Source organism: Gordonia sp. NPDC127522 (assembly GCF_042672305.1).
GTDB classification, from domain to species: Bacteria; Actinomycetota; Actinomycetes; order Mycobacteriales; family Mycobacteriaceae; genus Gordonia; species Gordonia hongkongensis.
Map to the genome: position 1 here is coordinate 1 of NZ_JBHXVK010000014.1, position 57,671 is coordinate 57,671.

Here is a 57,671-nt window from a genome sequence, read left to right on the forward strand (position 1 = left end):
CGTCGCCTTGGTAGGCCATTACCCCACCAACAAGCTGATAGGCCGCGGGCCCATCCCACACCGCAAAAGCTTTCCACCAACCACCATGCGACAGTTGGTCATATCCGGTATTAGACCCAGTTTCCCAGGCTTATCCCAGAGTGCAGGGCAGATCACCCACGTGTTACTCACCCGTTCGCCACTCGAGTACCCAGCAAGCTGGGCCTTTCCGTTCGACTTGCATGTGTTAAGCACGCCGCCAGCGTTCGTCCTGAGCCAGGATCAAACTCTCCATGAAAAAATGCAGAAACCAAACCAGCCCGAAAGCCGACGTTTCAACACAAAATCTTCAACCAGGAAAGCAAAACCTGACCAAAATAATCCTCAAAAAAACTGGCATCAAAAAATAAACTCATCAGCATCACGCGACATCAAGGTCGCGGACACATCATCCAAGCAAACCATCTGACACCAAAATATGGCATCAAACAATCCACCAACACACTATCGAGTTCTCAAAGAACACACACCCACCAGACGCCTTCGATGTGAAGCCGGCTCCGATGAGCTCTCCCAGAGCGCAAAACTACTCGCGATCTTGTTCTCGGGAGTGGCCCGCACAGGCGGCCTGAGCGTGTGGCTCGGGCACTCTTACTTCCCCGGGGCTTGCGGCTCCGGGGGAGTTGCTCTCTGCGGTGCGTCGATTAAGTTACACAGGCGCGAACAACGCGTCAAATCGCCAGTTCAGAGGCCTACTCTGGCGCCGGCGAAGCTCTTCTTGCCGCGACGCACCACCAACCACCGCCCGTGGAGCAGATCGGCGTCGGCCGGCTGCCACTCCGGGTCGGTGATCTTGGTGTTGTTCACGTACGCGCCGCCCTCGGACACTGCACGGCGAGCAGCCTTGTTGGACTCCGACAGCTTCGTGTCGACCAGCAACTCGATGATCGTCGGACGGGTCTCGCCGTACTCGGCGATCGAGGTCTCCCCAACTGCAGCCGCGAGGGTCGCCTCGTCGAGTTCATCGAGCTCGGCCCGACCGAACAGTGCCTGGCTGGCCAGTTGGACCGCATCGGTGTTGGCCTGACCGTGGATGAGGGTCGTCATCTCGGCGGCGAGTGTGCGCTGTGCGCGCCGCAGGTGCGGGGTCTCGGCGGTGGCACGTTCGAGTTCGTCGATCTCCTCGCGCCCCAGGAAGGTGAACCAGCGCAGGTAACGGATGACATCGGCGTCCGCCGTGTTCACGAAGTACTGGTACCAGGAGTAGGGGCTCGTCAGTTCCGGGTCGAGCCACAGACTGCCCCCACCCGTGGACTTGCCGAACTTCTTGCCATCCGACGAGGTCACGAGCGGAACCGTCATCCCGTGCAGTGCCGAGCCGTCGAGTCGACGGGCCAGATCCACGCCGCCGACGATGTTGCCCCACTGGTCGGAACCACCGATCTGCAGCACACATCCGTACCGGCGGTTCAGTTCGACGAAGTCGTTCGATTGCAGGAGCAGGTAGCTGAACTCCGCGTAGCTCATGCCGTCGGCCTCGAGGCGTCGCTTCACCGTGTCGCGCGCGAGCATCACGTTCACCGAGAAGTGCTTACCCAGGTCGCGGAGGAACTCGACCGCTGACAGCTTGCCGGTCCAGTCCAGGTTGTTCACCACCACGGCGCCCGTAGGGGTGTCGTCGATGTCGACGAACCGCCGAAGCTGCGCATCGATACGTGCGGCCCACTCGGCGACGGTGTCCGCCGAGTTCATCGTCCGCTCCCCCACCTCGCGGGGATCACCGATCAGACCGGTGGCACCACCTGCGAGGACGATCGGACGATGACCCGCCAACTGGAAACGCTTGAGGGTCAGCAACGGGACGAGGTGGCCGGCGTGCAGACTCGCCGCCGTCGGGTCGAAGCCCGCGTACAACGTGACCGGTCCGTTCGCGAGCGCCTCCCCCAGTGCACCGAGATCGGTGGACTGGGCGATCAGCCCGCGCCATTGCAGTTCGTCGAGGATGTCGACGGTGGCGGGGACGGCAGTCGGCCGGGAGGACGCGGCCGGTCGGGGGGGTTCGACGTTGTCAGCACTCACCCCTCGATCTTGTCATCCGACGAGATCGAGGTGCGGTCGAGGTGACTCCCGTTGGCGGGCTACTCCGGCTGAGAACCGACGATGCGCTCGTGCTCGGCGTCGTCGACCGTGCGCGCCTCGTCGACGAGCATCACCGGGATGCCGTCGGAGTCGATGCGGTAGGCGACATGCAGCCTCGGGTTGTACAGCTCGTCGCCGGCGTCGATCAGCGGACCGTGGTCCTGCGGGCAGGCCAGGCGTTCGCGCACGATCGGGTCGATGGCCTCAGCGCGTGTCGTCACCCGCATCAGCCTAGGGCATTGCGCGTCGAGGACCCGGTCCAGTCCAGCTTCTCCGCCACGGTCCTCGTGTACCTGCGGTAGCGCCCTTCGTCGTCGCGGTACCAGACGCGCGCACCCGGTTTCGGAAGTCCGTCTTCGACCAGACCGGTGCTGAGCGGGCGGAACGACGCCGACTGCGGGATCTGGTCCACGACGTGGACGAGATGGGGGCGCTCTTCGGCCCGGTACTCCCCCAGCGCGATCCGCAGTTGTGTCACCGTGAGCGAGTCCGCCGTGACCCCGGGCCGGAGGGTCATCGCCGCGACGACGACCTGGTGGCCGGGTTCGCCGACCCCGTAGACGACGACCTGGTCGACGCTCTTCAGTCGGGACAGGGCGTGGGCGATCGGGGGGATGAACACCGGGCCGTCCGCGGTCCGGAGCACGCGGTCGGTCGCCCCGAGGAAATACAGGTCGCCGTCGGCGTCGCGCACGAACAGATGACCCGACACCTCCCACCGATCACGCGTCGTGAAGACGTCGCGGAGCACCGTCCCGTTGGTGTCGAACTTGTGCTTGGCCTTGGCCAGGAGCAGACCGGGCTCCCCCGTCTCCGCCCGGCGGACGAAGCCCGAGTCGTCGATGAGCAGCCGGTCGCCGACGATGTCGTAGGCCGCGACCTCGACGGGGTTCGTCTCCGGCAGTGGCCGTCCGACGGAGGACAGCTTGTCCCCGGAGACGTTCGCGAGGATCGCCGAGCCGTCGGCCGTCGCGAAGAACTCGAGAATGCGTGCGCGTGGGAAACTCGAGCACACGTCCTCCCAGAGTCCCGCCGACATGCCCGAGCCCATGAACAGCCGGATCGGGTTGTGCTGGTTGATGTGGAAGTCGGGGTCGCGCACGATCCCGCTGAGCATCGACCAGGTGTAGGACACGACCGTGATGCCGTAGCGCTGCACTTCGACGGCGAAGTTCGTGGGATCGATGCCGTTCGACAGCGCGATCCTCGACCGCCCGACCACCGTCGCCCCCAGGGTCGTGAGCAGCCCCGACGCATGGTGCAGGGGCGGCAGGCAGTACACGGTGTCGCGGTCGGTGAGCGCCGCCGCGGAAGCCGCGCCGAAGGCCGACATCGCGAACCGGTGGTTGGTCACCGGCCACGGGACGAGCTTGCCGTACGCGCGGCTGAACAGGATGAACGCGAGGTCGCCCGCGAGGCCGGGGTCGGGCCGGTACCAGGTCGGCATCGCGACTTCGTCGGGATCGATGCGTTCCATGTCGACGATCGACATGCCGTCCGCACCGTCGATCGCGCGGGAATCACCGCTGCCGCCGCCGAGTACCAGGACGCGGTCCGAGGCGGCGGTGGCGAGATCGAGATTGGTGGGATCGGTGACGATGACCGAGCTGTCGGCGAGCCGCATCATCTCGCGGACGTCGGCGTCCGCGGCGAGCAGCACCGCCACCGCGCCCAGACGCGAGAGCGCCGCGATGACGACCAGGGCGCTCGGCCGGGTGTCCATCAGGACGCCGATGTGCTGGCCGGGGCGGATGCAGCAGTCGACCAGCCCGGCGACCACGTTGTCGATACGCGTGTTCACCTGGGCGTGGGTGAGCACACGGTTCTCGAAGAGGAACAGTTCCTTGTCGCCGCCGCGCTTGGTGTTCTCGGCCATCAGCTTCGACAGGGAAATGCGCGTCCCGCTCTGGATCTGTCCCAGCCGGAACAATCGGGGGACGGTCCGCACCGACTCCGAGGCGACGGCTCGCGACGTGCGTTGCAGGGAGTTGGCCAGGCCGAGCAATTCGCGCGAGGCGGCGGTGCCGGCGTCGGCCACCGACCCCACCCCGTGCGTGAGTCGCGACGACAGGCTGACCCCGCCGCCGTGACCCGGCTCGACGAGCGACATCTCGGAGACGAGTTCGGGCCGCGGACCGTTGTCGGAGAGCCAGTTCACCCAATCGGAGGTCGTCGGCCAGGTGTGTTCACCGGCCGCGCTGCCGACCACGAGTCCGAAATGTCCGGCCGGCAAGGTGGATTCGTACACCTCCGCGTCGGGCGCGGCGCGGACGATGCCCCGTACCGCCGCCGGTTGCCCGATGTCGTCGGCATCGCCCACGAACGCGAGCACCGGGCAGGTGATCTCGGCGAGGGACACCAGATCGCCGTTGATCACGAAGCCGCCGGAGACCATGCGGTTGTGCGCCACGAACTGCCGGAGCAGCTCGGCGATCGCCGGGCCGGACCATGCGACCCAGCCGTCGGCCTCCAGGAAGCGGCGCTGGTCCTCCCGTGGGAGCAAAGCCTCGCGGTCGTGCAGACGGCGCAGGAAGTCGATGCGGCTGCGCACCGTCTTCACCGGATCCAGGAGCTGGAAGCCGGTGCGCGCCATCCAATCCCGCACCCAGAGGTTGCGTGAGAACGCCTTGTCGGCCAGGAACTCGGCCGCCGGGGCCACCAGTCCCGCGGGCAGCCCCAGGGGCAGTGCGGCGAGGACGTCGACCGGACTGCCGAACGTGATCAGACTCGCGATCCCCTTGGACCGGCGGTACGCCGCGGTCTGGTAGGCGAACATCCCGCCCTGCGAATACCCGGCGAGGTGGATGTCACGGCCGGTCGCCTCGACGATCAGGTCGATCGCGTGGCTGATCGCGACCACGTGGTCGGCGAGATTGCGTTCCATCCCGCCTTCTTCGGAGTCGGGTGACCCGAAGTCGACGACCCACGGCGTGATGCCGTTGCGGTGCAGAATCGACACCGCCCCGTTGTGCTCGGTGACGTCATAGACGTTGGCCGACACCATCATCGGCGGCACCAGGACGATGTTCGGGCCGGTCGACGGATCGTTCGGGAAATACCGACGCAGCCGGAACATCTTGTGTGTCTCGACGACCGCGAAAGGCGCCGGTTCGGTACCGGTCTCCAGTCCACCGAACCGCAGCACCTCGAGGCCGTTCTGCGCGGTGGCCAGCACCCTGCCGACCGCCCCCACGAGATCGGGGCCCCCGTCCCACACCGCCATCGTGTCGATCCTCCCGTCGTCGGTGTACCGGCCTCACCAGCGCGTTGAATGACGCGGCGTCGGTGACACAGGTCACTGTACCCAGTCGTGCGGGATCAGCGGCGCCCGCCGTGCCCAGCGGTCCAGCGTGTTCGGAGATCGGCCGTCTGGGCCGTGACGACGTCGATCTGCCGCCGGACCTGTCCGGGTGCGGTGCCGCCGTGCGCGTTGCGCGATTCGACCGAACCGTGGACGGTCAGGACGTCACGCACAGCCGGCGTCAGCGCGGGATGGACACCGGCCAGCGTCGCGTCGTCGAGTTCGTCCAGGCCGACGCCCCGGGACTCGGCCTCGCGGACACACGCACCCGCGGCCTCGTGCGCCACCCGGAACGGCACGCCCTGTCGGACCATCCATTCGGCGATGTCGGTGGCCAGGGTGAAACCGGCCGGCGCGAGTTCGGCCATGCGCTCGGTGTGGAACTCGAGCGTGGCGACCAGGCCGGTCACCGCGGGCAGCAACAGCTCCAGTTGGGCCACCGCGTCGAAGACCGGTTCCTTGTCCTCCTGCAGGTCCCGGTTGTACGCCAGCGGCTGCGCCTTCAGAGTGGCGAGTAGTCCGGTGAGGTCGCCGATGAGACGACCTGCCTTGCCGCGCATGAGTTCGGCGACGTCCGGGTTCTTCTTCTGCGGCATGATCGAGCTGCCGGTGGACCACGCGTCGGCCAGCGTCACGTAACCGAATTCCGGTGTGCTCCAGATGATCACCTCTTCGGACAACCGGGAGAGGTCGACTGCGATCATCGCGAAGACGAACGCGGCCTCCGCGGCGAAATCGCGCGATGAGGTGGCGTCGATCGAGTTCTCCGCGGGTGCGTCGAAGCCCAGGTCGGCGGCGATCGCTGCCGGATCGAGGCCCAGGGAGGAGCCGGCCAGGGCGCCGGAACCGTAGGGCGACACCGCGGTTCGACGATCCGCGTCGGCTAGCCGGTCGATGTCGCGCAGGAGTGGTTGCGCGTGCGCCAGCAGATGGTGCCCCAGCAGGACCGGCTGTGCGGCCTGCAGGTGCGTCTTGCCCGGCATGATCGCGTCGGGATGGGCCGCCGCCTGTGCGGTGAGCGCGTCGACGACGTCGAGCAGGCCCAACGCGACCCGCCGCATGGCGGCGCGCAGCCACATCCGGAACAGGGTCGCGACCTGGTCGTTGCGTGAGCGCCCCGCGCGTAACCGGCCCCCGAGTTCGGGACCGACGCGCTCGATCAGGCCGCGCTCGAGCGCGCCGTGGACGTCCTCGTCGGACTCGGCCGGCCCGAAGCTGCCGTCGGCGACATCGGCGGCGAGGCGATCGAGCCCGTCGAGCATGCCGGTGAGGTCCTCGGCGGTGAGCAGCCCGGCCTTGTTCAGCACCCGTGCATGCGCTTTGGACGCTTCGATGTCGAACGGGGCCAGGGCCCAGTCGAAGTGGGTCGACTTGCTCAGCGCGGCCATCGCCTCCGCCGGACCACCGGCGAAGCGACCGCCCCAGAGCGAACCCTGGTTGGTCGTCCCGCCGGTCTCCGGGCCGCTGCCGCCGCCGGTGCCCGCACTCACAGATTCAGGTCCCGCTTCGCGGCGATCTTCGACGACAGGCCGTGCAGCTCGACGAAGCCGCGGGCCGCGGACTGATCGAAGGTGTCGCCCTCGTCGTAGGTCGCGAGGTTGAAGTCGTAGAGCGACTCCGAGCTGCGGCGGCCGGTCGCGGCGATCGTGCCGCCGTGCAGGGTCAGCCGGATCTCGCCGGTCACGTGCTCCTGCGTGGAGGCGACGAACGCGTCCAGCGACCGCTTCAGCGGCGAGAACCAGAGACCGTCGTACACCAGCTCGGCCCACTTCTGGTCGGTGCCGCGCTTGTAGCGGCCGAGCTCGCGCTCGATGGTCACGTGCTCGAGTTCTTCGTGTGCGCGGATGAGAACCATGGCGCCGGGCGCCTCGTAGACCTCGCGGCTCTTGATGCCCACCAGGCGGTCCTCCACCACGTCGAGGCGTCCGACGCCCTGGGCGCCGGCCCGACGGTTGAGTTCCTGGATCGCCTCGAGGACGCTCACCGGGCGGCCGTCGATGCTGACCGGGCGGCCCTTGTCGAAGCCGATGATGACCTCGTCGGGCGAGTTCCAGTTGACGGTGGGGTCTTCGGTGTAGTCGTAGACGTCCTTCGTCGGCGCGTTCCACAGGTCCTCGAGGAAGCCGGTCTCGACCGCGCGTCCCCACACGTTCTGGTCGATCGAGAACGGCGACTTCTTGGTCACGTTGATCGGGATGTCGTTCTCCCCGGCGAAGGCGATCGCCTTCTCGCGGGTCCAGGCGTAGTCGCGGACCGGCGCGAGCACCTGCAGATCGGGCGCCAGGGTGGCGAAACCGACTTCGAAGCGGACCTGGTCGTTGCCCTTGCCGGTGCATCCGTGGGCGACGACGGTGCCGCCGTGATCACGGGCGGCGGTGACCAGGTGCTTGGCGATCAGCGGGCGCGACAGCGCCGAGACGAGCGGATAACGATCCATGTAGAGCGCATTCGAGGTGATCGCGCCGAGGCAGTACTCGTCGGCGAACTCGTCGCGGGCATCGACCACGACGGCCTCGACCGCGCCGCAGTCGAGTGCGCGCTGGCGGATGACCTCCATGTCCTCGCCGCCCTGACCGAGGTCGAGTGCCACGGCGACGACCTCTTTGCCGGTCTCCTTCTGGATCCAGCTGATCGCGACCGAGGTGTCCAGGCCGCCCGAGTATGCGAGTACGACACGTTCTGCCATGAGGTGAAGCTCCTGTTCTGCGCGATGACCGAGTCCATCATCGGCCCCGGTGTTCCGACGACACCGCCCGGGTATCCGGTTGGCGGCATCTCGGCTGTTCGTTTGGTGTGGTCTGCCGGTTCCGCGGAGGCGGAACCGAGAATGTCGATGCGGCGAGGGTTACACGAGGCCCTCGATCCGGCGGGCGAGTTCCGCTCCGTCGAGCGGCTCGCGCGCGACGACGAAGATCGTGTCGTCCCCGGCGATCGTCCCCACGACGTCGGGCAGGCGCGCCCGGTCGAGCGCAGCCGCCAAGTAGTGCGCGGCGCCCGGGGGCGTTCGCAACACCGCGAGGTTGCCACTGCTGTCGGTCGAGACCAGGAGGTCCGACACGAGCCGGCCGAGCCGGTCGGTGCCGCCGGACACCCCGCGGACGGGCGAACCGTCTTCGGGCACCACGTAGACCCCGGCGCCGCCGTCCGCGGCCCGAAGCTTCACGGCCCCGAGCTCGTCGAGGTCGCGTGACAGGGTGGCCTGGGTGGCGTCGACGCCCTCCTCGGCGAGCAACCGCTGCAGCTCCGACTGGCTGCGTACCTGATGCGTGGACAGGATCTCGATGATGCGCGCATGACGCCCCGCCCGGGTGGAGGCGAGGCGGCTCTCCGAGGGTTCGGCTCCGGCGGTCATCGTGGGTGTCCGCTCACTGGTGGTCCAACAGCCAGATCAGCAGGGCCTTCTGCGCGTGCAGGCGGTTCTCCGCCTCGTCGAACACGACGCTGCGGGGTCCGTCGATCACCGAGGCGGTGATCTCGTCGCCACGATGCGCGGGTAGGCAGTGCAGGACGATCGCATCGTCGGCGGCATGGGCGAGCAGTTCGTCGTTGATCTGGTACGGCCGGAACGGCGCCGTGCGGTCCTTGCCGTCATCCTCCTGCCCCATGGACACCCAGGTGTCGGTCACCAGGACGTCGGCACCCGTCGCGGCGGCAACGGGGTCGGTCTCGAGCGTCACCGAGCCGCCGGTCTGCGCGGCACGCTTCTCGGCGTCGGCGATCACCGCCGGGTCGGGCTGGAAACCGTCCGGCGAGCTGAGGACGACGTGCATGCCGGCCGTGACGCCGCCGAGCGCCAGCGAGTGCGCCATGTTGTTCGCACCGTCACCGAGGTACGTCATCGTCCGACCCGCCGGCGGACCCTTGTGCTCGGCGATCGTCTGCAGGTCGGCGAGCACCTGGCAAGGGTGGAACTCGTCGGACAGCGCGTTGACGACCGGCACCGTGGCGGTCGAGGACAGCGCTTCGAGCCGGTCCTGCCCGAACGTCCGCCACACGATGGCGTCGACGAAGCGGGACAGGACGAGGCCGGTGTCCTCCAGGGTCTCCTCGCGGCCGAGCTGTGTCGTCCGGCCGTCGACGACGACCGCATGACCGCCGAGCTGGGCGATGCCGACCTCGAACGAGAACCGGGTGCGGGTGGAGTTCTTGTCGAAGATCACCCCGACCCCGCGGGGGCCCTCCAGCGGCCGGAAGTCGAACGGCTTCGCCTTGACCTCGGCCGCGAGTGCGAGCACCTCGGCCTGCTCGGCCGGGGTCAGGTCGTCGTCGCGCAGGAAATGTCTGGTCATTGCTTGTCCCCCTCGTTCGATGTGGCGGCGGTGTCGAGCAGTGTCGGTAGCGCGCGCACGAAATCCTGTCCCTGCTCCTCGGTGAGGATCAGCGGCGGGGCCAGGCGCAGGACGTCGGGCGCGGGTGCGTTGATCAGGAACCCCGCGTCCCGGGCGGCGGCCTCGACGCGCTGCGAGAGCGGCTGCGTCAGCACGACACCGAGCAGCAGGCCGGATCCACGCACATGCGAGACCAGCGGATGCTGCAGGTCCTCGATGCCGGTCGCGATCGACTTCCCCACCGCGGCAACGGAATCGAGGAGACCGTCGGCTTCGATGACCCTCAGGACGGCCAGCGCGGCGGCCGCACTGACCGGATTGCCACCGAAGGTGGTGCCGTGCTGGCCCGGCCCGAACAGGTCGGCCGCCGGGCCGGTGGCGATGCACGCGCCGATGGGGAGGCCACCGCCCAATCCCTTCGCAAGCGTCATCACATCGGGGACCACGCCCACCTGCTGATGGGCGAAGAACGTACCGGTGCGAGCGACGCCGGTCTGCACCTCGTCGAGGATCAGCAGCGCGCCGCGCTCCTCGGTGATCCGGCGAGCGGCCGCCAGGTAGTCGGCCGGGGGCACGACGACGCCGGCCTCGCCGAGGATCGGTTCGAGGATCACCGCGGCGGTCTGGTCTGTGACCATGGCGTCGAGCGCGTCGACGTCACCGTAGGGAACGAACCGGACGCCCGGCGGCATCGGTTCGAACGGAGTGCGTTTGGCGGGCTGACCGGTCATCGCGAGCGCACCCATGGTGCGTCCGTGGAAGGCCTGCTCCGCCGCGACGATCTCGGGCCGGCCGGTCCGTCGGGCCAGTTTGAATGCGGCCTCGTTCGCCTCGGTGCCGGAGTTGCAGAAGAACACGCGACCCGGATGACCGAACCGGCCGAGCAATGCCTCGGCGAGTTCGACGACGGGCGGGGCGATGTACAGGTTCGACACGTGCCCGAGCGTCTGGAGCTGGTGGGTGACCGCGTCGACGATCGCCGGGTGGGCGTGGCCGAGGGCGTTCACCGCGATCCCGCCGAGCAGGTCGAGGTAGCGCTTGCCATCGGCGTCGGTGACATACGCTCCCGAGCCCTCCACCAGGGCGATCGGGGGTGTGCCGTAGTTGTTCATCAGCGACTGTGCCCAGCGCTGCTGCAGTGGCGCGGTCATGCGTCCTCCTCAGGCACGACGACGGTGGTGCCGGTCGAGCTCTCGGTCAACAGTTCGGCCAGTACGGAATGGGCGACACGCCCGTCGATCACGTGTGCGCGGTCGACGCCGCCGGTGACGGCGCGGAGGCAGGCCTCCATCTTGGGGACCATGCCGGAGTCCAGCGACGGCAACAGCTCGGTGAGTGTGTCGGTGTCGATCTGGGACACCAGGGATCCGCGGTCGGGCCAGTCCGTGTACAGGCCTTCGACATCGGTCAGCATCACCAGCCGGGACGCCCCCAACGCCTCGGCGAGAGCACCGGCCGCGGTGTCGGCGTTGATGTTGTGCACCACCCCGTCGCGGTCCGGCGCGATCGTCGAGACGACCGGGATGCGGCCGGCGGCAACCAGATCCAGCACCGCCGAGGTGTTGACCGACGCGATGTCGCCGACGAGGCCGATGTCGGTGGGAACACCCTCGACGAGCACCGTGCGCCGCGTCGCGGTGAACAGGTGGGCATCCTCACCGGTGATGCCGACGGCATACGGTCCGTGCGAGTTGATCAGCCCCACGAGCTCCCGCCCGACCTGACCGAAGAGAACCATGCGGGCGACGTCCATGACCTCGGGGGTCGTCACCCGGAATCCGCCCTTGAACTCACCCGAGAGTCCCAGTCGCTTGAGCATCGCCGAGATCTGCGGGCCACCTCCGTGAACCACCACGGGATGCATGCCGCAGGCGCGCAGGAAGACCATGTCCGCCGCGAACGCCTTCTTCAGCTCGTCGTCGATCATGGCGTTGCCGCCGTACTTGACGACGACGGTCGCACCGGCGAGTCGCTGCAGCGCGGGCAGGGCCTCGGCGAGGACCTTCGCCTTGGCCAGGCCGGCCGCGGGGTCGATCGGGTGGACGCCCGATGTCGTCTCGGTCATGACGAATACGCCGAGTTCTCTTCGACGTACGCATGGGAGAGGTCGGTGGTGCGGACACCGGCCGCCGACTCTCCCAGCTTCAGGTCGACGACGACGGCGATGTCGGGGCCTGACAGGTCCACATCCCGCGCGCCCTCGACCCCGAAACCGTTCTGACACACCGGGTTGCCGTTGAACGACACCGCAATCCGGTCGGGATCGACGGTGACCGGCGACGCGCCGACCGCGGCGAGTACCCGCCCCCAGTTCGGATCCGACCCGAACAGGGCGGTCTTCACCAGCGAATCTCGCGCGACGGCACGGGCGACGGTCAGCGCGTCGTCCTCGGTGTGCGCCCCGGTGACCGTGATGACGACCCGCTTCGTGACGCCCTCGGCGTCGGCCATCATCTGGGCGGCGAGATCGTCGCAGACGGCGAACACCGCGTCGTCGAGATCGGTCTGCTCGACCGGGATCTGGCTGGCGCCCGAACTCAGCAGCAGAACCGTGTCGTTCGTCGAACACGAGCCGTCGATGTCGAGCCGGTCGAAGGTGCGTGCCGTCGCCCTGCGCAAGGCGGTGTCGAGCTGCTCGGCGGTGGCCACCGCGTCGGTCGTGAGCACGACCAGCATCGTCGCCAGTGACGGCGCCAGCATGCCGGCGCCCTTGCCCATGCCGCCGACGTTCCACCCCTGCGGGTGGTGCAGCGCAGCCTGTTTGGGGACGGTGTCGGTGGTCATGATCGCGTGGGCCGCGTCGGTGCCGCCGGACAGGCCGCCGCCCATGTCCTGGACGATCTCGGTGACCCCGGCGAGGACCTTGTCCATCGGCAGCCGGTCGCCGATCAGTCCGGTGGAGCACACCGCGACCTCCACGGCGCCCGTGCTGGTCCCCCAGTTGCTGAGCGCGTCGGCCACCGCCTCCGCGGTCTTGTGGGTGTCCTGGAAGCCGCCCGGTCCGGTACAGGCGTTCGCGCCGCCCGAGTTGAGGATCACGGTGCGCAGCCGGCCGGTGGTGAGGACCTGCTGCGACCACATCACCGGTGCCGCCTTCACCTGGTTGCGGGTGAAGACGCCGGCGGCGGAATGGTCGGGGCCCTCGTTGAAGACGAGTGCGAGGTCGAGCGCACCGGATGCCTTGATGCCCGCCGCGATTCCGGCGGCCCGGAACCCCAGGGGCGCGGTGACGCCCTGGTTCCGCACGAGCCGCGGGTGATCGCCAGGGGCGCCGCCCTCGATCCGGTCCTGCTCTGTTTCCGCGCTGCCCTGCGATCCGGTCACGGTGCCACTCCCACGGTGCTCAGTCCCTCGTTCTCGGTCCAGCCCAGCGCCAGGTTCATCGATTGGACCGCGGCGCCGCCGGTCCCCTTGGTCAGGTTGTCGACTGCGCCGACGACCACGAGGGTCTGTGCGCGTTCGTCGACGGTCACGCCGAGCTGGACGGCGTTGGAGCCGATCACCGAACCGGTGGCAGGCAGCCGCCCCTCCGGCAGCACGTGCACGAATTCCTCGTCCGCATAGGCCTTCTCGTAGACCGCGCGGGCCTCCTCTGCGGTGGCCCCGGTGCGCGCGGTGCACGTCGCGAGGATGCCGCGGGCCATCGGGGCGAGGATGGGCGTGAAGGAGACGGTCACCGGCTGTTCCGCGGCGGCCGAGAGCGCCTGGGAGATCTCCGGCGTGTGCCGGTGGACCCCGCCCACGCCGTAGGCCCGCGCGGACCCGATGACCTCGGACGCCAGCAGGTCGACCTTGGGCGACCGTCCGGCACCCGATGCCCCGCTCACCGCGACGACGGTCACGTGCGGATCGGCGATGCCCGCGGCGATGGCCGGGAGCAACGACAGGATCGACACCGTCGGATAGCAACCGGGCACCGCGATCCGGCTCGCGTCCCGGAGCGTTTCCCGGTTGCCGGGCAACTCGGGCAGACCATACGGCCAGGTCCCGGCGTGGTCTCCGCCGTAGTACGACGTCCATTCACCGGCGTCGCGCAACCGGAAGTCGGCCCCGCAGTCGATGATCAGCGTCGTCGGCGGCAGGGCATCGGCGATCACCGCGGATGCGCCATGCGGCAGGCCCAGGAAGACGACGTCGTGTCCGGCGAGGGTCTCCGGTGTCGTGTCCTCCAGGACCCGGTCGGCCAGCGGGAGCAGATGGGGATGGTGCGCACCCAGGAGCGTCCCGGCATTGCCACCCGCGGTGAGCGCGCCGATCTCGAGTTCGCCGGATCGCAGACGGGGGTGTCCGCACAGCAACCGGAGTATCTCGCCACCCGCGTAGCCGCTCGCGCCGGCCACCGCCACCCTCACCTTGCTTGTCGAAGCCATGTGATCATTATGCAGCAGGCTGCAAATCAATTCACGGCGGGGTGACACGCCGATGGGGTCAGCGGAGACGGGCCCCCACTCGCGCGGCGGCTGCGTCGACGGCGGCCAGCTTGGCCACGTTGGCCTCGTCCTCGGTGAGGGTACGGTCCGGGGCGCGGAACCGCAGCGAGAACGTCAACGATTTGTTGCCCGCTCCGACCTGTTCACCGGTGAAGACGTCGAACAGTGCGATGTCCTCGAGCAGGTCGCCGGCCCCCTCACGAAGCGCCTTCTGGACGTCCGCTGCCGGGACCTCCCCTCCGACGACGACGTTGACGTCCTGCAGGACCGCGGGGAACACCGACACCGACGGCGCCGGGAGTCGCGCGTCCAAGGGCAGTGCGTCGATGTCGATCTCCACAGCGCAGGTCCGCTTCGGCAGATGGGCCCGCTCGAGCACTGCGGGGTGGAGTTCGCCGGCGTAACCGACCGTGCGGCCGTCGACCGTCAGCCGCGCGCAGCGGCCGGGATGCCATGGGCGCTGATCGTCGGCGGTGAGCTCGACGGTCACCCCCGCCGCGCGACCGATCGTGCGCGCCGCCTCGAAGGCATCGAGGTGGTCGGCGGCGCGTCCCGGCCCCCAGGGGCCCGCGGGATCGCGCAGTCCGGTGAGGACGACGCCGACGTGCAGCGGCTGATGGGGCAGCGAGGCGTCGAGCGCCGCGATCTCCTCGTCGGTCGGGCGGCGCGTGACGTCGAGCGCGTCCACCGCGGCGACGTGATCGCCGGCGATGACGACCTGACCGATGGTGAACAGCGACAGATCCCGCTGACCGCGTGCGATGTTGCGGGCCGCCATCTCGAGGAGACCCGGAAGCAACGTCGTGTTGAGCTCGGGGCGATCGGATTCGAGTGGGTTGAGGACCTTCACGGTGCGCCGGCGCTCATCGTCGGCGGGCAGGTCCCAGAGGTCGAACACGCCGGCCGGCATGAACGGATACGGCAGGACCTCGACGTAGCCGTCGAGCGCGAGGGTGCGTCCCACGCTGCGCCTGCGTCGCTGAACCGGGGTGAGTCCGGTGCCGCCGGGCGCGCGCGGAACCACGGCGGGGATGTCCTCCAAGCCCTCCAGACGCAGGACCTCCTCGACCAGGTCGGCGCGTTGCCGCAGATCGGGTCGCCACGAGGGCGGGAACACGTCCAGCTCGTCGGTCCCGGTCACCACGCAACCGACCTCGGTCAGCCGCGTCAGGGTGGTTCCCGGCGGATAGCTGACGCCCGCGACCCGGTCCGGTTCGTCGGCAGCGATGGCGATGGTCGACCGGATCGGGGTCTGGACATGGGTCTCGGACAGCGGTGAGGCGATGCGTCCGCCGGCGATCTCGACGATCAGCCGGGCGGCGCGGTCGGAGGCCACCGCGGTGATCTCGGGGTCCACGATCCGCTCGAACCGCTTACTGGCCTCGGAGGTCAGCTTGTGGCGCTTCGCGGTGCGGAAGACCCGAACCGGATCGAAGGTCGCCGACTCCAGCAGCACCGTCTTCGTCTCGGGACCCACCTCGGTGCTCGCGCCGCCCATGACACCAGCCAGGGCGATCGGTCCGGCCTCGTCGGCGATCAGCACATCCTCGGGGTCGAGGACGCGAACGGTGTCATCGAGGGTGGTGAGCTTCTCCCCCGGCTGGGCCGACCGGACCGTGACGGCTCCGGTGACACGGTCGGCGTCGAAGGCGTGCAGCGGCTGACCGAGTTCGATCATGACGTAGTTGGTGATGTCGACGATCGCGGAGATGGGGCGGATACCGGCGACCATGAGCCGCTTCTGCATCCACCACGGGGAGATCGCGGTCGGGTCCACACCGGTGATGACCCGAGCGGTGTAGCGCGTCGCGCCGGAGTTCTCGTCGATGGCGACCGGCCACGCCGGGGCCGACCCGTCGTCCGCCAGGTCCGCGGCCCGGAGTCCGGGATCGACGAACGGGACCCCGAAGCTGCCCGCGAGCTCGCGGCCCAGGCCGCGCACCGAGAACGCGTAGCCGCGGTCGGGGGTGACGTTGACGTCGATCGCCGCGTCGGCGAGTCCCAGGACCTCGCGGGCGTCCGCGCCCGGTTCGGCGGTCCCGGGCGCGAGCACGAGGATGCCGCTGTGATCGGTGCCGATACCCAGCTCGGAGACCGAGCAGATCATGCCGTCGGACACCCGGCCGTAGGTCTTGCGCGAGGCGATCTCGAAGGGACCGGGGAGCACGACCCCCGGCAGCGCGGCGACGATCAGGTCACCCTCGGCGAAGTTTCGTGCACCACAGACGATTCCGCGGGGCTCGTCCTCACCGACGGCGACCGTGCAGAACCGGATCGGCTTCTTGAACTCGGTGAGCTCCTCGATCGTCTCTACGCGACCGATCACCAGCGGTCCGGTGATCTCCGGGAACGCCTCGATGTCCTCGATCTCGAACCCGACACGGACGAAACCCGCGTCGATCTCATCGGTGGTCGCCGACCACTGCGGGTCGCCGGCGCGGAGGACCTCGGTGTACCAGGACTGTGGTGCACGCACTGTGTATCAACTACTTTCGTCGCGTCGTGAGGAGTCGTCGGGGCGGGATCTGCGCGGTGCCGGTCAGGCGGCCGGACCGAACGGGAGGGTGAACCGGATGTCCCCCTCGACCATGTCCCGCATGTCGGAGATGTCGTTGCGGAACTGCAGGGTGCGTTCCAGGCCCATCCCGAACGCGAATCCGGAGTACACATCCGGGTCGATACCGCTGGCGCGCAACACATTCGGGTTGACCATGCCGCAGCCGCCCCACTCGACCCAGCCGGGTCCCCCCTTCTTGGCGGGGAACCACACGTCGACCTCGGCGGAGGGTTCGGTGAACGGGAAGTAGCTCGCCCGCATGCGGGTCGTCGTCTCCGGGCCGAAGAGTGCCCGCGCGAAGGTCTCCAGGGTGCCCCGCAGGTTGGCGAGGGTGAGTCCCTTGTCGACGGCGAGTCCCTCGATTTGATGGAAGACCGGGGTGTGGGTGGCGTCGAGCTCGTCGGTCCGGAACGTCCGGCCCGGGCACGCCACGTAGATGGGCAGGTCGCGGCTCAGCATCGAGCGCACCTGCACCGGCGAGGTGTGCGTCCGCAGGACCTGCCGCGATCCCTCGGGCGCGATGTAGAAGGTGTCCTGCATCGACCGGGCGGGGTGGTCGGGCAGGAAGTTGAGCGCGTCGAAATTGTAGTGCTCGGTTTCGACCTCCGGGCCCTCCGCGATCTCCCAGCCCATACCGACGAACACGTCGGCCACCTGCTCGGCGATGACGGTGATGGGATGTCGCGCGCCCACCGGACGCCGGCCGCTCGGCAGGGTCACGTCGATCGATTCGGCGACGAGGACCGCCGCGTCCCGTTCGGCGTCGAGGACGGCGGTGCGCGCCTCCAGGGCCGCCGACACCCGGCCGCGCACCTGGTTGACCAGCTTGCCGGCTTCGGAACGCTTCTCTTTGGGGAGGGAACCCAGCGCGCGCCGGGCGAGTGCGATCGGCGAGCGGTCACCGAGGTGCGCCGACTTGGCCGCGGCGAGCTGATCGAGGTCGGCCGCCGCCTCGAAGTCCTCGATGGCCGACGTCGCGGCCGCCTCGAGGTCGTCGGGTCCCGGGAATGCCGTTGCGTCGGCGGAAGTGGCCACGGTGGGCGTGCTCCTCGTGCGTCGATCGATGGATGGTCGGCATCGTCGTCGCGCTGTGCACGCCGACCCAACGGGCCGGCGGACACCTCCGGCGCCGACGATGACTCCCGTCGAGGGTAGTCGACTACCGCGGGGCGCTGACCTGCAGGGAGGCGTCGTCACCGGGAAGCCCTGGCGCTGCCGTCGGACGACCGGCGGGAACCGCGAGGCAACGCGAGCAGGTGGCACAGGCGAGGCCCATGATCAGCCACCACACACCGCCGCCGGTCAGACCCCCGCGCGCGAGCATCAGGACCGCCACGCCGAGCCCGGCCAGCGCAGTCAGCAGGGCCGCGTTCCGCACCGGTCCGCTGCGCCGGGCGACCGGTTCGTCCCACCACGGCAGGGACCGGTTCTCGAGTGGGGACAGGATCGCGACGACCGGGACCATGCCCGCGAGGAGCAACACGGTCTGCGCCCCGACGATCATCGGGAAGGACGAAGCGCCGACGTCGGCGCGGTCGATGCCGGCCGCGGCGCACAGACCGATGATCGCCGCGAGCACCGGCAGATGCCAGAGATACAGCGTCATCGCGCCCCGGTTGCCCAGCACCACCCACCACCAGACGCGCGGACGGTCGGCGACGACCGCGAGGAACCGGCGCACCGCGATCGCGCCCGCGCACAACACGATCGCGTGGCCGGCGAGCAGCAGGCTCGGCGGACTCATGTTGGACAGGTGCTGGCCCGGAACCGTCACGAGGGAGACCTCGTAGGGTCCCCACGTGACGAGGACGAGGTCGGCTGCCAGCGCACCGGCGGCCGCGAGGAGGGCGTGCCCGGGCCGCAGGATCTTCTTGGCGTACGCGACCCCGAGGACCGCGGGGATCGTCCACACGGCGAGGAAGTTCAGGTAGCCGAGCGCTGCGGGGCCGTCCGTCAGTCGGACGGCGTCGACGAGCGCGGTGCTCCCCCAACACACCGCGAGGGCGGCCAGCACACCACCGACGGACCGGAGTCGCTGCAGGAACGGGACCACCGCCAGCACGAGCAGGTAGGCGCCGAGGAACCACAGCAACTGCACCCCGAGACGCGCGACCACGTCGGCCGCCGCCGTGGCACCGGTGCCGGACAGGACGGCGTACACGGCCGCGACGGCACCGAGGTACCAGAACACCGGGCGCATCAACCGTTGCGTTCGGGCGACGAGCCACTGCCCGGCGGTCGGTGTGTCACCGTCGCCGCGCGAGGTCCAGCCGCGGGTCGCCGCGGCTGCACCTGCGAAGAAGAACAGCGGCAGCACCTGCAGCAGCCAGGTCGCCGGCTGCAGTGCGGGCACGTCGCCGAGCGTGTTGCCGAGATGAACCGAGTCGTCGGTCACGTCGACGGTGAGCATGATCGAGTGGCCGGCGACCACGACCGCCAGCGACATGATGCGGATCAGGTCGATGACGCGGTCGCGGTCCCCGGTGAGGGTGGCGAGTTCACGGGGCGTGGGCAGACCGGTCGACGCCGGCCGTCCCGAGTCGATGCTGGGCATGGCGTCGAGTCTCGGCCGCGGCGACCGGCACGGCCTGAGGGAAACTACTCGGTCGGGGTCGGCAATCCCCGCACCCGCGAACACGCAACCGGCCCGCCCGGGCCGCGGATCCTACTTGCCGAAGCCGGCTCTCTTGAGCGCGTCGGCCATCGCCCCGCTGGGTGCCGGGCGTCGATCGTTCCGGTTCCCGCCTCGGTTACCCTGACCCTGAGCGCCCCGGCCCTGGCCGCCCGGGTTGCCCCGTCCGCCGCCACGCTGATCGTTCCTCCGCGGCTGATTGCCGCCGGCACGAGCACTGTCCTCCCGCCCTTGCCCGCGAGGCGCGCGGGAGGGTTTGCCGTCACTGCCCGGTTCGTCGTCGAGCCGCAGCGACAACCCGATGCGTTTGCGGTCGATGTCGACGTCCATGACCTTGACCTTCACGATGTCGCCGGACTTGACGACCTCGTGGGGGTCGGAGACGAAGCGGTGTGCCATCGCCGAGACGTGGACGAGGCCGTCCTGGTGCACGCCGACGTCGACGAACGCGCCGAAGGCGGCCACGTTGGTGACCTGACCTTCGAGGACCATCCCCGGGGTCAGGTCGGAGACCTTCTCGATGCCCGTGGCAAACGATGCGGTCTTGAACTCCGGCCGCGGGTCGCGCCCGGGCTTGTCGAGTTCGGCGATGATGTCGATGACGGTCGGACGACCGAACGTCTCGTCGACGAACTCCTCGGGCCGCAACTTGGTGAGGGTCGCGGTGTCGCCGATCAGCGACCGGACATCGGTGCCCACCTTCTCGAGGATGCGCGTGACGACCGGGTACGCCTCCGGGTGCACGCTCGACGCGTCGAGCGGATTGTCGCCGTCGGCGATGCGCAGGAAGCCGGCGCACTGCTCGAATGCCTTGGGGCCGAGCCTGGGCACCGCGGTGATCTGCTTGCGATCCCGGAACGCGCCATTGGTGTCACGGTGCGCGACAATCGATTCCGCGAGGCCCGCGGTGATGCCGGACACGCGGGACAGCAGCGGCACGGACGCGGTGTTCACGTCGACGCCGACCGCGTTCACCGCGTCTTCGACGACCGCCCCGAGTGAGCGCGCGAGCAGGGTCTCGGAGATGTCGTGCTGGTACTGCCCCACCCCGATCGACTTCGGATCGATCTTCACGAGCTCGGCGAGCGGATCCTGCAACCGGCGGGCGATCGAGACCGCGCCGCGGATGGAGACGTCGAGGTCCGGCAATTCCTTCGACGCGTACGCCGACGCGGAGTAGACCGAGGCACCCGCCTCGGACACGACGACGCTCGTCGGCGGCTTCTTGCCGGCCTCCTTGATCGCGGCCAGCAGCTCGCCGGCGAGCGCATCGGTCTCGCGTGAGGCGGTGCCGTTGCCGATGGCGATGAGTTCGACGCCGTGCTTCTCGACGAGTGCGCCGAGCACGGCGAGCGAGCCGGACTTGTCGCGCCGGGGCTCGTGCGGATAGATCGTCGCGTGGTCGACGACCCTGCCGGTCGCGTTCACCACTGCGACCTTCACGCCGGTGCGCAGACCGGGGTCGAGCCCCATCGTCGTACGGGACCCGGCGGGCGCGGCCAGCAGGAGGTCCTTGAGGTTCGTCGCGAACACCGCGACCGCGTCGGCCTCGGCGGCCTGACGCAGCCGCATCCGGACGTCGAGGGACAGCCCGACGAACAGCTTGGTCCGCCACGCCCAGCGCACCGTGTCGGTGAGCCAGCGGTCGGCCGGCCGCCCTTGATCGGCGATGCCGAACCGCGCGGCGATCCGCTGCTCGTACGGTCCGGGGCCGGCGGGCCGGTCGGCCGCTTCCGGATCGGCGTCGAGGGTGACCGACAGGATCTCCTCGCGCTCGCCGCGCAGCACGGCCAGCACCCGGTGCGACGGAAGCGACGTGAACGGCTCGGAGAACTCGAAGTAGTCGGCGAACTTGGCGCCGGCCGACTCCTTGCCGTCGCGAACCGCCGTACGCAGCACTCCGGTCTGCCACATCAGCTCACGGAGTTCGCCGACGAGGTCGGCGTCTTCGGCGAACCGCTCCACGGCGATCGCGCGGGCACCGTCGAGCTGCTCAGCGGTGAAGGTCGCCGGGTCCGTCGTCGGGTCCGAGAGCAGTGCATCGGCCACCGGCTCGTGTCCGGCCTCGCGTGCGATCTGGGCCTTGGTGCGGCGCTTCGGCTTGTAGGGCAGGTAGATGTCCTCCAGGCGCGCCTTGGTGTCGGCCTCGAGGATGCGCGCATCGAGTGCGGCGTCGAGTTTGCCCTGCGCGGCGATGGATTCACGGACGGCCTGGCGTCGGGCCTCGAGGTCGCGCAGGTAACCGAGACGCTCGTCGAGGGTACGCAGCTGCGCGTCGTCGAGGCCGCCGGTGGCCTCCTTGCGGTATCGGGCGACGAACGGAACCGTCGATCCGCCGTCGAGCAACTCGATCGCCGATCGCACCTGACCGGCGCCCACCCCGAGTTCGGTCGCGATCGACGAGGCGATGCGGGAGTTCACGACCGCGGGATCGGGCGCGGGCACCGTCTGGGGTGCAGCGGCCGGCGAGCCGGGGGTCGCGGGTGCGGGTTCGGGCGCGGAGTCGGGTGACACAGTTTCTGACACGATCGCCGACCCTACCGGCCGACTCGGACAGCGGTCAGACGCGACCCGCCGCGCCGTGCACACGGGCGCTCTCGTACAGACAGATGGCCGCCGCGGCAGCGACATTCAGGCTCTCGGCGCGGCCACGGATGGGGATGGACACGCGGTGGTCGGCGGAGCGCTGCACCTCGACCGACAGGCCGTGCGCCTCGTTGCCGAAGAGCCATGCGACGCGGCCGGAGAGGATGTCGCCCGCCGCGTCCAGGGCGACCTCGCCATCGGCCGCGGTCGCCAACAGGCTGACGCCGGACCCCCGGATGGCGTCGAGGGCGTCGTCGACGGCGCGCTCACGCACCACGGGCACCGTGAACACGCTTCCCGCGCTCGCACGGATGCACTTGCCGTTGTGGGGGTCGACGGCATCGCCGAGCAGGATCACCGCGTCGGCGCCCATCGCGTCGGCGCAGCGGATGAGCGTGCCCGCGTTCCCGGGCTCCCGCGGCTCGACCGCGACCGCGAGGAGTCGCGGCCGGGCGGTGAGGACGGCGTCGAGCGGCACGTCGAGCAACGGGCAGATCGCGAAGATGCCCGCGGGCGTGGACGTCTCGGCGAGCTTCGACGCGGCGCGGCCGGTGATCACCGACACCGGGACGCCGGCCGCCGCGGCGGTCTCGACGAGATCGCGATGACGGAACTGCTCGTCGTCGGCGACCAGGACCGCCTCGGCCCGTCCGACGGCCAGCGCCGAGGCGACGGCATTGGCACCTTCGGCGACGAAGCGACCCTGGTCGCGCCGCTCGGCGGCGCGATGCAGCTTCGCATACGACACGACCCGCGAGGACCGCTCGGACAGGACTTCCGTCATCGGAGGTTCGTCCGCGCGACTCGCGGGTCGTGGGTGCTGGTGCGCAATCAGGCAGCCGGCGCGTTGACGTCGGCCGGCAGTGCCTTGCGGGCGACCTCGACCAGACCGGTGAAGGCCTCGGGATCGGTCACGGCGATGTCGGCGAGCACCTTGCGGTCGACCTCGACACCCGCGGCCTTGAGGCCCTGGATGAGTCGGTTGTAGGTGATGTCGTTGGCGCGGGCCGCGGCGTTGATACGCGAGATCCACAGCTTGCGGAACTCACCCTTGCGCGCGCGACGGTCGCGGTAGGCGTAGTTCAGCGAGTGGAGCTGCTGCTCCTTCGCCTTGCGGTAGAGGCGCGACCGCTGTCCGCGGTAGCCCTTGGAGGCCTCGAGGGTGGACCGACGCTTCTTCTGGGCGTTGACGGCCCTTTTCACGCGTGCCATGTGTTAGATCCTTTTGCTTGTCAGATGTCTGGGGTCGCTGGCGTCAGCGGTTGAGCAGTCGCTTGATGCGCGGGGCGTCGTTCTCGCTGACGACGGTGGTGCCGTCGAGACGACGGGTGCGCCGGGACGACTTGTGCTCGAGCAGGTGGCGGCGGTTGGCCTTCTGGCGGACGATCTTTCCGCTGCCGGTCACCTTGAAGCGCTTCGCGGTGCCCTTGTGGGTCTTGCTCTTCGGCATGTTCTTCCTTTTCTCGGGCGAACTCGGGCACCGGACCCGGTGAGGTCCGGTGTGTACCCGTGTTCGCGTGTCGTGATCTCGGCCGGAGCGGTTCGGACTCTCGTCCGGCCGATCGACTCAGTTCTCGTCCGCTCAGTTCTCGCGGATCAGCTCGCGTCTGGGGCGGCCTTCGGGCCGCCGGAACGCTCACGGCTCTCTTGCGCCTTCTGGCGGGTCTTCGCACCCTTGTGCGGCGCGAGGACCATCGTCATGTTGCGGCCGTCCTGCTTGGCCGAGGTCTCGACGAAGCCGTAGTCGGCGACATCGTTGCCCAGGCGCTGCAACAGTCGGTAGCCGAGCTCGGGGCGGGACTGCTCGCGGCCGCGGAACATGATGGTGACCTTCACCTTGGATCCCGCTTCGAGGAACCGGATGACGTGACCTTTCTTGGTCTCGTAATCGTGGTCGTCGATCTTGGGACGGAGCTTTTGCTCCTTGATGACGGTCATCTGCTGGTTGCGACGCGATTCGCGCTGCTTCTGGGCCGCTTCGTACTTGAACTTGCCGTAGTCCATGATCTTGCAGACCGGCGGACGGGCGTCCGGGGCCACCTCGACCAGGTCGAGATCGGCCTCGTAGGCCAAGCGAAGCGCATCTTCAACACGCACGATGCCCACCTGCTCCGAGTTGGGTCCGACGAGTCGGACCTCAGGGACGCGGATGCGCTCGTTGATGCGGGTCTCAGTGCTGATGGGGCCTCCTTGTTCAATCCTGCAGTGGTAACCGTCGCGTCGTGGCGAGGGACGTATGCAAGAGAACCTGCGGGACACCTCAGCAAGGAAGCCCCGGGACTGATGTCCGCGGGGCTCCGATACCGACCGGTTCGTCCACGCGTGCCAGTGCTGACACACGCTGCCGACGACATACAGCTCAGCATCGAGAGATGCGATCTGCGACGATCGGCGTGAACCGGACCGTGCAACTGCGAGAACCTCGCGTCGAACGGTGGGAGCGGAACTCCACTTACGACCCCGGCGCATACCAGGGCGGTCGTGCTATGGGAGTCTAGCAGCCATGGCCGAGAACTCCTATTCGTCACCTGCACCGTTACCCCCGGAGGGTGCGACGGGCGATGGCGCCGACCTGGGAGATGCGGCGCACACCGATCCCGGCAACGTCCGTGACCTGGGCGATATTCCGGCCATCGAGGTCATCACCCGATCCATCGTCATGCTGATGAGCGCGGCGGCCGAGAAGCTCGGCCTGGCCGAGGGGACCCCGGCCGACCGGATCGACCTGCCCGAGGCCCGCACCCTGATCACCGCCCTGGCCGGCATCGTCGACGCGTCGAAAGCCGATCTCGGCATACACGCCGCACCGATCCGCGACGGCCTGAAGGGTCTGCAGCTGGCGTTCCGGGAGGCCAGTGCATACCCGGACGAGCCCGGCGAGGGCCCGGGCGAGAAGTACACCGGCCCGGTTCGCACGCCTCGGCGTTAGTGGCCTCGACACGCGGCGGCCTCGCTCCGCTCGGTCGGCGCTGCTCGACCAGCGGAGGGCCTACCCTGGACCCATGACGAATGCCGAGGAGCCCGGACGGTCCGACGAGATCATCGATGCGGAGATCGTGCCGACCGGCCCGGTGCCCGGAGCGGTTCCCGACCCGAATTACTCCGACAGCGGCGTCCCGACCTTCGACTTCGTGCGCGACAAGATCGAGAACCGCATCACCACCGCGATCGGGTCGCAGGAGCTGGCGGAGGCGAGCGCCGAAGGCCAGTCCGTCGACGAGATGATGCGCAAACGCGACGAGGCCGCGAAGAAGCGACTCGAGGAGATCCGCAAGTCGATGGGTTCGTAGCACACTCCCCCGCCGCGCATTCCCCCTCAGAACACGCAAATCGCCACTCCCGTCGACGTGTGCCGCCGAAACCGGCGCTCCTGCAACGGAAGTGGCGATTCGCGTTCGGTGGCTCAGCCGACCGACGCCACCGCGTGGTCGATGTCGACGATCTCGGCCAGGAATTTGCCGGTGTGGCTGCCCGGGGTCGAGGCGATGTCCTCCGGAGTACCTTCGCCGACCACGGTTCCACCACCCGCGCCACCCTCGGGTCCCATGTCGATGACCCAGTCGGCGGTCTTGATGACATCGAGGTTGTGCTCGATCACGATGACCGTGTTGCCCTTGTCGACCAGACCGTTGATCACGGCGAGCAGCTTCTTGATGTCCTCGAAGTGCAGACCGGTGGTCGGCTCGTCGAGGATGTAGACCGTCCGGCCCATCGACCGCTTCTGCAATTCGGCCGCCAGCTTCACGCGCTGTGCCTCACCGCCGGACAGCGTCGGCGCCGGCTGCCCGAGCCGGACATAGCCCAGACCGACGTCGACGAGTGTCTTCAGGTAGCGATGGATCGAGGTGACTGGCTCGAAGAAGTCGGCGGCCTCCTCGATCGGCATGTCGAGGACCTCGGAGATGGTCTTGCCCTTGTAGTGCACCTCGAGGGTCTCGCGGTTGTACCGCGCGCCGTGGCAGACCTCGCACGGGACGTACACGTCCGGCAAGAAGTTCATCTCGATCTTGATCGTGCCCTCACCGGTGCACGCCTCGCAGCGGCCGCCCTTGACGTTGAACGAGAACCGCCCCGGTTGATAGCCGCGGACCTTCGCCTCGGTCGTCGCCGCGAACAACGTGCGGATCTTGTCGAAGACACCGGTGTAGGTGGCCGGGTTCGACCGCGGGGTGCGCCCGATCGGCGACTGGTCGACCTGCACGAGCTTGTCCAGGTTGTCCAGACCCTTGATGCGGGTGTGACGCCCGGGCACCTGACGCGCGCCGTTGAGCTTGTTGGCGAGCACGGTGGCCAGGATGTCGTTGACGAGCGTCGACTTGCCCGACCCCGAGACACCGGTGACCGCGGTCATCACGCCGAGCGGGAACGACACGTCGATGCCACGGAGATTGTGTTCCCGTGCGCCGACGACCGTCAGCTGGCGCTTGCGATCGATCGGCCGCCGGATGTCCGGCACCGGCAGGGTGTCGCGACCGGCGAGGTAAGCACCGGTCAGCGACTTCCGGTTCTTCAGCAGGTCCTTGTAACTGCCGCTGTGCACCACGTGCCCGCCGTGCTCCCCGGCACGGGGCCCGATGTCGACGATCCAATCGGCGGCGCGGATGGTGTCCTCGTCGTGTTCGACGACGATCAGTGTGTTGCCCAGATCCCGAAGCCGCGTCAACGTGTCGATCAGCCGACGGTTGTCGCGCTGGTGCAGACCGATCGACGGCTCGTCGAGAACATAGAGGACGCCCGCGAGACCCGAACCGATCTGGGTGGCCAGGCGGATGCGCTGCGCCTCGCCGCCCGACAACGAACCCGCGGCGCGCTCGAGTGACAGGTACTCGAGTCCGACGTCGAGCAGGAAGCGGATGCGGGCCTGGACCTCCTTGAGGACCCGTCCCGCGATCGCGGCCTGCCGGGAGTCGAGCCGCAGTTGGTCGAGGAAATCGGCGCAGTCGGCGACCGACAGGGCGCACACCTCGGCGATCGACTTCGGCCCGAACTCCGGGTGGTCGAGCGTGACGGCGAGGATCTCCGGGCGCAAGCGCGCACCCTGACAGGCCGGACACGGCACGTCCCGCATGTAGCCCTCGTACCGCTCCTTCATCTGCTCGGACTCGGTCTGGTCCATGCGGCGCGCGAGGAACGAGAGCACGCCCTCGAACTCGGTGTAGTACGACCGCGTGCGGCCGTACCGGTTGCGGAACTTGACGTGGACCTGGTGGTCGCTGCCGTTCAGCAGGGCCCTGCGCGCCTTGATCGGCAGCTTTTTCCAGGGCGTGTTGATGTCGAACTTCATCTGATCGGCCAGACCCGACATCAACCGGAGGAAGTAATCGGCGTTGTGGCCGGTCGACCACGGCGCGATCGCACCCTCGGCGAGCGACATCTCCGGGTCGGGCACGACGAGCTCCTCGTCGACCTCCTTGCGGATGCCGAGCCCGTCGCATTCCGGGCAGGCGCCGTACGGCGAGTTGAACGAGAACGACCGCGGTTCGAGGTCGTCGATCGCGATCGGATGCGCATTCGGGCAGGCCATCCGCTCCGAGAAGCGGCGCTCGCGTTCCGGGTCGTCCTCCTCGAGGTCGACGAAGTCGAGCACGATGATGCCGTCGGCCAGGCGCAGACCGGTCTCGACCGAATCCGTCAGGCGCTGCTTGGCGCTGGCCTTGACGACCAGGCGGTCGACGACCACCTCGATGTCGTGCTTCTCCTGTTTCTTCAGCTTCGGCGGATCGGTCAGCTGATGGACGACGCCGTCGATGCGGGCGCGGGAGAAGCCCTGGGTCTGGAGCTCGGCGAAGAGGTCGACGAACTCGCCCTTGCGGGTACGCACGACCGGCGCGAGCACCTGGAAGCGCGTGCCCTCGTCCATCGCGAGCACCTGATCCACGATCTGCTGGGGTGTCTGCTTGGCGATGGGCTCGCCGCAGATCGGGCAGTGCGCCTTGCCGGCGCGGGCGTAGAGGAGACGGAGGTAGTCGTAGACCTCGGTGATGGTGCCGACGGTCGACCGGGGATTGCGGTTGGTCGACTTCTGATCGATGGACACCGCGGGCGAGAGGCCCTCGATGAAGTCGACATCAGGCTTGTCCATCTGCCCGAGGAACTGCCTCGCATAGGCGGACAGTGACTCCACGTAGCGCCGCTGCCCCTCCGCGAAGATCGTGTCGAAGGCGAGGGATGACTTGCCCGATCCCGACAACCCCGTGAAGACGATGAGGCTGTCCCGGGGCAGGTCGACATCGATGCCGCGCAGATTGTGTTCGCGGGCACCTCGGACGATCAGACGATCAACCACTGCAGTCCTTACATTCTCGAGTCACAGGGCGCACAGACGGCGCACGGGCACAGTACCGACGGCCACCGACAGAAACGTCGCCATGCACTCGCCCCGGGGAGATTCGGAGTCCGACGACCGGGCGATCGGTCTCGCCGCCCGCGTGTCATCGCCGAACCGATGGTCCAGGATACGCGCGCCACGCCGGGTTTCATGGTCGCGACCGTCACATTCCGGGTGCCCGCTGTCATAGCCTGTCGGCATGACCTCCCCAGCGACACCGATCAGCGACGACTACACCGGCGACCTCTCCGAGTCGAAGACCCCGCAGCGCCGCACGCTGTCGTCGGCCACCATCGTCAAGCTGTCCGTCGGCCCGATGGACAACAACGTCTACCTGGTGACCTCGCGTGCGACGGGCGATCAGCTGATCATCGACGCGGCCAACGACGCCGAGACGATCACCGAGGTCTTGTCGGCGGTCGGGGGCACACCGAAGCTCATCTTCACGACGCACCAGCATTTCGATCACTGGCAGGCCCTCGCCGCCGTCACCGAGTCCACCGGGGTGCCGACCGCGGCGGGGCGCCTCGACGCCGGCGAACTGCCCGTCACCCCCGACCGCCTCGTCGACGACGGTGATGTCCTCGAGGTCGGCGACCTCACGTTCGAGGCCATCCACCTCGTCGGGCACACCCCGGGATCGATCGCTCTCGCACTCACCGACGTCGACGACAGCGGCGAGCGAACCGTGCACCTGTTCACCGGTGACTGCCTCTTCCCCGGCGGGATCGGCAAGACCTGGAAGCCGGAGGACTTCGACACCCTCCTCGAGGACGTCTCGACGAAGCTGTTCGACCGCTTCGACGACTCGACCGTCGTGTACCCCGGCCACGGCAAGGACACGACCCTGGGCGCGGAGCGCGGGTCACTCCCCGAATGGCGTGAGCGCCGCTGGTGATCCGGAAGCGGGCGACGCCGGTCGACTCCGGAGTGTTTGGTCGCCGTCGCGGGCGGTTACCTGTTCCTCGGATCGTTCGGCGAGTCGTGATCCCAGATGCCCCGTAGGTACGCAAACCGGCCACGGCACGCCGAGTGACCTGCAGATTCGTTGTGACAGGGTAGCGTTGAACGGGCCAGAAACGCGCTTCACCCGACGGATCTCGATAGCCAAACCCGACTGAAGAAGGTTGTGACCGATGATTCTCCGCCGTATCGCCCGTCCGCTCCTCGCCTCGGCGTTCGTCGCCAGCGGCGTGGACGCCATCCGGAGCCCCAAACCGATCGCGCAGTCCGCGGAGCCGGTCGTGGACAAGGCCCGGTCGTCGCTCCCGCCCGAGGTGGCCGGCCGGATCCCGGAGAACACCGAGACCCTGGTGCAGATCAACGCCGCCGCCCAGATCGGCGGCGGAATCCTGCTCGCCACCGGCAAGTTCCCGCGCGTCGCGTCCGTCGTCCTGGCCGGCACCCTGATCCCGACGACCGCAGCCGGCACCGACTTCTGGAACGAGGCCGACCCGGTCAAGAAGGAAGCCCAGCGCAACGCGTTCATCAAGAACGTCGGCCTGCTCGGCGGAGTCCTGTTGGCGGCCGTCGACACCGAGGGCAAGCCGTCGCTCGCGTGGCGCGGCCGCCAGAAGGCATCCGCTGTCGCCGCGGCGCTGCCGATCGGTGCCGCCGCCGGGTCGTCGACCTGGGAGCACCTCGTCGAGCGCACCCACGACGGCGCCGAGATCGTCTCCGAGCGGTCCGCCGACGCCGCGGCGAAGTTCCGCGAGCATGCACCCGAGATCGCCGAAGCCGCGCAGAAGCGCTCCCTCGAGCTGGCCGGCAAGGCCGCCGAGACCGCCTCCGATGTCGCGGATCGCATCAAGGACCGCGCCCCGGTCGTCGCCGACGCGGCTCTCCACCGGTCGTCGGAGCTCGCCGACACGGCGCTCGCGCGTTCGTCTGATCTCGCCGAGACCGCGCGCAAGCGGGGCCCGAAGCTCGTGAAGGAAGCGCAGAAGCGAGCCGAGAAGGCCCAGAAACAGGCCGCGAAGGCGCAGAAGCAGGCGAAGAAGAAGGCTCCGAAGATCGCCGATTCGGCTCGCGACCGCGCATCCGATCTCGCCGACACCGCCCGCAAGCGCGCACCGGAGTTCGCCGACGTGGCACGCGATCGGTCGGCCGAACTCGCCGACGTCGCCCGCGCACGGTCGGCCGAGCTCGCCGAGACCGCACGCCAGCTCGCCGCAGCTGCCGAGGACTCCGCCGAGCAGAGTCGCAAGCGTCTGCGCAAGGCACGTCGCTGATCCCTCGGGGTCTCCACGCGCACGAGCAACAGATACGAGCACGACCCTGAGCACAACCGATCTCACGACCACGGACGCGGCGCACCCGCCAGAGGATTATCCCTGGGTGCCCGCGTCCGCGGCGCTGAGAGAGGCCTCGCTGCACGAGATGACGCTCGCGGGTCCGCCCTTCGGGACGGTCCCGTCGGCCGGCTCGCGGCTCGTGATCGCAGTCGGGTCGAATGCCGCGCCCGAGGTTCTGCTTCGCAAGCTCGCCCACGTTCCGTCAACGGACCGGATCTGCCTCCGCACGGTCCGCGTCACGAACATCACAGTCGGCCATTCCGCCCATGTCGCGGCCCGGGGATACATCCCGGCCGCGCCGATCTTCGCAGGTGAGGGCGCGATCACGACGACCGCGGCCTGGCTGGGTCCCACCCACATCGATGCCCTCGACGCCACCGAACCCAACTATCATCGACAGACAGTGACTACGCGCGACCACCCCGTTCTCGGCCGTCCCACTCCCCTCCTTCCGGACGAGTGGACCCCGCCTGCGACCTTCGACCTGTACGTGTCCCGGCACGGCGTCCTCGCCGACCCGGTCACCGGTGACCCCGTCCCCTTCGGTGCACAGACCGACGTTCTCGAGTGGCTGTCCGGCCGCCTCGACGACGAGACACTCGCCGGCAAGGCGTCGCAGGTCTGTAGCAGATTGGCCGCCGACCCCCGGGCGATGACCGCCCTCATCCGGGCCGCCGGACTGGCCCGGTCCTACGGGTCCCGCGCACCGCTGTCGATCGGGGACGGCCGATGACCGCCCTCTCGCCGGACACCGACCCCCGCGTGGACGAGGAACAACGGCACCTCGACCGCGTGTACGGCAGGCTGGACCGGATGCGGCGGACCACGCAGCGTCGGTTGTCGTCGACGCTCTCCGAACGCGGCGGCACACCGCAGGCGCTGTCCGAACGCGAGTCCTACGAGCGGATGTACAACGAGGATCTCGCCAAATTCGATGCGGCCGAACACAATCTGTATTTCGGTCGCCTCGACCTCGAGGACGGTGAGATCCGGCGCATCGGACGCATCGGTGTCCTCGACGACGGTTTCGCCGACGACGGCGAACTCGACGCCGCCGCCACCGACGCCACCCTGCTGCTGGACTGGCGCGCGCCCCTGGCCCGGCCGTTCTATCTGGCGACGCCCGCCGCGCCCGAGGACGTCGCGCGCCGTCGCCACATCCGGACCCGCAGCCGCAAGGTCCGCGGGGTGAGCGACGAGTCCCTGACCGCAGGCGATGCGCTGCTCGACGACTTCGGACACGGCGACGTCGTCAACGAGTCGGCTCTTGTCGCGGCCCTCAACGCCGCCCGTACCGGCGAGATGACCGACATCGTCGAGACGATCCAGCGCGAGCAGGACCTGATCATCCGGTCGACGCATCGCGGGGTCACCGTCATCCAGGGCGGCCCCGGTACCGGCAAGACCGCCGTGGCGCTGCACCGGGCCGCCTACCTGCTCTACACACATCGCGAGAACCTCTCGCGCAGCGGCATTCTCATCATCGGACCCAACGACGACTTCCTGAACTACATCGGCCAGGTGCTGCCCTCGCTGGGCGAGTCCGGCGTGCTCCTCTCGACCATCGGGGACCTGTTCCCCGGCGTCCGCGCGGGCACCGCCGACCCGCGGACGACCGCCGCGGTCAAGGGCGGACTGCGCATGGTCGACGTCCTCAAGCGGGCGGTGCGCGCCCAGCAGTCGCTGCCGTCCCGGCCCGAGGCAGTCGATTTCGACAGCTACACCGTCGAGATCGACTCGGCTCTGGTGAAGGCCGCACGCGCCAAGGCCCGCGCGACTCGACGCGCCCACAACCTCTCGCAAAACGCTTTCCTGAAGGCGGGACTCGCCGAACTCGCGGCACGGCACGCGGCGACCATCGGATCGAGCCTGCTCGACGGTTCGCAGTTGCTCAGCCCCGCCGACATCGCCGACATCCGCGACGACATGAGCCGCGATCCCGACATCCGTGCCGCGTTGCTGCGGTACTGGCCGACGCTGACCCCGCAGGCCCTGCTTCGCGACCTGCTCGGCGACGAACGCGCGATACGCAAGGCCACCCCGGGTTGGACGGACGCCGATCGTGCTGCGCTGCACCGTCCGTCGCGCCCGGCCACGACGTCGGGTGCGGACTTCTCACCTGCCGACGTCCCATTGCTGGACGAGCTCGCCGAGCTGATCGGTTACGGCACCGAGGACGCGGAGCGGGCCGAACGCGCACGCTGGCGTCGCCAGTTGGCCGAGGCGCAGGACGCCCTGGACATCCTGACCGGCTCGGCCCCTCAAGACCTCGAGGACGAACTCGATCCCGAGATCCTGATGGCCTACGACCTGATCGACGCCGAACAGCTGGCCTCCCGCCAGACCGAGACACGACGCGCCACGACGGCCGAGCGCGCCTACGGCGACCGGACCTGGACGTTCGGCCACGTCATCGTCGACGAGGCCCAAGAGCTCTCCGCCATGGCCTGGCGGATGGTGATGCGACGCATCCCGAATCGGTGGATGACGATCATCGGCGACACCGCTCAGACATCCGACGAGGCGGGCACGCGCTCGTGGGGCGAGGTCCTGGAGCCGTATGTCGCGAAGCGCTGGCAGTTCAAGGAGCTGTCGGTCAACTACCGGACCCCGAGCGAGATCATGGAGTACGCCGCGCGCGTCCTCGACGAGATCGGCAACGGCGAGAAGGCCCCGACCTCGTTGCGCAGCAACGGAATCGAGCCGGTGGCGCGGCGGGCGGACGGTGACTCGCCGAAGAGCGTCGCCGACGCCGTCCTCCGAGCCGCCGGGCTCGCCGAACCCGACGGCCTCACCGCCGTCGTGGTGCCCGATCACCTGCACGAAGCGATCGATGCGGCACTGGCGCCGGATCGCTTCACGCTCCCCGACCGGGAACCACCCCGGGTGTACACCGTGCGGAGCTGTAAGGGCCTGGAGTTCGACACGACGATCGTCGTCGAGCCCGCCGCGATCATCGACCAGTCACCACGCGGGCTCAGCGACCTGTACGTCGCCCTCACCCGGGCGACCCAGCGACTCGTCGTCGTCCATCGGGACGACCTCCCCGACGCCCTCGCGGATCTGCCGGCCGGCTGAGGGCGCACGACCCCCCTCCGCTCCTCAGGGAGCGGTTGTCTGGGCCGCCACCTGCGCGCCCCGCGTCTCAGGCGCTGTCGCCGCGCGACTCGGCCTCGCGGATCGCCGCGTCGATCCGCGGTCCGATCACCTCGAGCGCGACGGTACCGACGATCCCGAGGTGATCGGCATCGACGTCGACACGGGTGACCCGCCCGCCGAGGAACGGTGTCCAGCGTCCGGCGGTGGTGTCCGGGTCGGTCTCCCCCGCCGCCGCGACGACGAGCATCGCGTCGCCGTCGTAGGTTCGGGGTCGGTGGTCGACGGTGCGTCGGGCCGACGTCACCATCCGCTGGAGCATGCGGTCGAACGCGGGTCCGTCGAGGAGTCCGAGGCCGACGACCCGCTCGCGGACCGCCGCCGCCATCGCGGCCGGATCGTCGGAGGCGGTCACCGCGTCGACGTCGATGACTGCTCGCCACCCGCCGAGCAGGTCCGCGACCGTGGCCCGCGCATCCTCCGCGGACACCTCGGCACGCGCCGGCGCCCCGTCGGTCTCGAGTTCACCGCCGGCCTCGAGTTCGTCACCGGTCGCGGGATAACTGTCGAGGAGGCCGAGGAACCCGACTTCGGCACCCTGCGCACGCAATTCGGCCGCCATCTCCTGGGCGATGAGCCCGCCGAGGGACCAACCGACGAGGTGGTAGGGCCCCTGCGGGACGATCGCCCGGATCTCGGCCACATACCGCGCGGCGAGTTCGCGGATCGACGTGGCGGCCGTGTCGCCGGCCACCACGAAGGGGTCCTGCAGACCGAAAACCGGCCGGTCGTCGAGATACGGTGTGAGACCAGCGAACAGCCACGCCAACCCATCGGCGGGATGGACGCAGAAGACCGGTTCGCGGCTGCCGTCCGCCCGTAGCGGCACGACCACCTGGCCCCGCGGGTCAGCGGTGTCGGTGGATTCCTCGTGCGTCGCCTGAGCAGCGAGCCGGGCGCCGAGATCGCGCGGTGTGGGTCCGGCGAAGATCCATGCGACCTCGACGGGCAGTCCCGTCCGTCGCCGCAGCAGCGACACCAGCCGCACCGCCGACAGCGAGGTCCCGCCGAGGTCGAAGAAACCCTGGTCCGCGTTGGTCACCGCAGTCCCGGTGATCTCCGACATCGCTTCGGCGACCGTCACTTCCCAGCGGCCGGTCGGGGCCGCGGGCTCGGCGTCCTCGCGTCCCCCACCGGCTGCGGCCATGAGCGCCGCGACCTCGCGGCGTCCGGGTCGGCCGTCCGCGCCGACCGGGATGGCGTCGACGACGCTGATCACCGTCGGAATACAGTGTGCGGGCAGCACTCTCGACAGCTCGCGTCGGAGGTCGGGGGCGCCGGGGCCGTCGCGGTCGACCACGACCCAGGCCCCCGCCTCGACTCCGTCATCCGTCGGCTGACCGTCGGACGCCGACGCCACGACCGCCGCAGTGACGACGCCCGCCACCGCGTTGAGTGCCGCCTCCACCGCATCGAGATCCACTCGCCGCCCGCCGATCCGGGGGTGACGCTCGACCGGCCCGAGGATCTCGGGTCGTGTCATCGAGGCGTCGACCCACCGCGCCCGCATACCCGTCGCGAGCAGCGAACCGTCTCCCGTGCGCTCGTGCAACTCACCCGGCACCCGCGCCGGTACCGCCCTGCCCTCGCTGTCGAGGATCAGCGACGCACCGTCAACGGCACCGGTCACATCGACCTCATCGAGCACCATGTCGATGTCACCGGTCACGGCGTCGAGCATGCCTAGGAAGACGTCGCGTATCGATTCAACCGTCTCGATGTCGAACAGCGCTGCGGCGTAGTCGATCTCGCCGACCAACTCGACAGCCGCACCGACGGACCGCTCCGCGAGACCGAGGGTGAGGTCGACCTTCGCCGGCGGCGGCCCCGGTTCGACGGCCACGACCTCGAGACCGTCCACGATGAGCGGCTCGGCGTCCGCGCCGATACCAGGCACCGCCGGTGTCCCGGACGACTCGCCGAGATAGTTGATCATGACCTGCACGAGCGGCGCGTGGGCGGTGGACCGAACCGGGGTGAGGTGCTCGACGAGGGTCTCGAACGGGATGTCGGCGTGCGCGAAGGCCGCGAGATCGGCGTCGCGGACCCGGCGGAGCAGGTCCTCGACCGTGTCCTCGGAGTGCACCGATGTGCGGAGCACCACGGTGTTGACGAACATCCCGATGAGCCCCGCCGTGGCCGCGTGCCCGCGACCGGAGATGGCAGCGCCGACGCTGATGTCCCGCACATCGGCCACGCGGGCGAGTGCGGCGACGAAGGCGGCGTGACAGACCATGAACGGGGTCATCCCGTGCACGCGTGCGGTCGCCGCCACCGCCGCGCTGCGCTCCTCGCCGATCTCGAGGGGCAGCCGACCACCGGTGGGATCGGCGATCGGTGGACGCGGACGGTCACCGGGGATCTCCAGTGCGGCCGGAACGTCGGCCAGCGTCTCGGTCCAGAACGAGTACTGCGCCGCCATCGGTGAGGTCGGGTCGTCGAGGTCACCGAGCACATCGCGTTGCCACAGCGCGTGATCGGCGTATGCGATCTCCGGTACCTCGATCGACTCGTCTTCGGGGCGTCGACCGTTGCGGTACCCACCGAGGACCTCCGCGGCCAGGATCGCCAGAGACGCCGCATCGCCGGCTATGTGGTGCAGGACCAGCACGACTCGACACACCGGCGGCGACGCACCCTCCGCTGATACCAGCGATGTCACCACACGCAGCGGCAGCTGCGTCGTCACGTCGAATCCCTCCGCGCACAACGCCATCGCGTCCTCGGGCGTCCCGGCCGATTCCCAGCGCAGTCGGGCCGCCGCCACCGAAGGATCGAGGATGTGCTGTAGCGGCACCCCGTCGTCGCCGAGCGGGTGGACGGTCCGCAGCGGTTCGTGTCGCGTCATCACAGCCGCGACCGCGGCGCGTAGTGCGTCGACATCGAGGAATCCCCGGATGTCGAATGCCATCGGCATGTTGTACGTCGGGGACGTCACGTCGAACTGGTTGATGAACCACAGTCGTTGTTGCGCATACGACAACGGGATGCGCTCGGGCCGGGGCCGTGCGACGAGCGGATGGTCGGAGGCCCGACGACGCGTGACGAGTTGTGCGAGCTCGCGGACCGTCGGGGTGCGGAAGAGGTCGCGCACATCGAGGTCGGTCCCGAGCTGCTCGCCGATCCGGGCGACGACCCGCATCGCGGCGAGCGAGTTGCCGCCCAGATCGAAGAACGGCGTCGTCACCGAGATCTCGTCGAGTCCCAGCACGTCGGCGATGACGACGGCCACCGCCCGTTCGACGGCGTCGGCGGGCGGCACCATCTCGACCGGCTCGTTCCGCGGCGCGGGCAGGGCCCGGCGGTCGAGTTTGCCGGTCGCGGTCACCGGGACCGAATCGAGGACCACCCACTGCGTCGGGTGCATGTACTGCGGCAACGCCTGCCGCAGATGCTCACGGATCGCGTCGAGATCGACACGGCCGGCGAGGTATCCGACCAGTGCATCACCCGCCGGACCGCTCCGGACGGTGACCGCCGTGTGCGAGATGCCGTCGACACGGGCGAGGACGGTCTCGATCTCCCCGAGCTCGATGCGCTGTCCGCGCAACTTCACCTGGAAGTCTGCCCGGCCGAGGTATTCGAGCGCACCAGAGGCGTTCCAGCGCACCAGGTCACCGGTCCGGTAGAGGCGGCCTCCGTGCGGGCCGGTGGGGTCGGCCACGAACCGTTCGGCGGTGAGGTCGGGCCGGGCGGCATAACCGCGCGCAAGTTGATCGCCGCCGACGTACAGCTCGCCGACCACCCCGACCGGCGCCGGGCGCAACCCGTCGTCCAGCACCCACGTGGTGGTGTTCGCGTTCGGGCGTCCGATCGGCACGACCACGTCGCCGGGGGCGAAGCGGTACGCCGTCACCTCGACGGCCGCCTCGGTCGGCCCGTAGAGGTTGTCGAGGTCCGCCTGCGGCACGAGCGCCGCCATGGCGTCGGCGGTGGCCGCCGGCAGTGCCTCGCCCGACGCGTTGACCCGCCGCAACGACGACAGTGCCGCGCGCCGCTGCGGGTGGTCGCCGATGTACTCGACGAACGCCGCCATCATCGACGGCACGAAGTGCACCGAGGTGACCCGATGCCGCTCGATTTCGGCGAGGACGTGGGCCGGGTCGATGTGGCGGCCGTCCTCGACGATCACAAGGCGGGCCCCGGCCATCAGCGGTTCGAACAGTTCGGGGACGGACACGTCGAAGGTGACCGGCGTCTTGAGCAGAACGGCATCGTCGGGACGCAGCGGGGAACGCACCGCCATCCATGCGAGTCGGTTGAGTACGGCGCCGTGACTGACCGTGACTCCCTTCGGCGTTCCGGTCGAGCCGGACGTGAACAACGTGTAGAGGGCGTTGCCCGGACACGGGCGACGGAGTTCCGGCCGGGGACCCGAGCGGTCCTCCGGCGGGGCGTTTCCGTCGATGACGAGCGTCGGTACCGACAGACCGGACAGCGCGGACGGGGTCACCTCAGCGGTCAGGATGACCGCGATCGACGCGGCGTCGACCATCGCGGCGACTCGTTCGGGCGGAGTCGACGGGTCGATGCTGACATAGCTGCCGCCGGCCATCACCACCGCGTGGATCGCGAGTACCAGCTCCACCGACCGCGGGATACACACGCCCACGGCCACTTCGGGACCCACGCCGTGTGCGGACATCATCTCGGCCAGCTGGGTGATCCGTTCCATGAACTCGCGGTAGGTCACGGATCGCGCACCGGCCACCAGGGCCGTCGACTCCGGTGAGCGTCGCGCGGCCGCCTCGATCGCATCGGTGACCGTCGACCACGGCACCGACAGATCGGGGCCCGCGACCAGTTCGGCGATCTGCGCGCGCTCGGCCGCGTCGGTCGGGTCGATGGCACCGACAGCCAAGTCGTCGTCACCGACGACCGCCTCGAGGACCCTGATCAGACGGGTGATCGCGGTGCGCGCGGTCCGATCGTCGAACAGGTCGGTGGCATAGACGATCTCGACGTCCCACGCGCCTTCGGGACGGATCGTCACCGCCACGGTCAGGTCGAGCTGGGTGGTGCCGGTGGACGCCTCGATCGGTTCGAAGGTCAGATCCGCCGATATCGAGGGGTCGGTCCCGACCGTGCCGGTGTCCTGATCGTGCAGCACCGACAGCATCACCTGGCTGATCGGGGCGAACGCCTCCGACCGGACCGGGGACAGTCGGTCCACCAGGTACTCGAACGGGACATCGGCGCGTGCGAGGGCGTTGATGTCGTCGATGCGCACCCGTTCGAGGAACTCCCCGACCGGTGTCCGGGGGTCGACGTCGGTGCGCAGGACCACGGTGTTGACGAACATGCCCACGAGGTCGTCGACATGCGCATGGCCCCGTCCGGCAACCGGGGTGCTGATCACGATGTCGCGGGTCGCGGACAGCCTGGCCAGCACGATCGACAGCGCGGCGTGGACGACCATGAACTCGGTGGCGCCGTGGGCGCGGGCCGTGTCCGCGATCCGCTGTGTCAGTTCGGTCGGGATGCCCGCGGTGACGCGACCGCCCCGTTGCGACGCGAGCGCCGGTCGCGGCCGGTCCGTGGGCAGCGGGAGGAGGTCGGGGATCCCCGACAGTCGATTCACCCAGTAGCCCACCTGGCGACCGAGAACGGACTCCGGCGAGTCGATGTCCCCCAGCGTCTCTCGTTGCCACACTGCGTGATCGGCGAACTGGATCGCCGGTGCGGCCGCCGCTGGCGCATGCCCCTCGGTGCGCGCCAGATAGGCCCCCCACAGATCGGCGACGAGCGGCCTCATCGACTCACCGTCGGCGGCGATGTGATGCAGTACGACGACGAGGACGTGGTCGTCGGTGTCGATCCCACCGTCACCGACCGCGAACAGGCGAATACGCAGCGGCAGCTCGGACGTGATGTCGAAGGCGGCATCACCGACGAGTGCGGCCGGGTCGGCGAGCTCCCCCGGAGCCGTGATGTCCTCCCACCGCAGGCGGGCCCGGGCCTCGTCGATCGGCAAGATGTGCTGCCGCGGTTCACCGCCCGGCGCCGGGAACACGGTCCGCAGGATCTCGTGGCGGGTCAGCAGGTCGACGACGGCGGCGCGTAGCGCACCCCGGTCGAGCCGGCCGCGGAGTCGGACGGCCATCGGGATGGTGTAGGCCCCCGAATTCGGGTCCAACCGGTTCAGGAACCAGATCCGTTGCTGCGCATACGACAGTGGAATGTGCGCGGGCCGCGGATCGACACGGCGCAGCGGTGGCGGTCGCGACGCATCGTCGTAAGCGGCGTCGACGCGACGCGCGAGCAGGCGAACCGTCGGCGCCTCGAAGACGTCGCGGACACCGACGCGGACCCCGAAGGCGTCCCCCACGCGGGCACTCACACGCGTGGCCGACAACGAGTTGCCGCCGATGACGAAGAAGTCAGCGGTCACCGACACGTCATCGAGTCCGAGAACCTCGCCGACGATGGCCGCGAGTAACCGCTCGGTGTGCGTCGACGGCGGAACCCGTTCGGCGTCGACATTCGACGGCTCGATGGCGGGGAGGCCGGCCCGGTCGATCTTCCCGATCGGGCTGCGCGGCATGGAGTCGAGCACCGTGAGTGCCGCCGGGACCATGTGCGATGGCAGATGGGTCGCGAGATGTTCACGGAGGGCGGAGATCTCGACCGGCCGTTCGGGGTCGACGGGTTCGACGTAGCCGGCCAGGGAGGTCACCGGGTTCCCGACCCCGATGACCGCCGCCGTCCGCACCTGCGGGTGTGCGGTCAGGACGGCCTCGATCTCACCGAGTTCGAGCCGTTGCCCGCGCAATTTGACCTGGAAGTCGGCGCGGCCGACGTAGACCACTCCGCCGCTGCGGTCCCGGTGCACGAGATCCCCGGTCCGGTACATCCGCGTGCCCGGTGCCCCGTCGACGGCGGCGACGAAGCGCTCGGCGGTCAGCGCCGGCCGTCCGTGGTAACCGCGTGCGAGTTCGGGACCGGCGAGGTACAGCTCCCCGACGACCCCCGGCGGCACCGGATGCAGCCGCTCGTCCAGGACATGGGCGCTCGCGCCGGGGACCGGGCTGCCGAGGTGGACCGGCTCGTCGACGCCGATCGGGGCCGAGGTGACGCTGATGATCGTGGTCTCGGTGGGTCCGTAACCGTTGTGGAACCCCACGTGCGGGGCCCACCGGTCCTTCTCGGTGTCGGGGACGGCCTCGCCGCCGACGAGGACGTCGGTCATGGGCAGGCGACCGGGATCCGGCAACGACGCCGCCACCGACGTCACCAGGAAGGCGTGGGTGGTGCGGTGCGTCGTGATGAAGTCGGCCAGCTCGCGGCCCCCGTACACCTCGGGAGGCGCGACGACGAGCGTCGCAGCACTGCCGTAGGCACCGAGGACCTCGAGCATGGCGGCATCGAACGCGGGCGAGCTGATCGCCAGCCAGCGCGCATCGGGCCCGGATCGGTGCCGGTCGCGCAGCACCGTGCTGACACCCGCGAGGCCGCGGTGCGTCACGAGCACCCCCTTCGGCGTCCCGGTCGATCCGGAGGTGAAGATCATGTAGGCGCCGGAGTCGGGTGTCACCGGCCCGTTGCGACGCGGCGGGTCGAGCGCCGGGCGTCTGCGCAGGTCGGCGACGAGCGCCGCGTCGAGCAGCAGTCGCGGCGGCCACGTGGAGGTCGTGTCGGCGGCCGGCCCCTCGACACTCCCGTCGGTGAGCACCAGCACGGCGTTCGCGGCGTCCAGGACCCGAGCGATGCGTTCCGCGGGGTAGCGGGGGTCGATCGGGCAGTACACCGCACCGGTCTTGGCCACTGCCCACAAGGCGAGCTGCGCCGTCGCCGACCGCGGGAACGCACTGACGACCACGTCCTCCGGACCGATACCGCGGCCGATGAGGGCCGTCGCGAGATGCGAACTCGCCGAATCGAGTTCGGCATAGGTCCAGACGTGTTCGGGGTCCGCGGCGGCGGGGTCGACGACGGCCGGGTGGGTCGGGCGCATCCGCGCCGCGTCGACGAGCAGGTCCGAGAGGAGTCCCGGAACGGGATCGGGGTCGCCCGAGACGAGCGGGATCATCTCCTCGTCCGGGGTCAGCAGCTCGAGGTCCCCGACCGGCAGTGTGCTGTCGCCGACCGCGGACGTCAGTACGCCGACGAATCGGTCCGCGAGCCGACGCGCGGCGAAGTCGTCGAAGAGGTCCGTTGCGTAGGTGAGCGAACCGCGCCACGGAGCCCCCTCGGCCGGGTCCGTCAGAACACCGAGAGTCAGGTCGAGTTTTGCCGAGTTGTCCTCGACCGCAACGGGTTCGACGTCGAGGCCGGCGACCTGCCCATCGGGGGCGCCGGGAGCGGCGAGATCGGACGTGGTGAGCAGCACCTGGACCAGTGGCGCATGGGACGCGGTGCGGGCCACCCCGAGTTCGTCGACGACGTCGTCGAACGGCACGCCGGCGTGATCGAGGGCGTCGAGATCCACCTCGCGCACCACCCGCAGGAGGTCGGTGAACGGCTGTGCGGGGACGATCGGGGTCCGCAGCGCCACCGTGTTGACGAACATGCCGATCAAGTCGTCGGTGTCGCCGTCGCGGCCCGCGGCGGCGGTCCCGATGACGACGTCGCGGCTCCCCGACAGCCGACCCAGCACCGCGGCGAGTGCCGCGTGCAGCACCATGAATGCGGTGGCGTCGCCGGCGCGGGCGAGGATGCCGATCCCCCGCGCGACACGTCCCGGGATGACGAACTCGACGGTCGCGCCGCGCATCGTCGGCGTGGCCGGACGTGGGTAGCTGGTGGGCAGATCCATGAGGACCGGGGCGCCGTCGAGCCGGCGGACCCACCACTGCCGGTGCTCGTCCTGCTCGTCCGCTCGTTCGGCGGCCCGTAGGACGTGATCGGCGTACTGGAGCGGGAGCGGCGGCCAGTCCGGGCTCCGACCGTCGCGTCGTGCCGAGTACGCGGTGAGCAGATCGCGCGACAGCGCCCGGCCCGACTCGCCGTCGGCGGCGATGTGATGGATGCTGACGGCCAGCAGTGCACTTGTGCCGGGATCGACGTACACACGGGCGCGCACGGGCAGGTCACTGGTCAGGTCATATGGCTCGGCGGCGACGGCCAGCGCTTCGGACTCGGAATCCGCCACCGCCCAGTCGACTCCGGGATTCTCCGGATCGACGTCGTGGATTCGTTGCTCGGGGCGTCCGTCGCGGGACACCGGGTAGGTGGTCCGGAGAACCTCGTGACGCGCGACCACGTCCGCGAGCGCGCGACGGAGGTGTTCGACCTCGACCGTGCCGCGGAGTCGGAAGGCGAACGGGATGATGTACGACGCCACCGCCGGCTCGTACTGGTTGATGAACCACATGCGGCGCTGGGCGCTCGACAGAGGCAAGACCGACGGCCGGGCCGGTGCAGTCGACCGATCCGCGACTGTGGTTCCGGCCCCGGCGATCTCTGCCGCCTGGATTCGACGCGCGAGATCCCGGACCGTCGGGGCGTCGAAGACGTCTCGCACCCGTACCGGGACCCCGAGCATCCGGGAGACACGGGCCGCGAGTCGGGTCGCGGCCAGTGAGTTGCCGCCGAGATCGAAGAAGCTGTCGGTCACCGACACCGAGTCCGCGGCAGACAGCCCGAGCACGTCGGCGAAGACACCGGTGATCGCGACTTCGGCGTCGGTCTCGGGGAGCACGCGTTCGGCGGCGACGAAATCCGGTGCGGGCAGGGCTTTTCGGTCCACCTTGCCCGCGGTGTTCAACGGCAACGCGTCCAGGACGACCCAGGACGTGGGCCGCATGTACGCGGGTAGTTGCTCAGCCGTCGCGCGCAGATGCTCGACGTCGACATCCGCTCCGGTGACGTGAGCCACGAGTTGTTCTCCCGCAGCGCGTCCCATGACAGAGACCACCACCTGGGCGACACCCGGCGTGGTGCCGAGGACGGTTTCGATCTCCCCCAACTCGATCCGCTGCCCCCGCAACTTCACCTGAAAATCAACACGACCCACATACTCCAACTCACCCACACCACTCCACCGCACCCGATCACCCGTCCGATACAACCGCACACCCACCCCACCAAACGGATCCGCCACAAACCGCTCCGCAGTCAACCCCGCCCGCGACGCATACCCCCGAGCCACCTGCACACCACCCAGATACAACTCACCCACCACACCCACCGGCACCGGACGCAACCGCGAATCCAACACCCACACCGACACATTCGGCACCGCCCGACCAATCGGCACCACCACCTCACCACCCGACACCACATACGACGTCACATCCACCGCCGCCTCAGTCGGCCCATACAAATTCACCACCCGCACCCCCGGCACCAACCCCCGCAACCCCTCCACCGCACCCACACCCAACGCCTCACCCGAACAAAACACCTGACGCAACGACCCCAACCCCGAACCCAACCCGCCCGAAACCTGCCGGCCCGACTCCTGCGGCACCGACTCCCCGAGAGCATCCACAAACACCGACAACATCGACGGCACAAAATGACACACCGACACCCCGAACCGCTCCACCACCGACGCCACATACCACGGATCCCGATGACCACCCGGCTCCGCCACCACCACCGAAGCACCAACCATCAACGGCCAGAACAACTCCCACACCGACACATCAAACGACACCGGCGTCTTCCACAACACCACATCCCGCCCCTGCAACCCGAACAACGACTGCATCCACCCCAACCGATTCACCACCGCAGCCTGCGACACCGTCACACCCTTCGGCCGACCCGTCGACCCAGACGTGAACAACGTGTACACACCCGCACCACCCGGCACCACCCCCGCACCCGACACCACCTCACCCAACAACCCCACACCCAACCCCTCACCAACCACCACACCAACAACCGAAACACCCACCCCCTCACCACAATCCACCACCACACGCCGCACACCCCCAACACCCACAACCCCCGCAACAACACACCCCCCCCCCACATCCCCCGCCCGCACCAACACCACACCCACACCCGCCGTCGACAACATGAACCCCACCCGCTCCGCAGGCGCATCCACCTCCACCGGCACATACCGACCACCCACAGCCACCACCGCATGCACCGCCACCAACAACTCCAACGACCGCGACATCACCACACCCACAGCCGAATCCACACCCACACCCAACCCCGACAACTCCCGCGCAACACCCCCCACCAACCCACCGAACTCCCCATACGACACCACCCGACCACCCACCCGCACCGCCACCGAACCCACCGACAACCCCACCCGCTCAGCAACCACCGACCCCACCGAACGACCCGACCACCCCAACCCCACCTCCACACCACGCGACCAACCCTCGATGGCGGCGCGCTCGGTGGCATCGACGAGGTCGATGTCGCCGACGATCACGTCGGGATCGGCGAGGCCCGCGTCGAGGACGTCGACGATCCGCGCACCGATGCGTCGCACCGTGGGTTCGTCGAAGAGGTCAGTGGCGTACACGATCCGGCCGGCCAGCCCGGCGAGGGCACCGGCGTCGTCCCGATCGGCGGACATCCCGATCATGAGGTCGAACCGGGCAGCGGGCGCACCGGCCTCGACGGGCGTGATCGTCAGCCCCGGCGCGGACAACTCCCCCACGGAGGTCTGTTCGAGGGTCAACAGCACCTGGGTCAGCGGCGCGAACGCCTCGCTGCGCGCCGGGGCGAGGGCATCGACGAGGTACTCGAAGGGCACGTCGGCAGCGGCGAACGCATCGAGGTCGGTGTCGCGCACCAACCGGATCAGTTCCTCGAAGGTGGCCGAGGCGTCAACCTCCGTGCGTAGGACCAGAGTGTTGACGAACATGCCGATCAGGGCGTCGAGCTCGGTACGGCCACGGCCGGCCACCGGTGAACCGACCGCGATGTCCGACGTCCCCGACAACCGGGACAGGACAACCGCAACCGACGCGTGCAAGACCATGAACACGGTCACGCCGTGGGCGCGGGCGAACGACTCGATGCGGGGTGCGAGACCCGCGGGCAGGTCGAGGTCCACCACCGCCCCGCGGAGGGACGCCACCGGCGGACGGGGTCGGTCGGTGGGCAACTCGAGGACCTCGGGCAGGCCGGCGAGGCGATCGCGCCACCAGCGCGACTGCCTGCCGAGTTCGGAGTCAGGGTCGTCGATCGAGCCCAGGGCGCGCTCCTGCCAGAGCGCGACGTCCGCGTAGTGCACCGGGAGCGGAGGACGGACAGGCGCGCGACCCTCGACGCGGGACCGGTACGCGTGCAGGAGATCATCGACCAGGGGCGCCAGCGACTCGCCGTCGGCGGCGATGTGGTGCAGCACGACGACCAGCACGTGGTCGTGTGCACCGCGGTCGTCGGGATCGGATCCGAGGATGCCCGCACGGATCGGGAGGTCGCGGGTGACGTCGAACGGTTCCGCGGACAGCGTCTCCACCCCGGCGGTCCGCCACCACTGATCGACGGTGACGTCGTCAGCCGCTGCGATGTCCTGCCACGGTCGGCCATCCGCGCCCTGTGGGTAACGCGTCCTCAGCACCTCGTGCCGGTCGATCACATCGGCGAGTGCCGCGCGCAAGGCGACGACGTCGAGACGACCACGCACCCGTAGGGCGAACGAGATGTTGTAGGCCGGTGACCCCGGATCGAACTGGTTGATGAACCACATGCGTTGCTGCGCCGGCGACAACGGGAGGCGGGCAGGACGCGGGATCGAACCGAGGTCTGCTGTCTCGGTGGGTGAACCGCTGTTGTCGGTGCGACGGGTCGCGTCGACGAGAGCGGCCATCGCGCGCACGCTCGGCGCATCGAAGAGTTCACGAACGCCGAACGGCACACCGAACGCGTGGGCGACCCGCGCCGCCACCCGCGTGGCCGACAGTGAATGCCCACCGATGTCGAAGAAGCTGTCGGTCACCGAAATGGCCGTGGCGTCCCCACCGCGGCCGAGCACCTCGGCGACCATCGCGACGATCGTGTGTTCGGTGTCCGTGTCCGGTTCCACCCGTCGAGTGGAGAAGAGATCCGGTGCGGGCAGGGCTTTTCGGTCGACCTTACCCGCGGTGTTCAGCGGCAACGCGTCGAGCACCATGACGGTGTCGGGAACCATGTACGACGCGAGCCTGCGGGCGGCATGGTCTCGTAACCGCGACACCGCCGACTCGTCCGGTCCGGTGACGTACGCGACCAACCGGTCGTCGTGCACGACCGCGACTGCCGAGACCACGTCGTCGGCACTCGCGAGGACGGTTTCGATCTCCCCCAACTCGATCCGCTGCCCCCGCAACTTCACCTGAAAATCAACACGACCCACATACTCCAACTCACCCACACCACTCCACCGCACCCGATCACCCGTCCGATACAACCGCACACCCACCCCACCAAACGGATCCGCCACAAACCGCTCCGCAGTCAACCCCGCCCGCGACGCATACCCCCGAGCCACCTGCACACCACCCAGATACAACTCACCCACCACACCCACCGGCACCGGACGCAACCGCGAATCCAACACCCACACCGACACATTCGGCACCGCCCGACCAATCGGCACCACCACCTCACCACCCGACACCACATACGACGTCACATCCACCGCCGCCTCAGTCGGCCCATACAAATTCACCACCCGCACCCCCGGCACCAACCCCCGCAACCCCTCCACCGCACCCACACCCAACGCCTCACCCGAACAAAACACCTGACGCAACGACCCCAACCCCGAACCCAACCCGCCCGAAACCTGCCGGCCCGACTCCTGCGGCACCGACTCCCCGAGAGCATCCACAAACACCGACAACATCGACGGCACAAAATGACACACCGACACCCCGAACCGCTCCACCACCGACGCCACATACCACGGATCCCGATGACCACCCGGCTCCGCCACCACCACCGAAGCACCAACCATCAACGGCCAGAACAACTCCCACACCGACACATCAAACGACACCGGCGTCTTCCACAACACCACATCCCGCCCCTGCAACCCGAACAACGACTGCATCCACCCCAACCGATTCACCACCGCAGCCTGCGACACCGTCACACCCTTCGGCCGACCCGTCGACCCAGACGTGAACAACGTGTACACACCCGCACCACCCGGCACCTCCCCCCCACCCGGCACCACCTCACCCAACAACCCCACACCCAACCCCTCACCAACCACCACACCATCAACCGAAACACCCACCCCCTCACCACAATCCACCACCACACGCCGCACACCCCCAACACCCACAACCCCCGCCACAACACTCCCCCCACCCACATCCCCCGCCCGCACCAACACCACACCCACACCCGCCGTCGACAACATGAACCCCACCCGCTCCGCAGGCGCATCCACCTCCACCGGCACATACCGACCACCCACAGCCACCACCGCATGCACCGCCACCAACAACTCCAACGACCGCGACATCACCACACCCACAGCCGAATCCACACCCACACCCAACCCCGACAACTCCCGCGCAACACCCCCCACCAACCCACCGAACTCCCCATACGACACCACCCGACCACCCACCCGCACCGCCACCGAACCCACCGACAACCCCACCCGCTCAGCAACCACCGACCCCACCGAACGACCCGACCACCCCAACCCCACCTCCACACCACGCGACCAACCCTCGACCGTCGGGCGCAGGGCAGTCGGCATCGGGTCGAGCGCGGCCACCGGCAGGGACGGGTCGTCGATCACCGCGTCGAGCAGGTCGGTCAGCATGGCGGCGACCGTCTCGGCGACACCCTCGCCGACGACGGACAGATCCGTCTTGACCGTGAGGCAGAGGTCGTCGCTCTCCGGTGCGGCGATGAGCGCGAGCGGATAGTGCGTGGCGTCGGACGTGCTCACGTCGCGGATCTCGAGGCCCGAGGTCCGCGACCCCGCCACGACCGTGTCCACGTCGACCGGATACGACTCGAAGACCACGAGGGTGTCGAACAGGCGCGCATGCCCGGTCGCCGCGGTGATGTCGCCGAGTCCGACGAACTGGTGGTCGAGCATGCGGGCGCGGGCGTGGTGCAGTTCACCGATGAGAGCGGCCAGCGATCGACCCGGTGCGACGTCGGCAACGACCGGCACGGTGTTGATGAACAGGCCGATCATGCCGTCGGCACCGTCGAGGTCGGCGGGCCGCCCCGACACCGTCTCACCGAAGACGACTCGTTGCTCGCCGGTGAAGCGGGACAAGACGATCGACCACGCCGCATTCAGCACGGTGCTCGTCGTCGTGCCCAGCGTCCGCACCGTCCGTTCGAGGGCGCCCCGGGTGGTCGCGGACACCCGCGCCGTCACCTCGTGCCGCCGGGGCTCGCGGTCGGCACCGGGGTGCACCTGTGGACGGACCAGCGTCGGAACGATGTCGGCGAGATGCTCGCGCCAGGCGGTGATCGCGGTCGCGGCGTCGCGTCGGTCGAGCCAATCGAGGTAGGACTCGAAGTCACGTGCCGGCGTGATCGCCGGGCGGCCGAGGTGGGCCGCGAGGAGGTCGGCGACGAGAATCGGCCCCGACCATCCGTCCAGGATGATGTGGTGTGCGGTGATGACCAGTGTGTACGCCGGGCCCGTCACCGTGTCGTGGGACACCGCGGAGAACCGGATGAGCGGCGGGTCGTCCAGGACAAACGGGCGTCGTAGGTCCTCGTCGGCGATCTGCACGATCCGCGAGGCCGCGTCGGCCATGCTCAGACCGGTGAGGTCCACGCCGCGGAAGTCGGGTTCGGTCACCGCGGGATGATCGGCCGGGGGTACCACCACGACCAGCCGACCCGACGGTGTGCGGGTGAACCCCGAGCGCAGTACCCGTTGCCTGGTCAACAGCTCACGGACGGCCGGCAGGATCATGTCGGCGGGGTGAGCTCCGTCGAACTCGATGACCGACTGGGTCACATAGGGATCGACGCCGACCAGCCGCTGGGCCTCGTAGAACAGCCCCTGTTGGAGCGGCGTCGGCGGCCAGATCGCGTAGCGGCCGCGCGTCCGTGCTGCGCGTGTCCGGGCGGCGAGCACGTGGTCGATGTCCGTCTGGTCGAGCCCGCCGATCACGTCGGTCTCGCTCGGACCCGGGTCGCCCACGGCATCCACATACGCGGCGAGCGAGGACAGTGCAGATTCCCAGCGATCCGCAATCCCGCCCAGCGCGGACTCGTCGAACAACCCCTCGGGTGCGGTGAGGTCCACTCGCAACTCCCGACCACCCGCGGTCGCCACCGAGGCGGCCGTCACGGTCAGCGCCGCCAACGCGACCATGTCTCCCCGAACCGACGGCGGAAGCGGCGGCGCGTCACCGACCGGCACGAAATCCGTTGCCGTCGAATCGGTGTCGTCGATATCTCCGCCCCCGAGCAGACCCAAATAATTGACCGTGATCGGCGGGAGGGGCCGGTTTCGCAGCGGCGAGCCGGGACGCAACCATCGCAGCGGCCCGAACGCGATGCCGTTGTCCGGCATTCGAGACTGAGTGTCCTTGAGCGCCTTGACCATCGTCGCCAGACGATGACCGGGGGTGACGTCCGCGACGGTCTCACCCCGAGCGGCTGTGCTGGTCGCCTCCACCGGCCCCGGGACGTCGACGCTCACGGGTACGAACGAGGTGAACCACCCGACCGTCTCGGCCAGGTCGGCGCCGGGTGCGATGCCCTCTTCGCGGCCGTGGTTCTCGATCACCATCGACACCGGACCGGACGCCGTGACCGGATCCCGCAGCGCGAATGCCACGGCCGCGGCCACCACGGTGTCCGGGCGCGCACCGAACATCTCGGTGACCGTGCCCAGGACCCGCTCGGCCAGACCGGCGCCGACGGTGCGGGACACCGAGATCGTGGTCGCGAGACGGTCCCGGGCCCGGTCGATCTCCCACGCCGTCGGGGTCGGCGGCAGCTGGCGCGACCACCACTCGATCTCCTCCGCGCGGTCGGCGAGTCCGGCCAGCACACCCGACCAGCGCCGGAACGAGGTACCCGAGGCCGCGAGGCCCGGCGTCTCCCCGTTGCGGTACTGCCACCACGCGCGTCCCAGACCGGCCACGATGGTCGGCCACGACACGGCGTCGACGCCGAGATGATGGGCGGCGACGACGAGTCGCCCGGTGCCGTCGGCGAAGCGGACGCCGATCGCCGCGACCAGTCGTCCCTCGGCCGGCGACAAGGTCGCGAGGGCGCGCGCGTGGGCTGCCCGAACGGCGCCGTCGACGGAGCGCGCCGGCGTCGATGGCCGGCTCGATGTCGAGATGTCCGAGCGGTCGAGGATCTCGACCGTGATGTCACCCGGGTCGCCGTCGCCCGCCACGACAGTCGGTTCTCCGGCGGAGTCGGACCGCAGCGATGCGGTCAGCATCGGATGGGCCGCGACGACCGCGATCACCACCGCACGGACGGCGGCCTCGTCCGCCTCGACCGGGAGCGCGAGCACCGTGCTCTGCGAGAAGTCCGCGAGGTCGTCCGGGTCGTCGGCGAGGTCGAGCATCCACGCCAGGCCCGGGGTCATCCCGACCGAACCGATTGCCCCGCCCGGCATTTCGTCGAGTCCCCGGATCGCCTCCGTCTGTGCACGACGGGCCAGCTCACGGATGGTCGACGCCGCGAACACATCGCGCGGGGTCAGATGGAGCCCCGCGGCGCGCAGCATCGACGTGAGGCGGATGGAGGCGATGGAGTCCCCGCCGAGTTCGAAGAACGACCGGGTCACCGGGACGTCCTCGACCCCGAGCAGTGATGCAACGACTGCGGCGACGGTCCGTTCCGCGTCGTCGGCGGGTGCGGCGTCGTCGTGGACGGCTTCCGACAACGGGTCGAAGCGCGGCGCCGGGAGCGATTTCCGGTCCAGTTTCCCGGTGCTGCCGAGCGGCGCTTCGGTCAGCGGCACCCACAGTGTCGGCCGCATGTACGCCGGCAACGACGCGGCCACCGCCTCCCGCGCGCGTGCGATGAACCCGTCCCCGTCCGGTCCACCGCCGCCGGGTCCGAAGAGATATCCGACCAGGTGGTCCGAACCGCCCGGGGCGCGCGCGACGGTGACCACGGCCTGGCGTACGCCGTCGATCCCGGACAGGACCGCCTCGATCTCACCGAGTTCGATCCGCTGTCCGCGGAGTTTGACCTGGAAGTCGCTGCGTCCCAGGTACTCCAGGTCGCCCGCACGGTTACGCCGGACGAGGTCGCCGGTGCGGTACAGGCGTCGGCCGCCGCCTGCGGGATCGGCGACGAACCGTTCGGCGGTGAGGTCCGGCCGCGCCGCATACCCGCGGGCGAGCTGGACGCCTCCCAGATACAACTCGCCGGTGACGCCCGCCGGCACGGGACGCAACCGTGCGTCGAAGACGAACGTCTGGGTGTTCCACACCGGCCGCCCGATGGGCACCACGTCCGCGCCGGGGTCCGGAGTCGCGACGGCGACCTCGACGGCGGCTTCGGTGGGACCGAACAGGTTGGAGACGCGTACATGTGGGAGCGCCACGCGCGTCGCCCGCAGCGTCGCCGGTGGCAGGGCCTCACCGGAACAGTAGAGGTGTCGCAGGCTCGGCAGGGGCGAAGCAGCATCGTCGCGGATCTCACCGGCGCCGGGAGCGGAGCGAGCGGGCCGAATGTCACCGGCGCCGGCAGCGGAGCGAGCGGGCCGGATTTCATCGATGAAGACGGCGAGCAGCGACGGTACGAAGTGCACCGTGGTGATCTGCTCGGCGTCGATCAGCCGAGCCATCGAATGCGGATCGAGATGGGCGTCGTCGGGCGCGATGACCAACCGGGCGCCGGTCAGCGCCGGGGTCAGCAGTTCGGGCACCGACACGTCGAATGTGAAGGGCGTTTTCAGGAGGACCGAGTCGTGCGGTCCGATCCCGAATTCGTCGACTCCCCATCGCAATCGGTTGAGTACGGCACGATGGGACACCGTGACGCCCTTGGGGCGGCCGGTGGACCCCGACGTGAAGATGGTGTACGCCGCGTGGTCGGGGCGCAGTATCGACAGACGTTCGTCGTCGGCGACCGGGACGGTGTCGAGGTCGACCGGGCTCGCGGCGTCCACAACGATCGCGCGGGGGACAACGTGCGCCGCGGGCGCCCGGTCGTCGCAGATCAGCGCGATCCTCGCGTGCGCGGTGTCGACCATGTGGCGAACGCGGTCGGAGGGAGCGTCGGGTGCCACCGGCATGTACTGACCGCCGGCGGCGAGTACCGCGTGGACCGCGATGACCAGTTCGATCGACCGCGGCATGCACACCGCGACGCAGTCCTCCGGGCCGATCCCCAGCGCGATGAGTTCCCGCGCGAGGGTGGCCACCCGCGCGGCGAACTCGCCGTGGGTGAGAGTGCGGCCCCCGAAACGCACCGCAACCGCCTCCGACGCTCGCAGATGGTCGGCGGCCGCGATCGCCGCCGGGATCGTGAGGTCGGGCAGGACGACCGCGGGTCCGACCGAGAGCTGCTGTTGCGCATCAGCTTCGGCTGCGGTGAGGATGGGGAGATCGGCGACCGGTAGGTCGGCGTCGGCGGCGATCGAGCTGAGTGCCGCGGACAACGCCGCGGAGATCATCTCCGCGGTCGCCGGGTCGAACAGCGCAGTGGCATAGGCGATCGAGCCGGTCAGCCCACCGTCGGTGGTCTCGCGGAAACCGATGGTGAGGTCGAATTTCGCGGCGGTGTCCTCGATCTCGACGAACTCGGTGTCGAGATCGGCCAGTGTGCCGTGCGCCGGTCCGCCGCTTGTGGAGTGGACGAGCAGCACCTGGGCGAGCGGCTCCACGTTCTCGATGCGCTGCGGGTTCACCGCGTCGATCACCCGCTCGAACGGCACGTCGGCGTTGTCGAACGCCGCGAGGTCGGCGTGCTTGACTTGCTCGAGCAACGCGCCGACGGTGAGGTGCGGCTCGACGTCGACCGACAGGATGACGGTGTTGACGAACATGCCGATCAGCTGGTCGATCTCGCGTCGGCCTCGTCCTGCGACGGGCGTGGCCACGGCGATCCGGTTCGTCGACGTCAGGCGCGCGAGGACCGCGACGGTGGCCGTGTGCGCGACCATGAACAGGGTGGCACGGCGGGCGGCGGCACGTCGGCGCAGTCGCGACACCACGGCCGCGGGCAATGACCACCGCACGGTGGCCGCGCGTCCATCGGTGTCGGCGGGGCGCGGGCGGTCGATCGGCAGCGGGAGGATGTCGGGCAGGCCGGTCAACCGCTCGACCCAGAACCGCAACTGGCGCGCGATCAGGGAGTCGGCGTCCGCGGGGTCACCGAGCCGATGCCGTTGCCACACCGCGTAATCCGCGTACTGGAAGCGCAGGGCCGGCCAGTCCGGCGCGCGGCCCGACCGCCTGGCCGCGTACGCCCGCGCGATCTCGGCCGCAAGCACCGGTGCCGACTCACCGTCGGCGGCGATGTGGTGCAGCGCGATGACGAGTAGGTGGTGATCCGCCGACGCGGTGATGACGCGCACCCGTACCGGTAGGTCCGTCGTCACGTCGAACGTGGTCGTGACGAGTTCCTGGATCTCCTGGTCGACGACCTGGTCGGAGGATGCGGCGGCCCGCGGCGGGACCACGGTGTGCCCGATCGTGATGCGCCCGGCCCAGTCGTCGGGCGCATGCGCCACGGGTTCGACGGCGCGAGCGCCCGTTTCGGCCGACCCGGACCCGGCCGCGATGGATTCCGCGCCGGTGTCGCCGTCGGGCGTCGTCGTCGGGTAGATCGTGCGCAGCACCTCGTGGCGGTCGACGACGTCGAGGATCGCCGCCCGCATCGCGGACACGTCGAGGTCGCCGCGCAGACGGACCACGATGGGGATCACGTAGGCGGCGGAGTGCGGATCGAACTGGTTCAGGAACCACATCCGACGCTGGGCGTACGAGAGGGGTACCGGGTCCGGCCGGCTGATCGCCTCGAGCGCGGGCAGATCGGCACCGCGAGCGTGTTGCCCCGCATCGACGGCGGCGGCCAGCGCCCGGGCCGTCGGCGTCTCGAACAGCGCGCGGACTCCGATCTCCACGCCGAGCGGGCCACCCAGGCGGGCCACCACCCGGGTCGCCGACAGCGAGGTGCCGCCGAGATCGAAGAACGACGCCTCGGCCGACACCTCCTCCGCGGCATCGAGTCCGAGGACCTCGGCGTAGACCGCGGCGACCGCCTGCTCGGTTGCCGTCGACGGCCGGACGTGGACGTGTCCACCGAAACGCGGTGTGGGCAACGCCCTGCTGTCGAGCTTTCCGGTGGCCGTCAGCGGGATGTCGTCGATCGGCACGATCACGGTGGGCACCATGTGGGCGGGGAGCCGTCGAGCCGCGTGGGTCGCGACGTCTGCGGTGTCGGGCGCAGCGCCGGCGACACCATGGACCCAGGACACGAGGACCGTCTCACCCGAGGTCGGGTGTTCGATTCCGGCGGTCGTCGAGAAGTCCACCCCGGGGTGCTCGCCGAGAACCGCGTCGATCTCACCGAGTTCGATCCGGAAACCCCGTATCTTGACCTGGAAGTCGCTGCGGCCCAGGAAGTCCAACGTCCAGCGGCCGCTCCGTCGGCGCCATCGTACGAGATCACCGGTCCGGTACATCCGCTCGCCCGGCGCGCCGAACGGTGCCGCGACGAAGCGCTCGGCGGTCAGCGCGGTCTGGCCGACGTAGCCGGCGGCGAGGGCGGAACCCGCCAGATACAGTTCACCGGCCACGCCGGCGGGAACGGGATGCAGGCGGGAATCGAGAACTGCGGCGGTGACACCGGCGATCGGACCGCCGATGGTGACCGCGGAGTCGGGCCGCATCGGTGCCGACGATGTCGCCCAGATGGTGGTCTCGGTGGGACCGTAGAGATTGCGCATCGAGCGACCGGCGGACCATGCCCGGACCAGTTCCGGCGAACAGACGTCACCGGCGACGGAGATGACCTCGAGATCGGGGAACCCGGTGCCGGTCGCCGCGCCCGATTCGGTGACCGCCTCGGACACCGTGGCGAGGGCGGTCGGGGTGATCGTCGCGTGGGTGATGCGCTCCCGCCGCAGGATCGCCGCGAGTTCGGAGCCGCCCGTGACCCCGCCGGGCACCACGACCATGGTCGACGCGGCCGCCACCGCGACCAGTGTCTCGAACACCGCGGCGTCGAAACCCGGTGCCGCGAAGCGGAGTACGCGCGCCGCCGGCGTGAGTCCGAATCTCGCACGGGCATCGGCGACCAGATCGGCCAGCCCGCGGTGGGTGACCGCGACGCCTTTCGGCCGGCCGGTCGAGCCGGACGTGAAGATGACATAGGCCGTCTCGTCGGGGCGCGGACGTCGGGCGGACGCGACTCCGGTCTCGTCCGGACCGCCTAGCTGTTCGGCAACGACCCAGTCCACCGCCGCAGCCGCCGGTCGCAGCCCGGCGACGGCCTCGGACGAGGTGACCCCCAGACGCGCGTCGACGGTGGCCAGCATGTAGCGCAGGCGCTCCCCCGGCACACCGGGGTCGACGGGCGCCACCGCCGCACCCGTGCGCGCGATCGCCCAGAACCCGACCGTGCCTTCGAGAGATCTTGGTGCGGCGAGGGCGATCACGGTGTCCGGCGCGGCACCGCGCGCACGAAGCACGCCGACCAGCCGGCGCGTACGGAGGTCGAGCTCGGTGTACGTCAGGTGCTGCCCGTTCTCGGTGACCGCGATGCCGTCGGGGTTCACGGCGATTGCGGCGTCCAGCAGGTCGGCGAGCGTCGACCTCGCCGACGCGAGACCCGGTGCCGCGATCACCGCATCCGAGTGATCGTCTCCGGTGGACAGGTCGCCGACCGGCGCGTGCGGCTCGCTCACCACCGCTCGCGCGACGGCGGTCATCCGACGGACGAACGCGTCCACCGTGCCGGCGTCGAAGAGGGCGGTGGCATAGGTGACGATCACGCGCGTGTCGTCGGCCGGGCTGCGGCCCGGCTCGTCGAGGACGGTGATCTGCAGGTCGACCTTCGCGGTGGTGACCGGGGCCTCGATCTCGGAGACGACGACCCCCGGCAACTCGACGGTCGGCCGTGCGGCGTTCTGGAATGCCAGAGCGACCTGGACCAGCGGCGGATGCGCGGTGTCGCGTACCGCGACGACCTCGTCGACCACGGTCTCGAACGGTAGATCGGCGTGATCGAGTGCGGTCACATCGATCTCGCGGATGTCGTCCAGCAGATCGGTGAACGAGGCCGCTCGACGCACCCGGCTGCGCAGCGCCAGCGTGTTGACGAACATCCCGATCAATGGGTCCAGATCGCGCTCGCCCCGACCCGCGACCGGGGTCCCGATGACGACGTCCTCGTCGGCGCCGGACCGGACGAGAGTGACCGCGAGCAGGGCGTGGACGGCCATGAACATCGTCGCGCCGTGCCGACCGGCGAGGTCTCCCAGAGCGTTCCAGGTGGCGGCGTCGAACGTCGCCGACAGCTCGGCACCCGAGTCGTCCCGAACCGGGGTGCGCGGCCGGTCCACCGGCAACTCGATGAGTGCCGGCACCCCGGCGAGACGGGTTCGCCAGTGGTCGAGCTGACGTGCTGCGAGAGACGTGGGGTCGGCGGCGTCCCCGAGCCGATGGTGCTGCCACACCGAGTAGTCGACGTACTGGATCGGCAGTGGCGCCCAGCTGGGTTCGCGGCCGGCCGCGCGCGCCTCGTACGCGGTGACGAAGTCGGTGACCATCGGCGCGACCGAGCCACCGTCGCTGATGATGTGGTGCACCACCAGGACCAGGATCACGGCGTCGTCGGCGACGCGGATCAGGCGGGCCCGAACAGGCGCACCGGCTTCGAGATCGAATCCACGACTGGTGATCTCGGCGATGGTGGCCGTGACGTCGCCCTCGTCGGCGCCGCGCATGTCGATCGGGGGTGTCACCCGGACGTCGTGTCGAGGGTCTCCCGCGGGCGCGATGACCTGCTCGGGAACGCCGTCCACCGATACGAATCGCGTGCGCAGCACCTCATGTCGCGCAAGCAGATCCGCGAGAGCCGCGGCGACGACCGCAGGGTCCGGGGACCGGTCACCCGCCGC

The 57,671-nt window shown here is 69.5% G+C and carries 27 protein-coding genes and 1 rRNA gene (1 of these 28 running past the window's edge); 6 read left to right on the forward strand and 22 right to left on the reverse strand.

The window, feature by feature from the left end:
• The 20 genes from ACFVHY_RS18510 to infC form a co-directional block, all read right to left on the reverse strand.
• Positions 1 to 277 (reverse strand): 16S ribosomal RNA (locus tag ACFVHY_RS18510); the annotation flags it as partial.
• A 446-nt stretch (positions 278 to 723) separates the two neighbouring features.
• Complete coding sequence (gene tyrS / locus ACFVHY_RS18515; protein ID WP_390274470.1) at positions 724 to 2,058, reverse strand: tyrosine--tRNA ligase; 1,335 nt, start codon at positions 2,056 to 2,058, stop codon at positions 724 to 726.
• Positions 2,059 to 2,117: 59 nt separating this feature from the next.
• Positions 2,118 to 2,339: a Trm112 family protein gene (locus ACFVHY_RS18520; protein WP_390274473.1), complete on the reverse strand. Its 222-nt coding sequence runs from the start codon at positions 2,337 to 2,339 to the stop codon at positions 2,118 to 2,120.
• A 5-nt stretch (positions 2,340 to 2,344) separates the two neighbouring features.
• Complete coding sequence (locus ACFVHY_RS18525; RefSeq protein WP_390274476.1) at positions 2,345 to 5,341, reverse strand: AMP-binding protein; 2,997 nt, start codon at positions 5,339 to 5,341, stop codon at positions 2,345 to 2,347.
• A gap of 95 nt (positions 5,342 to 5,436) precedes the next feature.
• On the reverse strand, positions 5,437 to 6,909 hold the full coding sequence (argH, locus tag ACFVHY_RS18530; RefSeq protein WP_390274478.1) for an argininosuccinate lyase: 1,473 nt from the start codon (positions 6,907 to 6,909) through the stop codon (positions 5,437 to 5,439).
• The gene (locus tag ACFVHY_RS18535) at positions 6,906 to 8,105 is read right to left on the reverse strand and encodes an argininosuccinate synthase (RefSeq protein ID WP_058253842.1); all 1,200 of its coding nucleotides are present in this window, start codon (positions 8,103 to 8,105) and stop codon (positions 6,906 to 6,908) included. The genes argH and ACFVHY_RS18535 overlap by 4 nt, the downstream gene beginning before the upstream one ends.
• 159 nt (positions 8,106 to 8,264) lie before the next feature.
• Positions 8,265 to 8,771, reverse strand: a complete 507-nt coding sequence (locus tag ACFVHY_RS18540; RefSeq protein ID WP_390274481.1) for an arginine repressor — start codon at positions 8,769 to 8,771, stop codon at positions 8,265 to 8,267.
• A gap of 13 nt (positions 8,772 to 8,784) precedes the next feature.
• Positions 8,785 to 9,708: an ornithine carbamoyltransferase gene (argF, locus tag ACFVHY_RS18545; RefSeq protein WP_390274484.1), complete on the reverse strand. Its 924-nt coding sequence runs from the start codon at positions 9,706 to 9,708 to the stop codon at positions 8,785 to 8,787.
• On the reverse strand, positions 9,705 to 10,898 hold the full coding sequence (locus tag ACFVHY_RS18550) for an acetylornithine transaminase (protein WP_390274486.1): 1,194 nt from the start codon (positions 10,896 to 10,898) through the stop codon (positions 9,705 to 9,707). The genes argF and ACFVHY_RS18550 overlap by 4 nt, the downstream gene beginning before the upstream one ends.
• On the reverse strand, positions 10,895 to 11,812 hold the full coding sequence (gene argB / locus ACFVHY_RS18555; RefSeq protein ID WP_390274488.1) for an acetylglutamate kinase: 918 nt from the start codon (positions 11,810 to 11,812) through the stop codon (positions 10,895 to 10,897). Before argB ends, ACFVHY_RS18550 begins: the two co-directional genes overlap by 4 nt.
• A complete protein-coding gene (gene argJ, locus ACFVHY_RS18560; RefSeq protein WP_390274490.1) occupies positions 11,809 to 13,071 on the reverse strand; it encodes a bifunctional glutamate N-acetyltransferase/amino-acid acetyltransferase ArgJ in 1,263 nt (420 codons plus the stop codon). The genes argB and argJ overlap by 4 nt, the downstream gene beginning before the upstream one ends.
• Complete coding sequence (gene argC / locus ACFVHY_RS18565) at positions 13,068 to 14,117, reverse strand: N-acetyl-gamma-glutamyl-phosphate reductase (protein ID WP_390274492.1); 1,050 nt, start codon at positions 14,115 to 14,117, stop codon at positions 13,068 to 13,070. The genes argJ and argC overlap by 4 nt, the downstream gene beginning before the upstream one ends.
• Positions 14,118 to 14,175: 58 nt before the next feature.
• Complete coding sequence (gene pheT / locus ACFVHY_RS18570) at positions 14,176 to 16,653, reverse strand: phenylalanine--tRNA ligase subunit beta (protein WP_390274494.1); 2,478 nt, start codon at positions 16,651 to 16,653, stop codon at positions 14,176 to 14,178.
• A gap of 63 nt (positions 16,654 to 16,716) precedes the next feature.
• A complete protein-coding gene (gene pheS, locus ACFVHY_RS18575; RefSeq protein WP_390274497.1) occupies positions 16,717 to 17,769 on the reverse strand; it encodes a phenylalanine--tRNA ligase subunit alpha in 1,053 nt (350 codons plus the stop codon).
• A gap of 124 nt (positions 17,770 to 17,893) precedes the next feature.
• The gene (locus ACFVHY_RS18580) at positions 17,894 to 19,288 is read right to left on the reverse strand and encodes an acyltransferase family protein (protein ID WP_390274500.1); all 1,395 of its coding nucleotides are present in this window, start codon (positions 19,286 to 19,288) and stop codon (positions 17,894 to 17,896) included.
• Positions 19,289 to 19,399: 111 nt separating this feature from the next.
• Complete coding sequence (locus tag ACFVHY_RS18585; protein WP_390274610.1) at positions 19,400 to 21,880, reverse strand: Tex family protein; 2,481 nt, start codon at positions 21,878 to 21,880, stop codon at positions 19,400 to 19,402.
• A gap of 46 nt (positions 21,881 to 21,926) precedes the next feature.
• Positions 21,927 to 22,736, reverse strand: a complete 810-nt coding sequence (locus tag ACFVHY_RS18590; RefSeq protein WP_390274503.1) for a TrmH family RNA methyltransferase — start codon at positions 22,734 to 22,736, stop codon at positions 21,927 to 21,929.
• A 47-nt stretch (positions 22,737 to 22,783) separates the two neighbouring features.
• On the reverse strand, positions 22,784 to 23,164 hold the full coding sequence (gene rplT / locus ACFVHY_RS18595) for a 50S ribosomal protein L20 (RefSeq protein ID WP_010844357.1): 381 nt from the start codon (positions 23,162 to 23,164) through the stop codon (positions 22,784 to 22,786).
• Between the two features lie 43 nt (positions 23,165 to 23,207).
• On the reverse strand, positions 23,208 to 23,402 hold the full coding sequence (gene rpmI, locus ACFVHY_RS18600) for a 50S ribosomal protein L35 (RefSeq protein ID WP_012834577.1): 195 nt from the start codon (positions 23,400 to 23,402) through the stop codon (positions 23,208 to 23,210).
• Between the two features lie 146 nt (positions 23,403 to 23,548).
• Positions 23,549 to 24,190 (reverse strand): translation initiation factor IF-3, encoded by a 642-nt coding sequence (gene infC / locus ACFVHY_RS18605; protein WP_162540013.1) that lies wholly within the window; start codon positions 24,188 to 24,190, stop codon positions 23,549 to 23,551.
• Positions 24,191 to 24,455: 265 nt separating this feature from the next.
• Here infC and ACFVHY_RS18610 point away from each other — a divergent pair, with 265 nt between their 5' ends.
• Together ACFVHY_RS18610 and ACFVHY_RS18615 are read left to right on the forward strand one after the other, a co-directional pair.
• Positions 24,456 to 24,881: a DUF1844 domain-containing protein gene (locus ACFVHY_RS18610; RefSeq protein WP_390274506.1), complete on the forward strand. Its 426-nt coding sequence runs from the start codon at positions 24,456 to 24,458 to the stop codon at positions 24,879 to 24,881.
• A 73-nt stretch (positions 24,882 to 24,954) separates the two neighbouring features.
• Positions 24,955 to 25,242 carry a hypothetical protein gene (locus tag ACFVHY_RS18615; protein WP_058253855.1) on the forward strand — a complete coding sequence of 96 codons (288 nt, stop codon included), beginning with the start codon at positions 24,955 to 24,957 and terminating at the stop codon, positions 25,240 to 25,242.
• A 113-nt stretch (positions 25,243 to 25,355) separates the two neighbouring features.
• On the opposite strand, the gene uvrA is transcribed toward ACFVHY_RS18615, so the two are convergent.
• The gene (gene uvrA / locus ACFVHY_RS18620) at positions 25,356 to 28,238 is read right to left on the reverse strand and encodes an excinuclease ABC subunit UvrA (protein WP_280359754.1); all 2,883 of its coding nucleotides are present in this window, start codon (positions 28,236 to 28,238) and stop codon (positions 25,356 to 25,358) included.
• Between the two features lie 241 nt (positions 28,239 to 28,479).
• Between uvrA and ACFVHY_RS18625 the strand changes: the two genes are divergently transcribed.
• The 4 genes from ACFVHY_RS18625 to ACFVHY_RS18640 all read left to right on the forward strand — a co-directional run bounded on the left by ACFVHY_RS18625 (position 28,480) and on the right by ACFVHY_RS18640 (position 33,652).
• Positions 28,480 to 29,178 (forward strand): MBL fold metallo-hydrolase, encoded by a 699-nt coding sequence (locus tag ACFVHY_RS18625; protein WP_390274509.1) that lies wholly within the window; start codon positions 28,480 to 28,482, stop codon positions 29,176 to 29,178.
• A 238-nt stretch (positions 29,179 to 29,416) separates the two neighbouring features.
• Positions 29,417 to 30,511, forward strand: coding sequence for a DoxX family protein (locus ACFVHY_RS18630; RefSeq protein WP_068971017.1), 1,095 nt, complete (start codon positions 29,417 to 29,419; stop codon positions 30,509 to 30,511).
• Positions 30,512 to 30,617: 106 nt separating this feature from the next.
• Positions 30,618 to 31,307: a hypothetical protein gene (locus ACFVHY_RS18635; protein ID WP_390274511.1), complete on the forward strand. Its 690-nt coding sequence runs from the start codon at positions 30,618 to 30,620 to the stop codon at positions 31,305 to 31,307.
• Entirely contained in the window at positions 31,304 to 33,652 is a 2,349-nt protein-coding gene (locus ACFVHY_RS18640; RefSeq protein WP_390274514.1) for a HelD family protein, read from the forward strand. The genes ACFVHY_RS18635 and ACFVHY_RS18640 overlap by 4 nt, the downstream gene beginning before the upstream one ends.
• Before the next feature lie 67 nt (positions 33,653 to 33,719).
• On the opposite strand, the gene ACFVHY_RS18645 is transcribed toward ACFVHY_RS18640, so the two are convergent.
• Positions 33,720 to 57,671: the 3' portion of a non-ribosomal peptide synthase/polyketide synthase gene (locus ACFVHY_RS18645; protein WP_390274517.1), read on the reverse strand. It continues 2,385 nt past the right edge of the window; the window shows 23,952 of its 26,337 coding nt (coding positions 2,386-26,337); its start codon lies off the right edge, out of view — the gene reads right to left on this strand; the stop codon is at positions 33,720 to 33,722.

Coding starts and splice junctions, on each gene's coding strand:
- rplT (WP_010844357.1), bottom strand. CDS start 23,164: ATGGCACGCGTGAAAAGGGCCGTCAACGCCCAGAAGAAGCGTCGGTCC.
- argC (WP_390274492.1), bottom strand. CDS start 14,117: ATGGCTTCGACAAGCAAGGTGAGGGTGGCGGTGGCCGGCGCGAGCGGC.
- ACFVHY_RS18550 (WP_390274486.1), bottom strand. CDS start 10,898: ATGACCGCGCCACTGCAGCAGCGCTGGGCACAGTCGCTGATGAACAAC.
- rpmI (WP_012834577.1), bottom strand. CDS start 23,402: ATGCCGAAGAGCAAGACCCACAAGGGCACCGCGAAGCGCTTCAAGGTG.
- ACFVHY_RS18525 (WP_390274476.1), bottom strand. CDS start 5,341: ATGGCGGTGTGGGACGGGGGCCCCGATCTCGTGGGGGCGGTCGGCAGG.
- argF (WP_390274484.1), bottom strand. CDS start 9,708: ATGACCAGACATTTCCTGCGCGACGACGACCTGACCCCGGCCGAGCAG.
- argB (WP_390274488.1), bottom strand. CDS start 11,812: ATGACCGAGACGACATCGGGCGTCCACCCGATCGACCCCGCGGCCGGC.
- ACFVHY_RS18625 (WP_390274509.1), top strand. CDS start 28,480: ATGACCTCCCCAGCGACACCGATCAGCGACGACTACACCGGCGACCTC.
- ACFVHY_RS18540 (WP_390274481.1), bottom strand. CDS start 8,771: ATGACCGCCGGAGCCGAACCCTCGGAGAGCCGCCTCGCCTCCACCCGG.
- ACFVHY_RS18630 (WP_068971017.1), top strand. CDS start 29,417: ATGATTCTCCGCCGTATCGCCCGTCCGCTCCTCGCCTCGGCGTTCGTC.
- ACFVHY_RS18590 (WP_390274503.1), bottom strand. CDS start 22,736: ATGACGGAAGTCCTGTCCGAGCGGTCCTCGCGGGTCGTGTCGTATGCG.
- ACFVHY_RS18535 (WP_058253842.1), bottom strand. CDS start 8,105: ATGGCAGAACGTGTCGTACTCGCATACTCGGGCGGCCTGGACACCTCG.
- ACFVHY_RS18640 (WP_390274514.1), top strand. CDS start 31,304: ATGACCGCCCTCTCGCCGGACACCGACCCCCGCGTGGACGAGGAACAA.
- ACFVHY_RS18610 (WP_390274506.1), top strand. CDS start 24,456: ATGGCCGAGAACTCCTATTCGTCACCTGCACCGTTACCCCCGGAGGGT.
- ACFVHY_RS18615 (WP_058253855.1), top strand. CDS start 24,955: ATGACGAATGCCGAGGAGCCCGGACGGTCCGACGAGATCATCGATGCG.
- ACFVHY_RS18580 (WP_390274500.1), bottom strand. CDS start 19,288: ATGCCCAGCATCGACTCGGGACGGCCGGCGTCGACCGGTCTGCCCACG.